Genomic DNA, 55,947 nt, shown 5'->3' on the forward strand with positions numbered 1-55,947 from the left:
GGCCACCGAGGCTGGCGCCGATGCCGACCACGATGAGGGCGACGGCGAGCGGGCCCAGGTCACCCGGGTAGTTGCCGAAGGAGAGCACCAGGAAGACCAGGAAGAACGTCCCGATGACCTCCGTGACGAAGTTCCAGCCGTAGGAGCGGATCTCCGGCCCGGTGGAGAACACGCCGAGCTTGACCGCGGCGGGCGCCTCCTCGTCGAAGTGCTTCTTGTAGGCGAGGAACGCCAGCGTGGCACCGACGGCGGCACCGACCAGCTGCGCGGAGATGTAGATGACGCCGTTCAGGAACGTCACCGGGATCCCGGGGCCGAACTCCGAGGCACCGCTGGCCCAGATGCCGAACGTCACGGCGGGATTGATGTGGGCGCCCGTGCTGAAGGCGACGTACACGCCGGCGAACACCGCGAGGCCCCATCCGAAGTTGATCATCAGCCAGCCGCCGTTGAAGCCCTTGTTCTTGGGCAGGATGGCGTTGGCGACCACGCCGGCACCACCGAGCAGCAGGATCATGGTCCCGAGGAACTCGGTGACGAAGATCTCCCAGCTTGACATCGTCGTACTCACCTTCTTGTCGGACTTCGTTGTCTGGCGCACGTCGGTCCCGTGCGCGGTTCCGGCGGCGTGCCCGCCGCCGTGGGATCAGGTGCGCAGCGGCTGCATCGTGGCGACGTCCCCCACGCGTCCGCGGGCCTCGCCGGCCGCGGCGTCGTCGGGCGCCTCCGCGGCGGCGTCCTCGGCGTCGGCCCGCGCGCGATAGCTGTCGACCTCGTTCTGCCTCGTCCCGGAGCTCCACCCGAGCAGCGGGCCGACGATGTCGGCGATCTCGTCGAGCGCGGCACGCCCCTTGTCGGGAACCTCGTAGACGAGGCGGGTCCGGCGGACCAGGACGTCCTCGAGGTGCAGGGCGCCCTCGTGGCTGACGGCGTAGTGGATCTCCGCGCGCAGGTAGGCCGGTGCGTGCTCCAGGGGTGTCGCGAGCGACGGGTCCTCCTCGCACAGCGTCACCAGCTCGCGCAGCGCGGAGCCGTAGCGGTGCAGCAGGTGGTCGACCATGGCCGGGCTCCAGCCGTAGCGCTGCGCCCAGGAGCGGGCCTGGCGGCGCACCGCGGAGAGGCCCACGGCGCCGACGAGCGGGATCTGGTCGGTCACCGACGGCAGGGCGTGCGCCCGCTGCCCGATGGCGAAGTCGACGGCGTCCTTGGCCATGACGCGGTAGGTCGTCAGCTTGCCGCCGGCGATGACGGTCAGGCCGGGTGCGGGGGAGGCGACCGTGTGCTCGCGGGACACCTTGGCCGAGCTGGTGCCCTCCTTGGTGCCCGGCTGCAGCAGGGGGCGCAGGCCCGCGTAGGTGCCGATGACGTCGTCGCGCGACAGCGGGTGGGCGAGCACGGCGTTGGCGTGGTCGAGCACGTAGTCGATGTCCGCGGCGGTGGCCACGGGGTGGACCAGGTCCTGCTCCCAGGGGGTGTCCGTGGTGCCGATGATCCAGTAGCGCGACCACGGGATGATGAACAGCACGGACTTCTCGGTCTGCAGGATCAGGCCGACCTTGCCCTTGATGCGCTCGCGGGGCACGACGATGTGGATGCCCTTGGAGGCGAGGACCTTCAGGCCGCCCTCGTCGCCGGCGAGCGCCTCGGTGTCCTCGGTCCACACGCCGGTGGCGTTGATGACGTGCCGGGCGCGGACGGTGATCTCCCGTCCGGTCTCGAGGTCGACGACGACGGCGCCGTTGACGGCACCGGTGGCGCTCTTGGTGAGCTCGACGACCTGGGTGCGGGGCGCGGCGTGGGCGCCGTAGTCGACGGCGGTGCGCACCAGGGTGGCCACGAGCCGGGAGTCGTCGACCGACGCGTCCCAGTACTGCACGGCGCCGATGGCGGCTTCGTGCGCCAGGTCGGGGAACTTGCGGGCGATCTGGCGCCGCGACAGGTGCCGGTGGAGCGGCATGGCCCGCTTGCCGGGCGCGACGGAGGCGAGGGTGTCGTAGAGGGCGATGCCGGCGCCGACGTAGGCCCGCTCCCACACGCGGTGCTCGAGCGGGTAGAGGAACGGGACCGGCTTGACCAGGTGCGGGGCGAGCTCCTTGAGCAGGAGGTCGCGTTCGGTCAGCGCCTCGTGGACCAGGGAGAAGTCGAGCATCTGCAGGTAGCGCAGCCCGCCGTGGACCAGCTTGCTGGACCAGCTCGAGGTGCCCGCGGACCAGTCCTGGGCCTCGACGATCGCGGTGGAGAGCCCGCGGGTGACGGCGTCGAGGGCGATGCCACCGCCGGTGACGCCGCCGCCGATGACGAGGACGTCGAGCTCGGTGGCGGGGTCCTGCGAGCTCTCGAGCGCTGCCAGGGCGCGCGTGCGTGACTCGGCAGTAAGTCGGGAGGCCATCGGTCGTGCTCCTCTCGGTCGGGCGAGGCTTCAGCGCAACACGAGCCGAACATCCTCGCAAATGCTGTGCACGAACGTGCACGAAAGTGCCGCGCGCGGCAGGATGGAGGGCGTGACGGACGCTCGCGAACGCGACCTGGTGATGGCCGCGACGATGTACTACCTGCAGGACATGACGATGGAGACCATCGCGCGTCACCTGCGGACTTCCCGCTCCACGGTCTCGCGCCTGCTGAAGCGGGCCCGCGAGACCGGAGTGGTGGAGATCACCCTGCGGCCCGCGCACACCCGTGCACCGGGCCTCGGCCGCCAGCTCGCCCTCGCCCACGGCATCGAGGCCTACGTGGTCCCGGTGCCGGACGGCGCCGACGACGACGAACGGCTCGACCAGGTCGCCCGGACCTCCGCCCGCCTCGTGTCGCGCTGGTTCGACTCCGACATGGTGCTCGGGATCGCGTGGGGCACCACCGTGGCCGCCGTGTCCGGCTACCTGACGGCCAAGCCGACCCGGGGTGCCGCCGTCGTGCAGCTCAACGGGGCCGCCAACACCCGGACCTCCGGCGTCGCGTACGCGGGGGAGATCCTCGACCGGTTCGCCAGCGCCTTCGAGGCGCACCCCCACTACTTCCCGGTCCCGGCGTTCTTCGACTACGCGGCCACCCGCGACGCCATGTGGCGGGAGCGTTCCGTGCGCCGGGTGCTCGACGTCCAGGCGCGCACCGACGTCGCCCTCTTCTCGGTCGGGGCGCTGACCGGGCTGCCGTCGCACGTGTACTCGGCCGGATACCTTGACCCCGGCGACATCGCCGCCCTGGACGAGGACGGCGTCGTGGGGGACGTGTGCACGGTGTTCCTGCGCCGGGACGGCACGCACCGGGACATCGGCGTCAACGCGCGGGCCACCGGTCCGACGCCGGAACAGCTCGCGCGCTACCCGCGCCGGTTGTGCGTGGTGGCCGGGGACAACAAGGTCGCCCCGCTGCGCGCCGCGCTGGCCGCCGGCGCGGTGACCGACCTGGTCATCGACGAGCTCACGGCCTCGCGGCTCGTCCGCGGCACGTGACGCGCCGCCGCGAGCCGGCACGTAGTGTGGCCGACGTGCCAGGTGACACCTCCGCGTCCTTCCACGTCCGGGCCGCACTGCCGGCCGACGTGCGTGCCGTGCACGACCTCGTCCAGCCCTACGCGGCCGACCGCATCCTGCTGGCCAAGGAGTGGGTCGCCTACTACGAGTCCGTCCAGGAGTTCGTGGTGGCCGACGGCGGCGTGGAGACGGGGGTGGTCGGCTGCGGTGCGCTGCACGTCATGTGGGCCGACCTCGCCGAGATCCGCACCCTCGCGGTGGACCCCCGGTGGACCGGCCGGGGTGTCGGGCACGCGCTGGTCGAGGAGCTGATCCAGCGCGCCCGCGCCATGGGGCTGCGGCGACTGTTCTGCCTGACCTTCGAGGTCGACTTCTTCGCGGGCCACGGGTTCCGGGAGATCGACGGGACGCCCGTGACGCACGAGGTCTACGGCGAGCTGCTGCGCTCGCACGACGACGGCGTCGCGGAGTTCCTGGACCTGGCCCGGGTGAAGCCGAACACCCTGGGGAACACGCGGATGCTGCTCGACCTCTGAGCATCGACCGTCCGCGCACCTCGCCGAAGGAGGCAACTCTCCCGCGAGGTGGGCGCCCTTCTCGCGGGCAGTGGTGCACTCTTGCCTACCCCGCGAGAGTGTCGCCTACCTCGGCGGGTCCTGGCCTACCTCGCGGGGTGTTGCTCTACCTCGGGGCGCGGGTGGGTGTGGGTGTGCGGGTCGGATGCGGACGCCGGTGCGGCGGTGCTTGCGCGTTCCACGAGCCGGACAGGGACGAGCGTCGTGCCGTGCCCGTTCGTGCCGGTCTCCAGCCGGCGCAGCACCAGCTCGACGCATCTGCGACCGACCTCGGCGAAGTCCTGGTGGATCGTGGTCAGCGGCGGCCGGTAGGCGACGGCGTCGGGGACGTCGTCGAACCCGACGACGCTGACGTCGTCGGGTACCGACCGGCCGACCTCGGCGAGGGCGCGCATCAGGCCCAGCGCCATCTGGTCGTTGGCGGCGAACACGGCCGTGCAGCCGCTGCGGGCGATCTCGCGTCCGACGTCGTAGCCCGACAGTGCGCTCCAGTCGCCCCGGTAGGGGTCGGGAACGTCCCGTCCGGCCGCCGTGAGGGTGCGCCGCCAGGCGTCCTCGCGACGCTGGCTGGCGAAGGAGTCGGCGGGGCCGGCGAGGTGCACGACCGTGCGGTGCCCCAGGTCCAGCAGGTGCTGGACGGCCGTGCGGCTGCCGTCCGCCTGGTCGGTGTCGATCACCGGGTAGCGCTGCCCGGCGTCGGAGTCGGCGACGACGACGGGCACCCCGTCGGGCAGCGTGAGGTCGGCCGCGTCGAGCAGGCGGACCTCCATGAGCAGGATCACGGCGTCGACCGCGAGCTCGCCCAGGCGCGTGAAAGCGCCGCGGACGCCGCCCTGCGTCGGGGCCTCGACGGGAATCACGGTGATGGCGTACCCCTCGGCCGCGGCCGACGTCGCGATCGCCTCGAGGGTGCGCATGTTGCCGGTGGTCGACAGAGAGAAGAGGATGACGCCGATCGTGCGGAAGCGGCCGCTGCGCAGGGCACGGGCGGCACTGTTGGGTCGGTACCCGAGCTGGACCATCGCGTCGAGGACCTGGCGGCGCGTCGTGTCGACGACCCCGGGGTGTCCGTTGGACACGCGTGACACGGTCTGCGACGACACGCCGGCCAGCCGGGCGACGTCGGCCATCGACACCCTCCGGACGCGCGCCGAGGCGCCGGCCCCGTCGTTCGGGGACGCCGCGGCGGGTTCGGCGGTGCTCCGCTCGGTCACGGGTCGTTCTCCTCGGCTCCTCGGCGACGGTGCCGCAGCCCCCGGGTTGACGGCCGCAGGGGAGCGGGTGCACGATCAGCCTAGTCCATGTTTACGTAAACATCGGTCGGGACGGTCCGAGATGTTGACGTAAACATCGCCGGTACCACTGCTCTCGAGGAAGACGAGGACCATGACGACGACGTCCCCCACCGCGGCGCCCGTCGCCGCACCCGGTTGGCGCCGGTCCCGGCGCCGATGGGTCGGATGGCAGTTCATCGGGCCGTTCATGGCCGTGTTCGCCCTCGTGTTCCTGGCCCCGATCGCCTACTCGATCTACCTCTCGCTGTTCCGCACCCAGCTCGTGGGCGGCACGTCGTTCGTGGGGTTCGAGAACTACCAGCAGGCGCTCCAGGACCCGCTCTTCTGGGAGGGGCTCGGCCGCGTCTCGCTCTTCCTGGTCGTCCAGGTGCCCATCATGCTCGGCATCGCCCTGCTGGTCGCCCTCGCTCTCGACGGCGGCCGGCTCTACGGCAAGAGCTTCTTCCGGATCTCGATCTTCATGCCCTACGCCGTGCCCGCCGTGGTGGCCTCCCTGATGTGGGGCTTCATGTACGGGACGCGGTTCGGGCTCGTCGGCAACCTCAACGACCTGCTCGGCACCTCCATCCCGAACCCGCTGTCGCCGGACCTCATCCTCGCGGCCATCGGCAACATCGTGACCTGGGAGTTCGTCGGCTACAACATGCTGATCTTCTACTCGGCGCTGCGCGTCGTGCCGCAGTCGCTGTACGAGGCCGCGGAGATCGACGGCGCCACGCAGTGGCAGGTCGTCCGGGCCATCAAGATCCCCGCGATCCGTGGCGCACTGGTCATCGCCACGATCTTCTCGATCATCGGCAGCTTCCAGCTCTTCAACGAGCCGAGCATCCTGCAGTCGCTCGCACCCAACGCGATCACGACGTCGTACACCCCGAACCTGTACGCCTACTCGCTGTCGTTCTCCGGCCAGCAGTACAACTACTCCGCGACGGTCGCCATCATCATGGGCCTGATCACCATGGTGATCGCCTACGTGGTGCAGCTGCGCGGCATGCGCAAGGAGCCGTGACGATGCCCGCCACCACCGCCACCACGCCGGGCCGCCCCGCACCCCGCCTCCGGTCGACCTACCGCCCGGACCGCCCCCGGCACCGCCGCAGCACGCTGACCACGGTGCTGACCGGGATCGTCCTCGTCTACTCGCTGGTGCCGCTCGTCTGGCTGGTCGTCAACGCGACCAAGACCCAGGCCGGCCTCTTCTCCTCGTTCGGCCTGTGGTTCGCGGACGACTTCGCGCTCTGGCAGAACGTCGTCGACACGCTGACCTACGACGACGGCATCTTCCTGCGCTGGTTCGGCAACACCCTGCTCTACGTCGTCCTCGGTGCGGGCGGTGCGACGTTCCTGGCGATCCTCGGTGGATACGGGCTGGCGAAGTTCGACTTCCCCGGCAAGCGCTGGGTGTTCGCGATCGTCATCGGTGCCGTCGCCGTGCCCGGCACCGCACTCGCGGTACCGACCTTCCTGATGTTCAGCCAGATGGGGCTGACCAACACCCCGTGGTCGGTCATCATCCCGTCACTCATCGCGCCGTTCGGGCTCTACCTGATGTGGACGTTCTCGGCGGAGGCGATCCCCACCGAGCTCCTCGAGGCCGCCCGCATGGACGGCTCCGGCGAGTTCCGCACGTTCTTCCGCATCAGCCTGCCGCTGCTCGCCCCCGGCATCGTCACGGTGCTGCTCTTCACGATGGTCGCGACCTGGAACAACTACTTCCTGCCGCTGATCATGCTGCGCGACAGCGCCTGGTACCCCCTGACCCTCGGCCTGAACGCCTGGAACGCCCAGGCCGCCACCGCCGGCGGCGAGGCCATCTTCAACCTCGTCATCACCGGGTCGCTCCTGACGATCCTTCCGCTCGTCGTGGCCTTCCTCCTGCTGCAGCGCTACTGGCAGTCGGGGCTGGCCGCCGGGAGCGTCAAGGAATGACCCACCGACCCTGCACGACCGACCGCACCGAACAACGAAGTGAGGACCCACCCATGACTGCACGACACCGCCGCGCACTGCGGGGAGCCGCCCTGCTCGGCGTCGCCTCCCTCGCCCTGTCCGCCTGCTCGGGCTCCACCGACGCCGGTGGTGGCTCGGGCGACGCCGAGGCCGTCGACACCGCCTCGGTCCTGGAGGAAGGTGGCGAGATCACCGTGTGGGCCTGGGAGCCCACGCTGGAGGACGTCGTCGCCGACTTCGAGGCCGAGAACCCGAACGTCACCGTCAACCTGGAGAACGTCGGGACCGGGAACGACCAGTACACGGCGCTGCAGAACGCGATCGCCGCCGGTGACGGTGTGCCGGACGTCGCGCAGATCGAGTACTACGCCGTCCCGCAGTTCGCCATCGCCGAGAACCTGACCGACCTCGGCCCGCTCGGCGCCGGCGAGCTGGACGGCACCTTCACCACCGGCCCGTGGACGTCGGTGCAGAGCGGCGACGGCATCTACGGCCTGCCCATGGACTCCGGTCCGATGGCCCTCTTCTACAACCAGGACGTGTTCGACGAGGTCGGCGTCGACGTGCCGACCACGTGGGACGAGTACCTCGAGGCCGCCCGCGCCATCCACGAGGCGGACCCGAACGCCTACATCGCCAACGACACCGGCGACGCCGGGTTCACCACGTCGATGATCTGGCAGGCCGGCGGCCGGCCCTACCAGGTGGACGGCACCGAAATGACCATCGACTTCACCGACGAGGGCACCACGCGCTTCACCGAGGTGTGGCAGCAGCTCATCGACGAGGAGCTGCTCGCCCCGGTCAGCTCCTGGAGCGACGAGTGGTACCAGGGCCTCGGTGACGGCAGCATCGCCACGCTGACCATCGGTGCCTGGATGCCCGCCAACCTCGAGTCCGGAGTGCCGCAGGCCGCCGGCCAGTGGCGCGTCGCCGAGATGCCGCAGTGGGAGTCCGGTGCGCACGACACCGCCGAGAACGGCGGTTCGTCCCTCGCGGTGCCGGCCGCGAGCGAGAACGCCGAGCTCGCCTACGCGTTCGTCGAGTACGCCAACGCCGGCGACGGCGTGCAGACCCGCGTCGACGGCGGGGCCTTCCCGGCGACGACGGCGGAGCTCGAGTCCGAGGAGTTCCAGGCCAAGGAGTTCGAGTACTTCGGTGGCCAGCAGGTCAACGAGGTGCTCGCCGAGTCGGCCGCGAACGTCGTCGAGGGATGGCAGTACGTGCCCTTCCAGGTCTACGCCAACTCGATCTTCAACGACACCGTCGGCCAGGCCTACGTCTCCGGCACCACGCTCGACGAGGGCCTCGCCGCCTGGCAGGAGAGCTTGGTCGCGTACGGCGACGAGCAGGGCTTCACCGTCAACGAGTGACGCCGTCGTCCGTCGACACGGGGCCCGGGGCGCCTCACGCCCCGGGCCCCGCCCACCTCAACAGCACGCAGGAGCATCCATGACCGACGCACGCCGACTGCTCGGCGGACCCGAGCTCGCCCGCGAGCCACGGATCGGCTACGGCGCCGACTACAACCCGGACCAGTGGCCGCGCGAGGTGTGGGCCGAGGACGCCCGGCTCATGCGGGCCGCCGGAGTCAACGTCGTGTCCGTCGCGATCTTCTCGTGGGCCCGGCTGCAGCCGGGCCCGGACGAGTGGGACTTCGCGTGGCTGGACGAGGTCATGGACCTCATGCACGCGCACGGCATCAGCGTCGATCTCGCCACCGCGACGGCGTCACCGCCGCCCTGGCTCACGGCCCTGCACCCCGAGGTCCTGCCCGAGACCCGGACCGGGGACACCCTGTGGCCCGGCGGGCGCCAGCAGTGGCGCCCCACCTCGCCGGTGTTCCGCCGGTACGCGCTCGCGCTGGTGGAGAAGATGGCGGAGCGGTACGGCGACCACCCGGCGCTCGCCGCGTGGCACGTCAGCAACGAGCTCGGCTGCCACAACGCCCACGACTACTCCGACGACGCCGCGGCGGCGTTCCGCACGTGGCTCCAAGAGCGCTACACCACGCTCGACCGGCTCAACGAGGCCTGGGGCACCGCGTTCTGGTCGCAGCGTTACACCGACTGGGCGCAGATCCTGCCCCCGCGGATCGCGGCGTCGTACCCGAACCCCACCCAGCAGATCGACTTCAAGCGGTTCTCCTCGGACGCCCTCGTCGACCACCTGCGCGCGGAGCGTGACGTCCTGCGCCGGATCACCCCGGAGATCCCCGTCACCACCAACTTCATGGTGATGGGGGAGACCCAGGCCATGAACTACCCGACCTGGGCGCCCGAGATCGACTTCGTGTCCAACGACCACTACGTCCACCCCGGCCCGCAGGCCATGGACGAGCTGTCGTTCTCCGCGAACCTCACCAGCGGTGTGGCGGGCGGTGCCCCCTGGTTCCTGATGGAGCACTCGACCTCGGCGGTGAACTGGCAGGAGATCAACACCCCCAAGCTGCCGGGCGAGCTCGCGCGCGACTCGCTCACGCACGTGGCGCACGGCGCCGACGCGGTCTGCTTCTTCCAGTGGCGGCAGTCCGCGGCGGGTGCGGAGAAGTACCACTCGGCGATGGTGCCGCACGCCGGCCAGGACAGCCGGCTGTTCCGGGACGTCGTGGCCCTGGGTGAGACGTTGGCCGGCCTGGCTCCCGTGGTGGGTGCGGGCCGGGACCGCGCGCGGGTGGCGATCCTGTTCGACTGGGAGTCCTGGTGGGCGAGCGAGCTCGACTCGCACCCCACCGAGCTGCTGCGGTATCGCCAGGAAGCCCTGGACTGGTACTCCGCGCTCCTCGCCGCGGGCCACCGGGCGGACGTGGTCCCCGCGGCCACCGACGTCGACGGGTACGACGTGGTCGTCGCCCCGGTGCTGCACATGGTCTCGGCGGAGCGCGCCAAGGGCCTGCAGGTGTTCGTCGAGAACGGCGGCCACCTGGTCACGACCTACTTCTCCGGCGTCGTGGACATCGACGACCACATCTGGCTGGGCGGCTATCCCGGCGCCTTCCGGGACCTGCTCGGCATCCGCGTCGAGGAGTTCGCCCCGCTGCGCGACGGCGACGAGGTCCGACTCGACGACGGCTCGGTCGGCACGCTGTGGGCCGACCCGGTCGACGTGGTCGCCGAGGACGTCGAGGTGCTGGCCTCCTACGCCGACGGGCGGTACACCGGCCGGGCGGCGATCACCCGTCGTCCGGTCGGCCGTGGCTCGGCCGCCTACGTCGCCACGCGGCTCGGACGCGAGGGGCTGGTGCCCGTCGTCGAGCGGATGCTGTCGGAGGCAGGCGTGACCAGCGAGCTGCAGGCCCCCCTGCGCGGGAACGTCGAGCTCACCGTACGGCGTCGGGAGGACGCCGCGTTCTGGTTCCTCGTCAACCGCACCGACCGGGCCCTGCCGCTCGCCGGTGTCGACGGCGAGGTCCTGGCCAGCACCGGGGCCGGGGACGACGCCGGACCCGACCACCTGCAGCCCCGCGGCGTCGTCGTGCTGCGCCGACCCGCCTGATCTCCGGTGGCGCCCCGTCCGCGGGGCGCCACCGGCCGCGCCGCCGACCGCGGCGTCGACCCCCTGATCGCACCGAAGCGAGAGGAAGCTCACCGATGAGCGGTACGAGGAACGATCCCCGTCGACGACGGGGCGCGACGCGCCTGGCCGGCGGACTGACCGCCCTGGGCCTGGTCGCGGCCACCGGGTCCGCCGCCGCGGGTCTCGCGGCACCCGCAGCGCCGCCGAGCCCCGTGGCGAACGCTGCCGAGGAACTGCCGTCCGTCACCGTGCGGCCCGACCCGTCGTACGCGGGCGAGCCGTTCGAGGGCTGGGGGACCAGCCTCGTGTGGTTCGCCAACGCGACCGGCGACTACCCCGACGAGATCAGGAACCGGCTCGCCGACATGCTCTTCGGCGACGAAGGGCTCAACCTGAACATCGCCCGCTACAACATCGGCGGCGGCAACGCCCCCGACGTCCCGGACTACCTGCGCGCCGGCGCCGACGTGGACGGCTGGTGGTCGGCCCCCGAGGGCACCACCCGCGACGACGTGGACTGGTGGGACCCGGAGAACCCGGACCACTGGGACGCCGACGCCGACGCGACGCAGCGCTGGTGGGTCGACCGGATCAAGGACGACGTCACGCACTGGGAGACCTTCAGCAACTCCCCGCCCTGGTTCATGACCGAGTCCGGCTACGTCTCGGGCGGCTTCGACGCGAACGACGACCAGCTGAAGGTCGAGAGCATCGACGACTTCGCCGCCTACCTCGTGGGCGCGACCGAGCGTCTGGAGGACGCCCACGACATCGAGGTCGACACCCTCGACCCCTTCAACGAGCCCAACACCGACTACTGGGGTACCCAGCTCGGCGCGGACGGCAACCCCACCGGCGGCCGGCAGGAGGGCGCGCACATGTCGCCCGGCCTGCAGGCGCAGGTGATCCCGGCGGTCGCCGAGGCGCTGGAGGGGGCGACCACCGACACGCGGATCTCCGCGATGGACGAGACGAACCCGGGGCGGTTCGCCACCAACTGGAACGCCTACCCCGACGAGGTCCGCGACCTGGTGGACCAGATGAACGTCCACACCTACGGCACCGGGCAGCGCACGACCGTGCGCGACCTGGCCAAGGGTGCCGACAAGCCGCTGTGGATGAGCGAGGTCGGAGGGTCCTGGTCGAGCACCGGCCAGGACTTCGAGTCCATGGAGTCGGGCCTCGGCAGCGCCCAGCACATCGTGGACGACCTGCGTGAGCTCGAACCGTCCGCCTGGGTGTTCTGGCAGCCGGTCGAGGACTACGACAACATGGCTCCCGGCGGCGAGAGCCCCGAGGGCGGCAACTGGGGCGAGATCCAGCTGTCCTTCTCCTGCACGGACTCCGACACCCTGGAGACCTGCCCGATCTACACCAACACCAAGTACTGGGTGACCCAGAACTTCACGCACCACATCGCCCCGGGCGACCGCCTCGTGGCGGTGGACGACACCTCGAGCACCGCGGCGGTGCGCGGTGACGGGACGGGCGCCACGGTGGTGCACGTCAACGACGAGACGTCCGAGCAGGCGGTGACGCTCGACCTGTCCGGGTTCGCCGACGTCGCCGACGGCGCCTCGGTCACGCCGGTGACCACCAGCGTCGACGGCTACCTCGTCGAGGGCGAGCCCGTCGCGGTCTCCGACTCGGCTGCCACGCTGACGGTGCCGGCCGAGTCGGTGACGACCTTCGTCGTCGACGGCGTGTCCGGGGTGGCCGACGACGTCGCCCTGGTCCAGGAGGACCACACCTACCGCCTGCGCGGGGTCCAGTCCGGGCTGGACCTGGAGCCGTCGGCGGAGGGCTCGCTGCAGATCGGCACCCCGGACGCTGCCGACGCCGGGCAGCTCTGGCGCCTGCAGGAGCTCGGCGCCCCCGAGGGCGACGGCTCGCACCGCACCCGGTACGCGCTCGTCCCGGCGGCGACGGGGGAGCGGGTCGCCGTGTCCGACGACGGCACCCCGGTCCTCGAGGAGGCTTCCGGGGGCGTGCCGGCGTCGGCACGGTGGATCCTGTCCACACCGGGCGACGGCACCGTCACCCTTGTCAACGCCGCGACCGGCGCGCTGGTCGAGGTCGGTGGCCAGGCGACGACGGACGGCGCTCCGGTGGGCACCTACGGACCCAACTCCGGTGCCAACCAGCGGTGGGAGCTGGTGGACGACACCGTGCTCTCCACCGAGCCCGTCGAGGTGTTCACCACGCCCGGCGTCGCACCGGAGCTCCCGTCGACCGTCACCCCGGTGTACCCCGACGGTGCTCGCGGCGGCCTGCCGGTGACGTGGGACGTGCCGGGGGACGACGCGTGGGCCGAGGCCGGGACCGTCGACGTCTCCGGCACGGTGGCGGTGCCCGCCGGTGGCTCGGTCGCGGCGACCGCGACCGTCGTCGTCGACACGCTCGTCTCGACCCTGCCGGCACGCGCCAAGGCCTATGCGGGTGGGACCCCGGAGCTGCCCGGCACGGTGACGGCCGTCGCCGAGGGCGGGGCCGAGGTCGAGCGCCCGGTCGATTGGGTCGACGCGCCCGCCGGGGCGTTCGACGAGGTCGGCGTCGTGGAGCTCACCGGGTCGGCCGACGCCGGAGCGGGCGCGGAGCTGGCCGCCACCGTGCGGGTGCAGGTCACCGAGCCCGGCGCGGCGAACGCGGCCCTGGCCGACGGCACGACCGCGGACGCGACCTACACCGAGCCGGGCTACCCGGCGTCGCGCGTCGTCAACGGCGACCAGGACGACAAGGGTTGGTCCAACTGGCGTTCGGGCGCGAAGAACACCACGGACACCCTGACGGTGACGCTGCCGCAGGCGCGCGACGTCACCGGGGTGGTCACCCACTTCTACAGGGACGGGTCGTGGGAGAGCTGGGCGCAGCGGCTGACCGTCGAGGCGCTGGTCGACGGCGCCTGGCAGCCGGTCGGTGAGACCGTCGAGGTCACCTCGGAGGGTGCCGCGCCCGTCGTCGAGGTTCCGGCGGACGTGCGGACCGACGCGGTGCGGGTGGTGCTGGAGAACGACACCGACACGCACATGATCGTCAGCGAGATCGAGGTGCTGGCCAAGGTGCCGGGAGTCGGGACGGATGCCACGGCGTCGTCCATCTCCGCCGACGGTACGGTGCTGGACGACTTCGCACCCGGGACGGCGTCCTACGACCTGGTCGTGGACGAGGTCCCGGCCGTCGAGGCGACGGCGACGGACCCGTACGCCGAGGTCGAGGTCTCCGACGCCGCATCCGTGCCGGGCACGACGACGATCACGGTGACGGCCGAGGACGGGGCGGCCGAGACGGTCTACGAGATCGCCCTGCTGGGTGCGCCGGCGTGGGTCGAGGGCGAGGTCTACACCGAGGGTGACGAGGTGACCCTCGACGGCGCACTGTTCCGGGCGTCGTGGTGGACCACCGAGACGCCGGGCGCCTCGCCGTGGGGCTCGTGGCAGGAGATCGCCACGGCCGAGGACGGCACGGCGGTGTGGACGTCGTCGCGCATCTTCACCGCGGGCGACGTCGTGGTCCACGGGGGCAACCGCTACGAGGCGCAGTGGTGGACGCGCAACCAGGAGCCCGGGGCGTCGTCCTGGGGGCCGTGGCGGGTGACCGACTGACCCTCCCCGAGGTAGGCCGACCTCGCGCCGGCCTGGTCTACCTCGGGGGAACGTTGCCTACCCCGCGGAGAAGTTGCCTCCCTCGGGGAGAGGGGTCAGGCGGGCAGCAGGTAGCGCCCCGCCTCGTCGGTCTCGGCGAGCCCGTCCTCGATCAGCCCGGCGAGGCACCGGTCGAGCTGTGCCTCCGGTCCGGCGTCGGCGAGCAGCGCCCGGGGGACCGGCCCGTCGGCGCTGCGCAGCGCCGCCATCACCCGGCCGCGCACCTGCCGGTCGGTGCCGTGCCACGCCTGGGTCCGCCGTCGTGCCGCGTGCTCGTCCGGCGGGAACCCGGCCGCCCGCCACGCGCACCGGTCCCGTACGGGGCACACCCCGCAGCGCGGCACCCGCGCGGTGCACACCAGGGCGCCGAGCTCCATGGACGCCGCCGCCCAGCGCGCGGCGTCCGCGTCGCCGGACGGGGTGAGCGACACGGCCAGGGCGCGCTCGGCCGCGGTGTACGACGGCGCGGGCAGGGCGACGCCGGTCACCGCCCGCGCCTGCACGCGGCGCACGTTGGTGTCGACCACCACGGACCGTCGCCCGAAAGCGAACGCCCGCACCGCCGCCGCCGTGTACTCGCCGACCCCCGGTAGGGCCCGCAGATGCTCCTCGTCGGCCGGTACCTGGCCGTCGTGCCGCTCGACGAGCGCCCGTGCGCAGTCGGCGAGCCGCAGCGCGCGGCGCGGGTAGCCCAGGCGTCCCCAGGCGCGCAGCACGTCCGACGTCGGCGCGGCGGCCAGGTCCGCGGGTCGCGGCCAGCGTGCCGTCCACTCGCGCCACACCGGCTCGACGCGCACGACGGGCGTCTGCTGCAGCATCACCTCGCTGACCAGCACCCCCCACGGGGTGCAGTCCGGACGCCGCCAGGGCAGGTCCCGCGCGGCGTGGCCGTACCAGGCGGTGACCGGTTCGACGAGTGCCTCCACGGTCGACCATTGTGCCTGGCAGGACAGGGTGCGCCGAACGTCGGCGCGGCTGCTCGGAGCGGTCCGGACGAGCACGTAGCGTGGCGCAGGGCAGGACCAGACCGAGCAGGGGGCCATCGTGGCGACATCGAAGGACCGGGGACGCGGCGGCGCCGCGCGTGGGGGCCGGTCGGCGTCCACATCCCGGTCCGGGGCGTCGTCGTCGGCACGGTCGACGTCGGCACGCCCGGCGCGCGGTTCCGGCGGACAGGGCCGGACGGCGTCGGGCAAGCAGTCCGGAGCGGCCAGGTCCGGAGCCGGCAAGCAGGCAGGAGCCGGGAAGCAGTCGGGCAAGCAGTCCACCGCTCGGAAAGCGGCGCCCGCCGCCCAGCAGAGCGGCGCGAGGAAGCCGGCGCCTCGCTCGGGCTCGGGCTCGGGGGCGCGGGCCCAGGGGCGTGCGACGTCGTCGGCCCGGTCGGGCGGTGCCGGGGCACGGAGCGCCTCGACGCGCGGTGCGACCCGAGGTGCGACCGCGACCCGCGGCACCGGGCGTGGCGCCGGCACCGGGGCCGCCCGCGGTGGTGCGAACCGGGGGCGCGCCGGTGACTCCCGGACGGTGACCGCGTCCCGGCTGGTGGCGCCTGGCGCGACGCCACGTCCTCGCCCGACGGCGAAGCGGCCGACCGCGGCCACCCTGCGGCGACGCCGCCGACGTCGTCAGCGCACGGTGCTCGTGCTGCTGGTGGTGGGGCTGCTGGTCGGAGCGGGTGCGGGGGCCGGGTACGGCATCGGACGAGCGGTGGACATGGTCCGTTCCGCCTGGCCGGAGCCGACCCCGGTGCTCGAGGCGGCCAAGGAGGCGCCGCCGACGCCGCTCGACCCGGCCGGCCCGGCGAACACGTGCGACCCGTCCATGGTGTCGCTCGACCTCGGCAGCCCGACCGCAGGGTTCACCCTGGGCGACTCGATCCCGTTCACGATGCGCGTGACGAACGTCGGCCGGGTGCCCTGCCTGCTGGACGGGCACCGATCGAGCATGCAGGTCACGGTGACGGCGGCCGACGGGGACAAGCAGCTCTGGTCCTCGGCCGACTGCGCGGGGACGGGTGAGGAGCTGCTCCTCCTCGGCCCGGACGAGGTGTGGGAGGCGACGGCCCGGTGGACGGGTTCGCGGTCCGCTCCGGGGTGCGGCGGGTCGGGGAAGGTCCCGGCGGGCGAGTACGCCGCGACGCTGACGTTGCCCGACGTCGGGGCGTCCAGCGATCCGTTCGAGGTCACGGTGGCCGCCGCACCGGAGCCCGAGCCGGAGCCCGGGTCGAAGAACGAGGGCGAGGCCGACGGCGGGTCGGACAAGAGCTCGGACAAGAGCTCGCAGAAGAAGTCTGACGGGCAGTCCGACGAGAGCTCCGACCAGCCGGCGCAGGACGCGGAGAAGTCCTCGGGCGACAAGAAGTCCTCGGATGAGAAGAACTCATCGAACGACAAGTCGCGAGGCCAGGACGAGGACGGCGGCGGCGACAAGGGTCCCGCGAAGGACTCCTCGGGCGCCTAGCCTCCGGTCCATGGGACTTCGACTCGTGCAGGTGAACGTCAAGGCCGGAGACGAGGCGGCCCTGGGCCGGTTCTGGGCTGAGGCCCTGGGCTGGGGGACCTCGGTGGAGGCGCCGGGTGTCGTCAACGTCGAGCCTGTCGGCTTCGCCTGGCCGGACCCGACCGCGCTGGTCGTCGACGTCGTCCGGGTGCCGGATCCCGGGACGGTCCGCCACCGCGCCCACCTCGACCTGGCGACCACCTCCCGGGAGCACCAGGCGGAGCTGGTCGCGCGCCTGGTCGGGCTCGGTGCCACGCCGGCCGACGTCGGCCAGGGTGAGGTGCCCTGGACGGTGCTGGCGGACCCGGAGGGCAACGTGTTCTGCGTGCTGGAGCCCCGCGACGTCTACCGCGACACCGGGCCGGTCGCGGCGGTCGTGGTCCACTGCCGCGACCCGCGGACGCTGGCCCGGTTCTGGGGCGAGGCGTCGGGCTGGGGCGTGCACGAGGCGTCCGAGGACCTGGTGCGCCTGCGCTCGCCGGCCGGCGTCGGCCCGTACCTCGAGCTGGTCCGCGCGGACGACCTGGCCGGGGTGCGCAGCCGCACCCACCTGGACCTGCTGCCGGAGCCGGGCGCCGACCAGGCGGCGGAGGTCGCTCGGTTGCGCGCGCTGGGCGCGACGGAGGCCGACGTCGGACAGGGGGACGTGCCGTGGGTGTGCCTCGCGGACCCGGAGGGCAACGAGTTCTGCGTGCTGGGCGCGCCGCCGCGTCCCGCCTGAGGTCTCCGGCCGACTACACGTAGCGCTCGAGGATGCTGGACTCGGCCAGCCGCGACAGCCCCTCGCGCACGGCGCGCGCCCGCTGGTCCCCGACGCCGTCGACGCTCATGAGGTCGTCGACGCTGGCGGCGAGGAGCTTCTGCAGCCCGCCGAAGTGGGCGACGAGCCGGTCGATGATCGTGGACGGCAGGCGCGGGACCTTCGACAGGAGGCGGTATCCGTGCGGCGCGACGGCCGCGTCGAGGGCGACGCCGGAGCCCGGCAGGTCGAGCATGCGCCCGATCTGGGACAGGTCGAGCAGCTGGGCCGAGTCGAGCTTGGCGAGGTCGGCGTGCACGTCGGCGATGCTGCGCCCGGAACGTTCGGTGTCGACGTAGTCGCGCACGACGAAGTCGCGGTCGGACCCGATGCCGCCGATGAGCTCGTCGAGCTGCAGGGCGAGCAGCCGGCCGTCGGTGCCGAGCTCGACGACGTAGCCGTCGATCTCGTCGGAGATGCGGCGCACCATCTCCAGGCGCTGCACGACGGCACAGACGTCCCGGACGGTGACGAGGTCCTCGATCTCCAGCGCGGACAGCGTCCCGGAGACCTCGTCGAGGCGGGAGCGGTACCGCTCGAGCGTGGCGAGCGCCTGGTTGGCGCGTCCGAGGATGGTGTCGGAGTCCTCGAGGACGTGCCGCATGCCGCCGATGTAGATGGCGACGATGCGCATGGACTGGCTGACCGAGACCACCGGCAGCCCGGTCTGCTTGGCGACGCGCTCGGCCGTGCGGTGCCTGGTGCCGGACTCGCTGGTCTCGATCGTGGGGTCCGGCAGGAGCTGGACGGCGGCACGCCGGATGCGGGTGGCGTCCCGGTCGAGCACGACGGCACCGTCCATCTTGGACAGCTCGCGCAGCCGGGTGGCGGAGAACTCGACGTCGAGGACGAACCCGCCGGAGCAGATCTCCTCGACCGTGCGGTCCAGCCCGAGCACGATCAGCGCGCCGGTACGGCCCCGCAGGATCCGCTCGAGGCCGTCGCGGAGCTCGGTGCCGGGCGCGACCGCGGCGAGGGTCTCCCGGAGTCGGGCGTCGGGGTGCGGGTAGGACGGAGCCACGGGGTGGATTCTACGTGCTCGCTCAGTTCCGGCCACGGCTACGGGCGGACCCGTCCGCCCCGGTCGGCGCGGCGGCGAGCTCGACGGCCTCGGCGATGTGCCGGGCCTCGGCGACGTGCAGCCCGGCGGGCGCCTTGGCCGCGGTCCCTGCGGGCACGACGGCGCGGGTGAAGCCGAGCCGGGCCGCCTCCGTGAGCCGCCGCTCCAGGCCCGTCACCGGCCGGATGTCCCCGGCCAGGCCGACCTCGCCCACGGCGACGGTGCCCGACGGCAGCGCCTCGCCGGAGCGTGCCGAGACGATCGCCAGCGCGGTGGCGAGGTCCGCCGCCGGCTCGGTCACCCGGGCCCCGCCGATGGTGGAGGCGTAGACGTCGTGATCGGCCAGCCGCAGCCCGGCGTGCCGGTGCAGCACGGCCAGGATCATGGCCAGGCGCTGCGACTCCACGCCGCTGGTGGCACGCCGCGGGTTCGCCAGGGACGACGGCGCCACGAGCGACTGGATCTCGAGCGCCAGCGGCCGCCGACCCTCGAGAGTCACCGTCACGCAGGTGCCGGGCACGCCCGCCCCCAGGTGCGACAGGAACAACCCGCTCGGGTCGCTGAGGCCCTCGATGCCCGACTCGGACAGGTCGAAGCAGCCGACCTCGTCGGTCGGCCCGAACCGGTTCTTGACCGCGCGCACCATGCGCAGCCGCGAGTGCCGGTCACCCTCGAACTGGCACACCACGTCGACCAGGTGCTCGAGCGTGCGCGGCCCGGCCACCGTGCCGTCCTTGGTGACGTGCCCGACCAGCAGCACCGGGACCTGGCGCTCCTTGGCCGCGGCGATGAGCGCGCCCGCCACCTCCCGCACCTGGCTGACCCCGCCCGGCAGCCCGTCGACCTCCGCCGACGCGATGGTCTGCACCGAGTCGACCACCAGCAGGGCCGGGTCGGCGGCCTCGAGGTGCCCCAGCACCGTGGCCAGGTCCGTCTCGGCGGCCAGCAGCAGCGACGGCGCCAGCGCCCCGATGCGCTCGGCGCGCAGCCGCACCTGCCCGGCCGACTCCTCCCCGGTGACGTACAGGACCGGGCGCGGACCGCCGTCGGCCCCCCGCGCCATGCCGGAGGCCACCGAGAGCAGCAGCGTCGACTTGCCGACGCCGGGCTCCCCGGCGAGCAGCACCACGGCGCCGGGCACGAGCCCGCCTCCGAGCACACGGTCCAGCTCCGTCACCCCCGTCGGGGTGGCGCGCGCCGTGTCGACGTCGATCTCCGCGATCGGTCGGGCCGCGGAACGCACCGGGTGCACCGCCGTCGTGCGCGGCCCCGCCGACGCCGGGCCGTCCTCGGAGACCGTGCCCCACTCCTGGCACTCCCCGCACCGCCCCACCCACTTCACGGTGGTCCAGCCGCACGCGCTGCACCGGAAGGTGGGCTTGGCGGACTTGCGGGAGGCGCGGGCCGAGGTCGTGGTGCTCACGCGGGGCACGCTACGGCCAGGCACCGACACCAGGTGCGCGACGGGCCGCGGACGATCGGCCCGAGGGCACCGCGGAGGCCGTAGGCTGCTCCGCGACGCCGCCGTCGGCGGGACCGGCGGGGACGCAGAGCAGGAGGACGTCGATGGTCGACCAGAGGCCGGGGTACATGTCCCCCGGATTCCGGACCCCGGGGGAGCGCGTGCACCAGAAGAACTCACGAGCCGCCGTCGTGCGCCGTCGCAAGGTCGTCGCCGTGCTCGCGCTCGTGCTGATCGCCGCGATCGCCGTCGTCACCGCCTTCTGGTGGCCCGGGTTCGCCCGCCCCGAGCCGGAGCCGCTGCCGGACGTCACCGTCACCGCGGCGCCGCCCACCCCCACCGCCGACGCCGAACCGCTGCCCGAGGGCGCCACCGACTTCGTGTCCGCCATGCCGGACTCCGCGCTGGCGCTCGTGCGCGGCGAGCCGGCCGAGAACGCCGAGTGGGTCGAGGGTGCCGGCGCCGTCGAGGCCTGGGACGTGCCCTACACCGACGGGTCCGACGGCGGGGAGCAGGTCGCGCTCACCGCCGGGCAGTGGGTGGACGCCGACGAGGCCGCCGAGGCCCACACCGCGATCCTGGACTCCGTCGCCGAACCGACCGTCGAGGGGGACGTCACGGTCGGCGGGGAGACCGTCGGCCCCTACGCCGTCTCCCCGGGAGAGGCCGCCGGCACGTCCGTGGTGACCTGGCGCAACGACACCGCCGTGTTCCAGGCCACCGGCCCCGACCAGCTCGTCCAGGACTTCTACGAGACCTTCCCGATGTGAGGAGACAGCACGTGAGCACGCAGATCGCCGGGACCCGGGTCGCGTTCCTCGGCACCGGCACCATGTCCGAGGCGGTGCTCTCCGGAGCGCTGTCGTCCGGGCTGGCGCCGTCCGACGTCGTCGCCACCGTGCGCCGCCCCGCCCGCGGCGAGGAGCTGGCCGAGCGGTACGGCGTCGGCACCACGACGGACAACGCCGCGGCCGTGCGCGACGCCCGGATCGTCGTCGTCGGCGTCAAGCCCAAGGACGTCGCCGCGATGCTCGACGCCGTCTCCGACGCCCTCGCCCCCGACGCCGTCGTCGTCTCGGTCGCCGTCGGCCTGCCGCTGTCGCTGTACGCCCGCCACCTGCCCGCGGGCCAGCCCGTGGTGCGCACCATGCCCAACACGCCAGCCCAGGTCGGCGCGGGCGTCACCGCCGTCGTGCCCGGCGAGACCGCCGGCGAGGACGACGTCGCGCTCGTCGAGGCCCTGCTCGCCGGCACCGGGCGCACGCTGCGCATCACCGAGAAAGAGATCGACGCGTTCGGGGCGCTCGCGGGATCCGGGCCGGCGTACGTGTTCTACGTGGTCGACGCGATGGCCGAGGCCGGCGTGCTGCTCGGCCTGACCCGGGACGTCGCCCGGAGCCTTGCCGTCCAGACGGTGCTCGGCGCCGGCCGCCTGCTGGACGAGACCGGCGAGCACCCCGCGATCCTGCGCGAGAAGGTCTCCTCGCCCGGCGGCACCACCATCCAGGCGCTCAAGCGGCTCGACGACGGCGGCGTGCGCGCCGCGTTCCTCACCGCGCTCGAGGCGGCGCGCGACCGTTCGCGCGAGCTGGCCGACGAGCTCGGCTGAACGCGCCCCGATGACCGACCAGCCGCGCCGCGGCCGCCGTCCCGCGGGCCAGAGCACCCGCAGCGTCGTGCTGGACGCCGCCCGCGCGGAGTTCGACGAGCGCGGCTACGAGGCCGTGTCCCTGCGGGGTGTGGCCCGTCGGGCCGGCGTCGACCCGGGCACGGTGCGGCACTGGTTCACCGACAAGGCCGAGCTGTTCGCGGCGACGCTCGGGCTGGTCGACATCGACCCGTCGGCCGTCGCGCGCGCCGCCGCGGACGGGCCCGTCGAGGGACTCGGCGAACGGCTGGTGCGGTCCGTCACGCAGATGTGGGACGCGGACGGCGGGGCCACCGTGCGCGTCGTGGTGCCGGCGATCATGGCCGACCCGGGGCTGCGGACGCTGCTGCAGCACTTCCTGGGCGCCGAGGTGCTGGGACCGATCGTGCGCCGGCTGGAGGTCTCCGACGCCGAGCTGCGCTCGGCGCTCGCCGGGTCCCAGGTGGCCGGGCTGATGATGCTGCGCTATGTGGTGGGCGTCGAGCCCGTCGCCAGCCTGCCGGCCGACGACCTGGCCGTGCTCGTGGGCCCCAACCTGCAGCGCTACCTCACCGGTGACCTCCCGCCCGTGCCTCCTGCTCGATGAGCACCATGGTCTCCTCCAGGGTGGCCGGCTGCTCGGTGACCTCCGCGGGCACCGCCGCCTCCTCCAGGACGCGACGCACGACGTCGGGCTCCGTCCCCGCCGCCCGGCTGGTCCGCCCGGTGAGCACCACCGGGAGCCCGGCGTCGTCCAGCGCGGCGAAGGCCGCCGCCCAGTCCTCGGCGTGCACGACGGCGGTGCGCGTGGACGCCGTGATGTCCTCCACGGTGCCGCGGGCGACGGCCCGTCCGCGGGACATGATCACCAGACGGTCGCACTGCTCGGCCTCCTGCATGTAGTGCGTCGTCACCAGCACCCCGGTCCCGGCGTCGGCCTGCGCGTGGATGGTGTCCCACAGGCGGGCCCGGGCCAGCGGGTCGACGCCGGACGTCGGTTCGTCGAGCACCAGCAGGCGCGGGGAGTGCAGCAGCGCGCAGTGGAAGGCGAGCTGGCGCTGCCGGCCGAGCCCGATCCGGCCCACCGGCTCGTCGGCGACGGCGGCCAGCGCCGGCGGGAGGTCGGGCACGCTGCGTGCGGAGAACGTCGCGGTCACGAACTCGACGTTCTGCCGCACGCTCAGTGCCTGGGACAGACCGAGCCCCTGGGGGACGTAGCCCAGGGCGTGGCGGTCGGAGTCGGCCGGCGCCTCGCCGAAGACCTCCACGTGCCCGCTGGTGGCGGCCTCGAGACCGAGGAGCATCCGCAGCAGCGTGGTCTTGCCGGCGCCGTTGGACCCGAGCAGTCCGACGATCTCGCCGGGTGCGACGGACAGGGACACGTCGGTGACGGCGGTGAACGCCCCGAACTGCTTGGTGACGCCGTCGGCGGCGACGAGCGTGGTCATCGGGTCTCCTCCGTCCGGGCGAGCGTCAGGGCGACGAGGCTGTCCTCGAGGTCGGGCGTGACGGCCCGTCCCGGGACCTCGCCGTCGGCCGGGGTCCAGGTGTGGAAGGTGCGGCCCCGGCGCCAGGTCCGTCCGTCGCCCGGAGGGGAGTCGCTCACGGACACGGTGCCCGGCACGGCGTCGACGACGGTGGCCGGGTCGCCGGCGGCGAGCACCTCGCCGTCCTGGAGGGCCACGACGGTGGCGGCCCGTTCGGCCTCGTCGAGATAGGTGGTGGTCATGAGCACGGCGGCCCCGCCCTGCGCGGCGGCGGTGACGAGCCGCCACAGCTCGATCCGGCTGACGGGGTCGACGCCGGTGGACGGCTCGTCGAGGAGCAGCAGGTCGGGGGAGTGCTGCATCGCCAGGCAGAAGCCGAGCTTCTGGCGCATCCCGCCGGACAGGTCCCGGCCGAGGCGGGTGCGGGCGTCGGCGATGCCGGCGGTGGTCAGCAGCTCGTCGGCGCGGGAGCGGACGGCGCCGTCGGACATGCCGTACGCGGCGCCGACGAACTCGACGTTCTCCTGGACGGTCAGGGTGGGCCACACGCCGGAGGTGGACGGCTCGTAGCCGATCCGCGCGGCGGGCGGGACGTCGACCGTGCCGCGGCTCGCGGCCACGCGGCCCAGCATGGCGCGCAGCAGCGTGGTCTTGCCGGCGCCGTCCCCGCCGACCAGGGCGGTGACCTCTCCCGGCGGGACCTCGACGCTGATGCCGGCCAGCGCCGTCGTGCCGCCCAGCTCGACCGTGAGGTCGCGGACCCCGGCCATCAGCGGGCCGCCTTCGCCGGAGCGATGTCGCGGCGCAGGCGCAGCACCGCGACGCCGAACACCACGGTGGCCATCACGGCCAGGATCGCCACGGGCAGCCACAGCGAGTCCCATCCGGCGCCGCGCAGCATGACGCCCTGGGACAGCTCGACGAACCAGGTCAGCGGCAGCACGTACCCGATCCAGCGCACCCCGGCGGCCATGGCGTCGAGGGGGAAGATCATCCCGGACAGCAGGATCTGCGGCAGCATCGTCATCAGCGCGACCTGCACGGCCTGTCCGGTGGTCTGCGAGACGGTCGAGATCAGCACCCCGATGCCGAGCACCGCGAAGAGGAAGATGGCCGCCCCGACGGCGAAGAGCAGCACCGACCCGTTGAACGGCACGCCGAACAGCCACACGCCGAGCAGCGTGACCAGCACCATGTCGAAGCAGGCGAGCAGGAAGTAGGGCGTGATCTTGCCGAGCACCACCGAGGTGGGGGACAACGGCATGACGGCGAGCTGTTCGAGGGTGCCCGCCTCGCGTTCACGGACCAGGCCGATGCTGGTGATGATCGTGCCGATGAACGTCAGGATCAGGCCGATGATGGCCGGCACCATGACCCAGGACGTCTCGAGGTCGGGGTTGTAGAGGATCTCGGAGTCGACCCGGTCACCGAGCTGGGCGACCAGGACCGAGGCGCTCTGCGCGGCGAACAGGTTGGACCCGTCGATGAGCACGGTGGGGCGGCCGTCGTCGGTCTCGGTCGCCTCCCCGGTGAGGATCGCGAGGTCGACGTGGTCGTCCTGGAGCTGGTCACGGGCGTCGGCGGCGGTGGCGTCCGGGTCGACGTCGACCAGGTCCAGCGTGGCCGGGGCGTCGGCCGGGATCTGCTCGGTGATCTGCTGCTCGGCCTGTTCCGCCTGGTCGCCGACGACGGCCACCTTGAGCTCGTCGACGGTGAAGTTCGCGGCGTAGCCGAAGATCACCAGCATGAGCAGCGGCAGGGCGACGAGCATCGCGACCGTGCGCCGGTCGCGGCGCAGCTCGCGGAACTCCTTGACGATCATGGCACGCACGGGAGAGCTCCTTCGTCCGTCTCACTTTTCCTCAGGCGAGGAATTTAGTTCGACTGTACCGCACGGCGGGCCACCCGGGAAGGTGACGAGAGGACCCTCGTCCGGCGTGGGCGCCTCGAAGCCGTCGAGATACGCCGCCGCGCGCTCGGGAGGGACGACGACGTCGTCCGGGCCGGCGTTCCGGCGTCGGGCCAGCCGCTCCAGGACCACCGCGCGCGGCGTGTCGAGATGGTGCACCACCGGCTCGACACCGAGCGGGCGCAGCAGGGCCCGGTAGCCGTCCCGGGACGCCCGCGACCAGAAGGAGGTGTCGACCGCGACGCGGTCACCCGCGGCGAGACGCGCCAGCAGCTCCCGCTGCAGCAGAGCGTGCACCTCCAGCGCCACGTCGGCCTCGAGGGGATGGTGCCGGTGGCCGCGCGACCAGGCGGCGGCGTCGAACGACAGCACCACGTAGCCGTCGCGGCCCAGCCGGCGCGCGTGCGTCGACTTGCCCGACCCCGCCGGCCCGCAGACGAGCACCACCCGAGGGCGGGGCCCGTCGCCGCCGCCGTCCTGCCGGTCGATGCTCACCAGGCGCTCACGGCGTGCTCACGGCCGCGCGGAGAAGCGCTCCAGCAGGTCCGCGTGCCCGGAGCAGACCAGCAGGTCGTTGGCGCTGACCCGCGTCTCCGGCGTCGCGTACGCGAACTCGATCCCCGGCGACTTCACGCCGATCACCGTGATCCCGTACTTCTTGCGGATGTCCGACTGGGCGAGGGTGAACCCCTGCATCTCCCGCGGCGGGCGCATCTTGACGATCGTGAAGCCGTCCTCGACCTCGATGTAGTCGAGCATCTTGCCGCTGACGAGGTGCGCCACCCGCGACCCGGCGTCGGACTCCGGGTAGACCACGTGGTGCGCGCCGATCCGGGTCAGGATGCGGCCGTGCTCGGCGGAGATCGCCTTGGCCCAGATCTGCGGGGTGCCCAGGTCCACCAGGTTGCCGGTGATGAGCACCGAGGCCTCCAGCTCCGTGCCGACACCCACCACGGCCACACCGAAGTCGGTGGCCCCCAGCTGCTCGAGCGCCTCCGGGTTCGAGGCGTCCGCCTGCACCAGCGGGAGCCGACCCGACCACTGCGTGACCAGACGGTCGTCCGTCTCGACGGCCAGCACGTCCTGCCCGAGCCGGTCCAGCGTCGTCGCCAGGGACGAGCCGAACCGGCCGAGCCCGATGACGAGCACGCCCGCGTCGCGCTCACGTGCCTTCTTGTCTGCCACGGTGGTCCTCTCTCACCCGGTGCTTGTTGTCGGTCGAGTCTGCGGTTCCGCGTCGGGCGGCTCCTCGTTCCTCGGTCCCACCCTCTGCTTCACCTCCGCCTCAACCGATGATCGGGCGCTCCTCGGGGAAGCGTACGACGCGGCGCCGGTCCCGCAGGGCGAGCGCGCCGAGGACGGAGATGGTGCCCACGCGCCCCAGGTACATCAGCGCGCACAGCCAGTACTTGCCGCCGTCGGGCAGGTCGGGCGTGATGCCCGTCGACAGCCCCACCGTCGCGAACGCCGAGATCACCTCGAACAGGATCTCCGACAGCGAGAAGTCCGTCATCCGCACCAGGGCGATGCACGACACGAGCACCATCGTCGCGCCGATGAACACCACCGCGATCGACAGCCGCAGGGTGTCTCGCGGGATGCGCCGGCCGAACACGTCGATGTCCCGGTCGCCGCGGGCCTCGGCGACGATGGCGAGCAGCATGACCGCCAGGGTCGTGACCTTGATGCCGCCCGCGGTCGACGCCGAACCACCGCCCACGAACATCAGCGCGTCGGTGATCAGCCAGGACTCCGAGCGCATCTCCCCGACGTCGAACGTGCTGAACCCGCCCGAGCGCGGCATCACCGACGCCGACAGCGCGGACAGGAACTTGGTGTGCAGGTCCTGCCCGCCCAGGGTCGCCGGGTTGGCCCACTCCATCGCGCCGATCGTCACGAACCCGGCGACCAGCAGGCCCACGCTCGTGGTGATCGTCAGCTTGGTGTGCAGCGACAGGTGCCGGACCCAGCGCCGGCCGTACCGGCGCGCCTGCAGCAGGTTCAGCATCACGGGGAAACCCAGCGCCCCGACGAACACGCCGAGCGTGATCGGGATGATCACGAGCCAGTCCGAGGCGTAGGGCAGCAGGCCGTCCGCCGTCGGGACGAAGCCCGCGTTGTTGAACGCCGAGACGCCGTAGAACGTCGAGTGCCACACCGCCAGGCCCAGGTTCTCGTCCAGGGCGATGAACCGCGGCAGGAGGATCACGGCGATGGCCAGCTCGATCGACGTCGAGACCACGATGATCAGGCGGATCAGCGAACCGACCTCGCCCAGCCGTGTGGTGCCCGTCTTGGTCTCCGACGCCGTCAGCAGCTTCTGCGTCAGGCCGATGCGCCGCGACACCGCCAGCCCGAGCAGCGAGGCCAGCGTCATCACGCCGAGCCCGCCGACCTTGATGCCCACGAGGATCACGGCCCGGCCGTACTCGGACCAGTACAGCGCCGTGTCGACGACGGTCAGTCCCGTGATGCACACGGCCGACGTCGCGGTGAACAGCGCGTCGACGAACCGTGCACCCTCCCCGGTCGACGTCGCCCACGGGGGCAGGAGCAGCAGGGTGAACAGGGTGATGACGGCCGCGAACACGGTCATCGCGAGGCGGGCGGGGTACTCGCGGGCGGTGCGGTCCACCCACTCGCGCAGCGACGTCGCGCGGTCCTGCAGCGATCGAGCCACGCGGCGCGTCCCTCCTCGTCTCGTCCGGCAGGCGTGGCGCCCAGCCTGCCACGGGTTCGGCTACCGTGGCGGGATGTCCGTCGCCCGGTTGCTGTGGAGCCCCGAGCTCCTGCGCTACGACTTCGGCCACGGGCACCCCATGGCGCCCGCCCGGCTCGACCTGACGATGCGGCTCGTGGAGGCCTTCGGCCTGCTGCGCGAGCCCACCCTCGAGGTGGTCGAACCCAAGCCGGCGAGCGACGCCGTCGTGCAGACCGTGCACGACGCCGAGTACGTCGCCGCCGTCCGCCGTGCGGCGGCCACGGGCGAACCGGACCCCGCGCGAGGTCTCGGCACCGAGGACGACCCGATCTTCCCCGCCATGCACGACGCCGCGGCCCACCTGGTCGGAGCGTCCGTCGCCGCGGCGGACGCCGTCTGGACGGGTGCGGCGCAGCACGCGCTCAACATCGCCGGCGGCATGCACCACGCCCAGCGGGGCGCGGCGTCGGGGTTCTGCATCTACAACGACGCCGCCGCGGCCGTGCAGCGGCTGCTCGACCACGGGGCCGAGCGGGTGGCCTACGTGGACATCGACGCCCACCACGGCGACGGCGTCGAGGCGATCTTCTGGGACGACCCGCGGGTACTGACCTTCTCGGTGCACCAGGACGGGCACACCCTGTTCCCCGGCACCGGCAACCCGGCCGACACCGGGCCGTGGGCCACGCACTGCGCGGCGGTCAACATCGCGCTGCCGCCGCGCACGGACTCGGCCCGTTGGCTGCGCGCCGTCGACGCCGTGCTGCCCACGGTGCTCCGCGAGTTTGCCCCGGACGCGATCGTCTCCCAGCACGGCGCCGACGCGCACGGCAACGACCCGCTGACGGACCTGTCGGTGGGCGTCGAGGCGCAGCGGACCGCCGCCCGCTGGATCCACGACCTCGCCCACGAGCTGTGCGACGGGCGGTGGGTCGCGCTCGGCGGCGGGGGCTACGCCGTCGTCGACGTCGTGCCGCTGGTGTGGTCGTCGCTGGTGGCCGAGGCGGCCCACGCGCCGCTGGAGGCGAAGGTGCCGTTGCCGGAGTCGTGGCGGCAGGCCGCCGAGGAGATGTCGGGGCTGCCCGCCGCGCGCACCCTCGGCCGCGGCGCCGTCCCCTGGCAGCGGTGGTCCGAGGGTTACGACCCCTCCGACGCCACCGACCGCGCGGTCCTGGCCACCCGCCGTCACGTCTTTCCCGAGATCGGTCGGGACCCCTACCTGGACTGACAGCCCCGGTGGCGTCCGCCGTGACCGAGGGCATGGACGCTCCGTTCGGAGCACCGTCGGCGATCCGGTATCCTGAGGGACGGACTTTTTCGTGTTGGTCGGCAGCACCTGGTCACAGGACTCAGGACCAACCGTGCTCCACCACCCGACCGCATTGTGAGGACCATATGGGCTCCGTCATCAAGAAGCGCCGCAAGCGTATGGCGAAGAAGAAGCACCGCAAGCTGCTTCGCAAGACTCGTCACCAGCGTCGCAACAAGAAGTGACGCTCCGCCCGCCGTCCGGCGGGCACCCGCGAGCCCGGCTCCCCGCGAGGGTGCCGGGCTCGTCGCATGTTCCGGCCGTCCGGGAAGGAGCTGCCCTGCCCGTCGGGGATCGGGCGGTCGGCCAGTGGACCTGCCGGGATCGCGTCCCGACGCTCCGGTCGCTCAGCGGCCGCGCAGCCGCCGTCGGACCCCCCGCTGCGCGGCGCGCAGCACCAGGCCCGCCACCCAGGCCGCGCCGGCCCACGAGGCCGTGCGCACACCGCGCCCGGCCACACGCTGGCTGCGACCCCGGAACTCCCGGATCGGCCAGCCGACGTCCTTGGCGAACCGGCGCAGCCGCACGTCCGGGTTGATCGGGCAGGGGTGGCCCACCGACCGCATCATCGGCAGGTCGTTGAGCGAGTCGCCGTACGCGTACGACCCGCCGAGGTCGATGCCCTCGCGCTCGGCCAGCTCCCGCACCGCCGCCCCCTTGGCCTCGCCGTGCATGAGGTCGCCGACGAGCGCACCGGTGTAGTAGCCGTTCTCGTGGTCCGCGATGGTGCCGAGGCAGCCGGTGGCACCGAGGCGGCGGGCGATGAGCCCACCGATCTCCACCGGCGTGGCGGTCACCAGCCAGACCTCGTCGCCGGCCGCCATGTGCTCGTCGAGGAGTCGTTTGGTGCCCGGGAAGATGCGCAGCTCGAGGACGGTGTCGTAGACCTCCTCGCCGACGGCGGTGATCTCCGCGACGGACCGGCCCCCGATGAGCGACAGCGCCTTGTTGCGCACGGTCTCGATCTGGGAGCGGGACTCGCCGAACAGCAGGTACTTCGCCTGGATGAACGCGAACCGCACCAGGTCGCCGGTACCGAAGAACTTCCGCTGGTACAGCGCTCTGGCCAGGTGGAACGCGCTGGCGCCGCGGATGATCGTGTTGTCGACGTCGAAGAACGCGGCCGTCCGGGGGCGTTCCGGAAGCTCGGCGTGGGACGACATGCCGCCCACTGTATCCGCGCCGATACGCTGTGCTCGTGAGCAGGCCCTCGACCGCACCCGAAGGACCGGCCCGGGTGGTGATGTACAGCCGGGCCGGCTGCCACCTGTGCGACGACGCGCGGGGGGTGGTCGCCGCGGTGTGCGCGGACGCGGGGGAGGCCTGGCGGGAGGTCGACATCGACGCCGATCCGGGCCTGGTGGAGCGGTACGGCGACTACGTGCCCGTCGTCGAGGTGGACGGCGTGCAGCAGGGTTTCTGGCGGGTCGATGCGGCGCGGCTGGCGCGGCGGCTCGATCGGGGCCCGGGAGGGAAGCGGACGTGATCGAGATCGGAGAGGTGACGGTGCCCGCGGCGACGGTGGCGCGGCTGCCGTACTACCTGCGCGCGCTGCGCGACCTGACGCGCGAGGGGGTGGACACGACGTCGTCGTCGGAGCTCGCCGAACGCTCGGGGGTGGGCTCGGCGCAGCTGCGCAAGGACCTGTCCTACCTGGGCTCGTTCGGCACCCGCGGCGTGGGGTACGACGTCGAGTCGCTGTCGTCGTACATCGCGGCGGCACTGGGGCTCGGGTCGGAGCACCGGCTGGCGATCGTCGGGGTGGGCAACCTGGGGCACGCCCTGGCGAACTACTCCGGGTACGCCGCGCGGGGCTTCTGCCTGGTGGCGCTGCTCGACGCGGACCCGTCGGTGGTGGGGCGGGAGGCCGCGGGGCTCGTGGTCGAGCACGTGGACGAGCTCGAGCGGGTGCTGGGCGAGCGGGACGTGTCGATGGTCATCCTGGCCACGCCGGGCTCGGCGGCGCAGGCCGTGGCCGAGCGGGTCGTGGCCTGCGGGGTGCGCGAGATCCTGTCGTTCTCGCCGGTGGCGCTGCAGCTGCCCGACGACGTCGTCGTGCGCAGCGTGGACGTGGCCGGCGAGCTGCAGATCCTGGCGTTCCACGCCGCGGCCCGCAACGCCCAGCAGGGCGACGGCGTCGCGCGTCCGGACGGGCCCTCGACGCCCCGCGCTCCCGCCGAGGTAGGCAAGAACTCCGTGACGTAGGCGAACGTCCGGCGAGGTGGGCAACGGCCCCACGGACCGTTGCCCACCTCGCCGGACGTTCGCCTACCTCGCGTGCGGGAGTGCTACCCCGCGGAGGGGATCAGTTCTGGATGGCCGAGACGTCCAGGGCGATCTTGACCTTGTCGCCGACCAGGAAGCCGCCGGTCTCGAGCGCGGCGTTCCAGGTGAGGTCGAAGTCCTTGCGGTTGATCTCCAGCTCGGACTCGAACCCGGCGCGGTCGTTGCCGAACGGGTCCTGGGCGGCGCCCTCGAACTCGACGGGCAGGTCGACCTGCTGGGTGACGCCGTTGATGGTCAGGTCGCCGGTGACGACGTGGCCGTCGGTGCCCGCGGAGACGCCGGTGGAGGCGAAGGACCAGGTGGGGCGCTCCTCGGCGTGCCAGAAGTCGGCGCTCTTGAGGTGGCCGTCGCGGTTCTCGTCACCGGTGGAGACGGAGGTGGCGTCGAGCTCGACGTTCACGGCGGAGGACTCGAGGTCCTCGCCGACGGTGATGGTGCCGGCGGAGATGGCGACGGTGCCGCGGACCTTGGAGATCCCGGCGTGGCGGACGACGAACGAGGCCGTCGAGTGCGAGGGGTCGATCGTGTAGGTCCCGGCGGTCAGTCCTGCGGGCAGCGGCGTGGCCATGGTGGTGCTCCTTCTGGTGGCTGTCGTGGACGATGCGAACGCCCCGCGGGGCGATTCCATCGAAATGCATGAACCGCGAGCCGTCAACAGCTATTCCCGCCCGACGGCGGTGGATCCTCAGGCGTCGGGGTACGCCTCGCGCAGCACGTGGCCCAGGTGCCGGGCGATCTCCCGCGGGCCGGACGCCGGTGCCGAGAGCTCCACGCCGGAGTTGTAGTTCGTGTTCGTGTTGACGTCGTAGGTCAGCACCCGGCCGTCGGCGGTGCGGATGTTCTCGATCCCCGCGACCTCGATCCCGAGGTCACCCGTGAACGCCAGGTACCGGTCCACCACGGGGTCGTCGTAGCCCTCGCGCAGCGAGAACAGGCTGCTCGCGTCGTCGGGCGCCATCTGGATCGTGGCACCCGGCGGCATGACCGGGCGTCCCGTCGTCGGGTCGATCTCGCAGGCGTCGGCCGGGCAGAGCTGGAACCCGCCGCGCTCGGTGTCGCCGCGCACCGCGTAGAGCATCCGGCCGCCGACGATCTCCACGCGCGTGATCCCGCCGTCGGCCGCGGCCACGTACTCCTGGATCAGCGTGATGCCGTCCACGGGCTCGTCGTAGTCCGCCGAGGCGACGTGGTCGGCCAGGTCGTCCACCGAGGAGAACTTCAGCACGCCCAGCCCCTTGCCGCCCTGGTTGTGCTTGGTCACGAACGGGCCGGGCACCGTGTCGGTGAACCGGCGGGCCGCCTCGACCACGCGGTCGCGCCCGACGGCGGCCACCGTGCGCGGCACCTCGATGCCCGCGGCGCGCAGGGCCGTGAGCTGGTCCACCTTGCTCATCTCCAGCTCGAGCACCCGGCGCCCGTTGACGGTGCGGCGCCCGTGCGCCTCCAGCCACGACAGCACGGCCCGCGAGTAGTCCTTGGACAGCCCGTGGTCGCGCGTGTGGGACGACGCCGAGATGCGGGACCAGAAGATCCCCTCCGGCGGGGCGGCGGCCAGGTCGAGCGTGCCGTCGGTGAGCTGCCACTCCACCCACGGCAGCCCCTCCGCGTCGAGGGCCTCGGCGAAGACGCCGAACCACTCGGGGTTCTCGTGCAGGGCATGGATCGCGGGGGCGGGAGTGCTCACCCGTCGCACGCTAGCCCGGACCGCGGCACGACGCCGTGACTCGCCTCACGCGAGCCGTCCGGCGGTCGGTCGTGCTCGTGATATCTGGGACACTGAGGCCCATGGCCACAACCACCGTCCATCTCCTGCGGCACGGCGAGGTCCACAACCCCGACGGCGTCCTGTACGGACGCATCCCGGGGTACCGGCTCTCGGAGCGTGGCCAGCAGATGGCCCACCGGGTCGCCGGGCACCTGTCCGACGCCGGTCGCGACGTCGTCGGGGTCGTCGCGAGCCCGTTGCAGCGGGCACAAGAAACTGCTCGGCCGACGGCCGCGGCGTTCGACCTCGAGCTGGCCACCGACGACCGTCTCGTCGAGGCCGGCAACCGGTTCGAGGGCTCCACGATCGGCAAGAACCCCGGTCAGCTCCTCAACCCGAGGTACTGGGCGCTGCTGTGGAACCCGCTGCGGCCGTCCTGGGGCGAGTCGTACGCCGACCAGGTCACCCGGATGCGGGCCGCCGTGGAGGACGCCCGCCGGGCCTTCGACGGCCACGAGGTCGTGCTGGTCAGCCACCAGCTGCCCGTGTGGGTGACGCGCCTGTCGTACACGGGCCGCCGCCTGGCCCACGACCCGCGCCGCCGCGAGTGCTCGCTGGCCTCCCTGACGTCGCTGACGTTCGACGGCGACCGGTTCGTCGGGATGCACTACACCGAGCCGGCCGCCGACCTGCTCGCCGGCGCGAACCCCGTGGCGGGCGCGTGATGGTGCGCCGCCGGGTCGCAGGCCTCGCGCTCGCCGCAGCGACCGCCGTCGGCCTGGCCGGCTGCGCGGCCGAGTCCGGCGCGGGCGACGTCGTCGGGCAGGGGTTCGTCTCCGGCGACGGCACCGTGCAGCAGTGGGAGCCGGACGAGCGGGACCGGTCGGTCGTCGTGGAGGGCACGACGTTCGAGGGGGACGACGTCTCCACCGCCGACTGGGCCGGCGACGTCGTCGTGCTCAACACCTGGTACGCCGGGTGCGCACCCTGCCGTGCCGAGGCGCCCGACCTGGTCGAGATCGCCACCGAGCGCGCCGACGAGGGCGTGCACCTGCTCGGCATCAACACCGAGGACGACGCCGGGGCAGCACTGGCGTTCCAGCGCACCTTCGACGTCCCCTACCCGTCCATCGAGGACCGCAGCGGGCAGGTCGTGGCCGGGCTGTCCGGCGTCGTGCCGCTGCAGGCCGTCCCGTCGACCGTCGTGCTGGACGGCGAGGGTCGGGTCGCGTCCCGCGTGGTGGGCGAGGTGGCCGGCTCCACGCTGGACGCCCTCATCGACGACGCCCTCGGGGATCCGGCCTGACATGGGGGAGCTCTTCGCGAACACCGCGGTGAGCGGCTCGATGCTGCTGGCCGTCCCGGTCGCGCTCGTCGCCGGCATCGTGTCGTTCGCCTCGCCGTGCGTGCTGCCGCTGGTGCCCGGCTACGTCGGGTACGTCGGCGGCATGGCCGCGGCCAACGCGGGAGCGGCACCGTCCGGCGCGGGCGGGACGACGACGGCGGCACCGCCCGTCGCACCGTCACGTGCCCGCGTGGTCACGGGCGTCGGCCTGTTCGTGCTGGGGTTCACGGCCGTGTTCGTGGCCCTCATGGCCGCGGCCGGCGCCGTCGGATCGGTGCTGGTGCGCTACGAGGACGTGCTCACCCGGGTGCTCGGCGTGGTCGTGATCCTCATGGGGGTCGCGTTCCTCGGCGGCATCGGGTTCCTGCAGCGCGAGCGGCGCCTGCACGTCAGCCCGCGCGCCGGCCTGTGGGGCGCACCGCTGCTCGGCGTGGTCTTCGGCCTCGGCTGGACCCCCTGCCTGGGGCCGACGCTGGCGGCCGTGCAGTCCCTCGCCCTGGACGAGGCGTCCGCGACCCGCGGGGTCGTGCTCGGCATCGCCTACTGCGTCGGGCTCGGCGTGCCGTTCCTGCTCGTGGCGCTCGGGCTGCAGTCCTCCCGGCGGATGCTCACCGTCCTGCGGCAGCACCGCCTCACGATCATGCGCGTCGGCGGCGGGCTGCTGATCGCCATCGGCCTGGCCATGGTGACCGGGCTGTGGGGCACGGCGACGAGCATGCTGCAGAGCTGGATCAGCGGATACACGACGGTGGTGTGATGAGCGGGCAGACCTATCGTCCCGAGGGGATCGCGGACGACTTCACCACCGGCGAGACCGCCGCGGACCGCGCCGACGCCGCGACCGGCGCCGCGGCCGGGACGAGCGCGACCGGGCCCGGAGACGGCGCCGGACGTCCGCCGTCGGGCACCCCGAAGGCACCCCGGCTCGGCTGGCGGGGCATGCTGCGCTGGACCTGGCGCCAGCTCACCTCGATGCGCGTGGCGCTCATGCTGCTCATGCTGCTCGCCGTCGCCGCCGTGCCCGGGTCGGTGTTCCCGCAGCGGCCCCAGGACCCGGCCGCCGTGGTCGAGTACCTCGGCGAGCACCCCACCGCGGGGGAGTGGCTCGACCGGTTCGGGTTCTTCGACGTCTACTCCTCGCCGTGGTTCTCGGCGATCTACCTGCTGCTGCTCGTGTCCCTGGTGGGCTGCATCGTGCCGCGCACGATCTCCCACGCCAAGGCGCTGCGGAACCGTCCCCCGCGCACGCCGGCACGGTTCGAGCGGTTCCCGGCCACGGCGTCGGGCACGACGTCGGCCGCCCCGGACGAGGTGACCGGCGCGGTCGCCGCCCACCTGCGCGGACGCGTGCGCCTGCTGCCGACCTTCCGCGTGGACACCGGCACCGAGGACGCCCGGCCGGCCCGCGGCAAGGTGCCGGCCCGTCCGGCGTCGCGCACCGTGGCCGCCGAGCGCGGCTACCTGCGCGAGACCGGCAACCTGCTGTTCCACCTCGCGCTCGTCGGGCTCGTGATCTCCGTGGGGATCGGCCACCTCATGCAGTACCGCGGCCAGGCGATCATCACCGAGGGGCGCGGGTTCGCCAACGCCGTCGTCGACTACGACACGTTCGAGTCCGGCGCCTGGTTCGACCCCGAGTCGCTGGTGCCGTTCTCCATGACGCTCGACGCGTTCACCTCGGAGTTCGCCACCGACTCGGTGGCGTTCGCCCAGTCGCGCGACTTCACCGCCGACGTGACCGTCACCGAGCCGGACGGCTCGTCCTCCGAGCACCAGATCAAGGTCAACCACCCGCTCGAGATCGACGGCGCCAAGATCTACCTGCAGGGCAACGGCTACGCCCCGGACATCACCGTGACCGACGCCGAGGGGGCCACCGCATTCAGCGGCCGGGTGCCGTTCCTGCCCGAGGACCAGCTCTACACCTCGCGCGGGGTCGTCAAGGTCCCGGACGTCTCCGAGGGGCTCGACCAGATCGGGCTCATCGGGTACTTCCTGCCGACCGCCGTCATCAACGACGACGGCACCGCCGAGTCGGTGTTCCCGCTGCCCACGGACCCGCTGCTCGTGCTCGAGGTGTACCGCGGCGACCTGGGCCTCGACGAGGGCGTGCCGCAGAACGTCTACCGCCTCGACACCGCCGACCTCGAGGCGTCGGTGGACGAGGACGGCGAACGCGTCACCCTGCTGCTCGAACCCGGCGACTCCGTCGAGCTGCCCGACGGCCTCGGCACCGTCGCGCTCGGCGAGGTCGTGCCGCGGTTCGTCGCCCTCGACCTGCGCCACGACCCCTCCTTGGCCTGGGTGCTGAGCTTCTCGCTGCTCGCGCTGGTCGGCCTGACCGGGTCGCTGTTCCTGCCCCGTCGCCGGATCTGGGTGAGAACATGGACGTCCGACGGCGTCACCCGCGTCGAGGTCGCCGGCCTCGCGCGGGGGGACGACGCCGGGTTGTCCGGCGAGGTGGAGCGCACCCTGGCCGCGGTCCCCGGCATCGAGACCGACGACCGTCCTGCTGACGAGAACACGGAAGGCTGACCATGGAGATCGCCGAGCTGAGCGACCTGCTCGTGTGGGCGGCGGCGACGACGTTCGCCATCGCGATGATCGCGTTCGCGATCGACCTGGGCCGACGCGGCGACGAACGCATCGAGGCCCGCTCGGAGGCCCGTGCCGCCGTCGTGCCTGCGGGCGCCGACGCCGGGACGGTGCCGGACGAGGCACCTGCGGCCGGTGACGTGCCGGCCGCGCCGCGCCGTCGGGCCGCCGGCATCGGGGTCTCGACGTCCTGGCTGGGCACCGGCCTGCTGCTGCTCGGGATCGTGTTGCGCGGCGTGGCCGCCGGCCGCACGCCCTGGGCCAACATGTACGAGTTCACGCTCGTCGGGTCGTTCATCGCGATGGTCGTGTTCCTCGTGCTGAACCTGCGCCGCGACGTGCGGTTCCTCGGCGCGTTCGTGACGGGCATCGTCACCCTGTTCCTGGTGGTCGGCCTCAACTCGTTCCACGTCGCGGCCACCGGCGTGCAGCCGGCGCTGCAGAACTACTGGTTGGTGCTGCACGTCGGTGTCGCCATCGCCGCGACCGGCATCTTCACCGTGTCGTTCGTGATGTCCGCGCTGCAGCTGCTGCGCGACGGGCGGGACTCCGGCACCCCGTTCCTGACACGGCCCGGCTTCCGCTGGCTGGACCGGATGCCCACGCCCGGCACGCTGGAGTCGATGTCCTTCCGGCTCAACGCCGTCGGGTTCGTGATGTGGACCTTCACGATCATCGGCGGCGCCATCTGGGCCGAGGACGCCTGGGGCCGCTACTGGGGCTGGGACCCCAAGGAGGTCTGGAGCTTCGTCATCTGGGTGGTGTACGCCGCCTACCTGCACGCCCGCACCACGCGCGGCTGGTCCGGGCGGCGGGCCGCATGGTTCGTCGTCGTCGGCTACGCCTGCGTGCTGTTCAACTTCACCGGCGTGAACCTGATCTTCAACGGCAAGCACTCGTACTCGGGCATCAGCTGACGGCCCCCCGCGAGGTAGGCAAACCCGCCGCGAGGTAGGCAACTTATCCGCGACGTAGGCAACTTCTCCGCGAGGTAGGCGTGGCGTGCTCGACGTAGGCACGGGCCTGGCCGCCGCGTACGTCAACAGTTCGCTGCGGCGCGCCGACGTGGGGTTCCTGCTTGCCTACCTCGGCGGAAGGTTGCCTACCTCGCGAGAACGTTGCCTACCTCGCGAGGGGCCGCGGTCAGCGGGCGCCGTCGCCGGGGCTCGCGGGTCCGTCGCCGTCGCCGCGGCGCTCCTGGCGGCGCTTCTCCTGCTCGAGCCGCCACAGGAAGTCGGGGTCGTCGTCCGGGGCGACCGGACCCGAGGGGCGTCGCGGCCCGCGACCCGGCCGAGCGGTGCGCCCGCCGTTGCCCCGCCGTCGTGCGCGCCTGGTGACGATCCAGGTGATCGGCCCGAACACGGGCAGCAGCACGATGATCAGCACCCACAACCACGTGGGCAGGCCGCCGCGATCCTCCTCCTCGGACCCGGACAGGTCGGCGAGGCTGTAGACCATCAGGCCGACGACGACGAGGCCCACCACGACGCGGAACATGCCCCCAGCGTAGGCCGATTCACACCCGGCCAACGAATCGCGGCCCTGCCGCACCCGTACCCTGGAGGGGTGCCTCTCGTCATCTACACCGTGCTGCGCCTGGGGATCTTCGCGGGCGCGATCGGACTGGGCTACCTCGCCGGGCTGCGCGGGCTCCTGCTCCTGCTGCTCGCCGTCGTGGTGGCGTTCGCCGTCTCCTACCTGGCGCTGCCGCGGCAGAAGGACGCCGCGGCGGCCTGGCTCGCCGAGCGGGCCCAGCGGCGCGCCGATGCCAAGGGCGGTGGCAAGCAGGGCATCGACCGCGTCATCGACGAGGACGCCGCGGCGGAGGACGCCGCGTTCGACGACCCCGCGCCCCGTGGCCCGGCGGTCGACGACCCCGCCTCGCGGGGCGAACGCTAGCGAGGCCGCCGGGGGACTCAGAGCGCCAGGCCGAGCCCCAGCAGCACGCCGTAGGCCAGCTCGAACATCCCCGTGCCGGCCAGCACCGGCACGAGCGCACGCCCGTGCGCCCCGGCCACGACCGGCAGCACGAGCAGCACGGTCGGCAGCAGCAGCACGGCGGTGAGGAACGCCCACGGGTTCCAGATCGCGCACGCCAACCCGAGCAGCACGGCCACCACGATCCACAGCGCGAACAGCCGCCGCGCCCGGTGGTCCCCGACCCGCACGGCGAGGGTCCGCTTGCCGGCGACGACGTCGGTCGGGATGTCGCGGATGTTGTTGACCATCAGCAGGGCGCAGGCGATGAGTCCCACGCCCACGGCGCCGAGCACGGCGGGCCAGGTGAGACGGTCGGCCTGGGTGTACGTGGTGCCGAGCGTGGCCACGAGGCCGAAGAACACGAAGACACCGACCTCGCCGAGCCCCGAGTAGCCGTAGGGCCGCTTCCCGCCCGTGTAGTACCAGGCGGCCAGCATGCACAGCGCCCCGACGGCGATCAGCCACCAGTGCCCGGACACGGCGCAGAGCCCGAGCCCCAGCAGCCCGGCGACGCCGAACGCCCCGAACGCCGCCCCCTTGACGTGTCCCGGTCGGGCGATGCCCGACGCCGTCAGCCGCAGCGGCCCGACCCGGTCGAGGTCCGTGCCACGGACACCGTCGGAGTAGTCGTTCGCGTAGTTCACGCCGATCTGCAGCGCCAGGGCCACCCCGAGCGCGAGCACCGCGGGCAGCCAGGCGAACGCGTCCACCTGGGCTGCGGCTCCGGAGCCGACCAGCACGGGGGCGGCCGCGGCGGGCAGCGTGCGGGGGCGGGCCCCGGCGACCCATTCGGCGGGCGTGGCCATGCGTGCTCCTCTCAGCGGGTGCGGTCGCGCACCAGGTCGACGACGGCGGCCCGGTCGACCTTGCCGGGTCCGCGCAGGGGGAGCGCGGCGACCCGGTGCACCTGTCGTGGGGCGGCAGCGCGGCCCAGCCTAGCCGCGACGACGTCACGGATCCGAGCGAGCTCGTCGGCGGCGCCCTGCGTGCCGTCGCCGCGCTCCGGAGCACCGGCGTCCCCGGCGACGACCGCGACGACCCGCTGCCCCCACTCGGGGTCGGGGACGCCGACGACGCACACCTCGGCGCCGAGCGCCTCGCTCAGCACCGCCTCGACCGCGGCGGGCGCGACGTTGACCCCGCCGGTGACGATGACGTCGTCGGCCCGCCCCAGGACGGTCAGCACGCCGTCGTCGTGGGTGCCGAGGTCGGACGTGCGGAACCAGCGCCCGTCGGGTCCGTCGTGGAACGCCGCGGCGGTGGCGGCGTCGTCGGCGAGGTACCCGGTGGCGAGGACCGGCCCGGCGATCTCCACGACGCCCGTGGCCGCGATCCGCAGCCGGACGCCGCCCAGGGGGACGCCGTCGTAGACGCACCCGCCCGCGGTCTCGGACATGCCGTAGGTGCGCACCACCGGCACCCCGGCGTCGAGGGCGCGCTCGCGCAGCCGCGGCGGGGTGGCGGCGCCGCCCAGCAGGACCCCGCCGCACCGGGTGAGGGCCTGCAGCGCGGCCGGTGCGCCGCCGTCGGCCGCGTCGACGACGCGGTGCAGCTGCGTGGGCACCAGCGAGACGTAGACGGGGTCGGCGCCGGCCAACGGTGCGCGCAGCGCGGCGGCGAGACCGTCGGGGGAGAACGGTCCGGGCGGTGCGACGTCCAGGGGCGTCCCGGCGAGCAGCGACCGCACGATCACCTGCAGCCCCGCGACGTGCGTCGGCGGCAGCGTCAGCACCCACCGTCCCGGGCCGCCGAGCCGGGTGTGCGTCGCCGCTGCGGAGGCCCGCAACGCGGCCGCACCGAGCAGCACCTCCCGGGGCGTCCCGGTGGACCCGGAGGTGCGCACCACCAGGGCGGTGCCCGACGGCGGAGCCTGCGCGGACAGCAGCGGCAGCGGCACGACGGCGGGCCCGCCGTCCAGGGCGTCGCGGACGGCGCCGACGAGGTCGTCGAGGTCGGTGCTCACGGGCACACGATAGGCGGCGTGCTCGTGTTCGGCGGCAGCGCGCGGGGCTCGTACAGTAGGTCCACCCCGCGCGGCGGAGCCGGGGCGGAGGAGGTCGCGATGCGACGCACGGGCCGGGTGGTCGCGGCGGTGGTGGCCGCGACGCTGGCGCTCGCCGGCTGCGCGCCCCAGGAGGCTCGCCCGGCCGCGCAGGTCACGGTGGCGCCCGACACGGCCCGCGCCAAGATCGGCCCGCCCGCCCCCGTGGTGCCGACCCCGCCGGAGCCGAGGCCGCAGCCGGCCCGCTGGCCCCTGACCGGCGTGAAGACAGGCACGAAGAAGGTCCCGGCACGTCCGGCGGTGTCGGTCAAGATCGAGAACTCGGCGGCCTCCCGCCCGCACACGGGGCTGCACCGGGCCGACATCGTGTGGGAGCAAGTGGTCGAGGGCGGCATCAGCCGGTTCGTGGCCACCTACCACTCGGATCTGCCGCGCGAGGTCGGCCCGGTCCGCTCCGTCCGCCCGATGGACCCGGCCACGGTGGCCCCGCTGCGCGGCATCCTGGCGGCGTCGGGCGGGCAGGGACCGTTCCTGCGGGCGGTGGAGCGCAGCGGCACCCAGCTGCTCACCAACGACGACGGCGACCGCGGGTTCTGGCGGTCCTCGGCCCGGTACGCGCCGCACAACGTGTACGGCGACGTGCGCACGTTCGCGCGGCAGGCCGACAAGCGGCGCGCCGAGCCGCCGAAGGCGCAGTTCGCCTACGCCACGACGGCGAGGAAGGCGACGGCGCGGCAGCACGGCTCGCGCGGGCGGGTCGCGGACGTGCGGCTCTCCCCGGCGCAGCGCACCACCTGGACGTGGCGCGGCGGTGCCTACCGGCGCAGCGACGACGGCCGGGCGTCGATGTCGTCCGGCCAGCGCGTCTCGGCACGCAACGTGCTGGTGCTGAGCGTGCGGGAGACGAACACCCGCTACCGCGACCCGAGCGGTGCGCCGGTGCCGAAGGCCGAGCTGGTCGGGCGCGGCAAGGGCGTCCTGCTCGGCGGGGGCAAGGTGGTGAAGGTCCGCTGGTCCAAGCAGGGCGCGCGCAAGCCGTTGCGGCTCGAGCGGCCGAACGGCAAGCAGGTGCTGCTCGCGCCGGGGACGACCTGGGTGGAGCTGGTTCCTCGTGGTGACGGTTCGTGGCGCGTGACCTGACCTAGAGTGTGCGCCAGCACACACCCGGGAGGTCCCGATGGCTCGACGCACGGTCCGCGGCGCAGCGGTGACGGCCGCGCTCGCACTGGTCCTGACCGCCTGCTCCGGAGGCGACCCGGCCCCGGCGCCGACGACGACGGTCCAGGCGTCGGTCTCCGCGGCCAAGGCCTCGCCCCCGCAGCCGGACGCGCCGACCGTGTGGCCGCTCACCGGGGTCGAGACCGAGCAGGTCGCCGACCGGCCGGCGCTGGGGATCAAGGTCGAGAACTCGCCGCAGGCCCGCCCCCAGACCGGGCTGGAGGACGCCGACGTGGTGTGGGAGGAGGTCGTCGAGGGCGGGATCTCCCGGTTCCTGGCCGTCTACCACTCGACGATCCCGGACGCCGTCGAGCCGGTGCGTTCCGTGCGGCCCATGGATCCGGCGATCGTGGCCCCGCTGGACGGGATCCTGGCCTACTCGGGCGCGCAGCAGCCCTTCATCGCGGAGGTGCGTGCCTCGGGGACGCAGTCGGTGATCATGGACGCCGGCGACCCGGGGTTCAGCCGCGACCCCGCCCGGCCCGCGCCGCACGACGTGATCGGCGACCCGCAGACGTTCCTCGACCAGGCCGACGGCGAGCGGACCGTACCCCCGCCGGCGCAGTTCACGTTCGCGCGCGATGCCCGGCGTGCCACCGCCGCGGCCGACGAGGCCTCGGACGCGGGGCTGGAGGTGCGCCTGTCCCCGGCGCAGACGACGCGCTGGGCCTGGGACGCCGAGTCCGCCGCGTGGCTGCGCAGCGAGGGGTCGAGCCCGTCGATGTCCACGTCGGGCGTGCAGCACGCGGCGACGAACGTGGTCGCGCTGCAGGTGGAGGTGGTGAACACCTCCTACCGGGACGCCTCCGGCGCGGCGGTGCCGGAGACGCAGCTCGTCGACTCCGACGGCGTCGCCCTGGTCGCCAGTGCCGGCGGGTGGGTGGAGGCGCAGTGGTCCAAGGGCGCGCTCGGCGACCCGGTCGAGCTGACCCACGACGGCGAGCCGGTGGAGCTGGCCCCGGGCAGCACCTGGGTCGAGCTGGTGCCGCGCGACGGCGGTTCGTGGACCGCCGGTCCGGCTCAGTAGGCGTACGGGAAGCGCGACCAGTCGGGATCGCGCTTGGCGAGGAACGCGTCGCGGCCCTCGACGGCCTCGTCGGTGAGGTACGCCAGCCGCGTGGCCTCCCCGGCGAACACCTGCTGACCCACCAGGCCGTCGTCGGTCAGGTTGAACGCGAACTTCAGCATCCGGATCGCCTGCGGCGACTTGCCGGCGATCGTCAGCGCGTAGTCCAGCCCTAGGGCCTCCAGGTCGTCGTGCTCGGCGACCTCGTTGACCCCGCCCCACCGTTCGGCGTCGTCGGCGGAGTACTCGCGGGCCAGGAAGAAGATCTCCCGTGCCCGCTTCTGGCCCACCTGCTTGGCGAGGTAGGCCGAGCCGTAGCCGCCGTCGAACGAGCCGACGTCGGCGTCGGTCTGCTTGAACTTGCCGTGCTTGCGGCAGGCGATAGACAGGTCGGCCACGACGTGCAGCGAGTGCCCGCCCCCGGCGGCCCAGCCGTCGACGACGGCGACGACCACCTTGGGCATGGTGCGGATGAGGCGCTGCACCTCGAGGATGTGCAGACGACCTGCCCGGGCCGGGTCGACGGCGTCGGCGCCCTCGCCGAGGCGTCCGGCGTCGTCGGCCGTCGTGTACCGGTAGCCGGACCGGCCGCGGATGCGCTGGTCCCCGCCGGAGCAGAACGCCCAGCCGCCGTCCTTCGGGGAGGGGCCGTTGCCCGTGAGCAGCACCGTGCCGACGTCGGAGGTCATGCGGGCGTGGTCGAGCACCCGGTACAGCTCGTCGACCGTGTGCGGGCGGAACGCGTTGCGCACCTCGGGGCGGTCGAACGCGACCCGCACCACCGGCAGGTCCCGCACCTGCTCCGTGCCGTCGTCGGCGAGCGTGCGCTGCACGCCACGGTGGTAGGTGAGGTCGCTCAGGTCCTCGAACCCGGCGACGGTGCGCCATCGGGTCGGGTCGAACGTGGCAGAGACCTGGCGGGGGAGGGCGGCGTCGTTCACGCCCGACAGCCTAGGCGAGCCCGCCGCCGCGATTCCCACCAAGAGATCACCCGGCCACCGCGCGTCGTCGACTGGACCTGCACAACCAGAAGCGCACCATGGAGGTATGGACACGACGAACCAGATTCGATCTGAGGTCGCCGACCCGGACGAGGTCGTCGACGAGCTCATCGCCTACGACGCCGCCGAGGTGCGCCGCGCCACCGCCACGACCCAGTCCGTGCCGGTCGCGACCGTCCGTCGCGCGGGATGGTCGTACTCGACGCCGCCGGACGACTTCACGGACTGACGGCGCGGCCCGTCCGAGCCGTGGGCGCTGCCCCGCGGCCGGGTACCTCCTACCCTGAGGGCGTGCCCGACTCCCTGTCCGCGACGACGCAGCGCCGGTTCGCCTGGTCGACGCCGCTGCGCACCCGCTTCCGGAACCTGGACGCCCGCGACGGCCTGCTGCTGCGCGGCGACGCCGGCTGGGGCGAGCTGAGCCCGTTCTGGGAGTACGACGACGGCGAGTCCGCCGCGTGGCTGCGTGCGGCCCGCGAGGCGGCCGACGTCGGCTTCCCCGCCCCGGTGCGCGACGTCGTGCCCGTCAACGTGACGGTGCCGGCCGTCGGCCCCGACCAGGCCCGGCAGATCGTGCTCGCCTCGGGCGGCTGCACGACGGCGAAGGTCAAGGTGGGCCAGCGCCTCGCCGACGGCGCGGTGGAACCCGTCGAGGCGGAGCGCGAGCGCGTCGCCGCGGTCCGGGCGGCCTTCGACGAGCTCAGGACGCCCGGTGCCGCGATCCGCGTCGACGTCAACGGCACCTGGACCGTGGACGACGCCCTGCGGCGCGTGCCGCTGCTGGACGCCGCCGCCCGCGGGCTGGAGTACGTGGAGCAGCCCTGCGGCACCGTCGAGGAGCTCGCGGCCGTGCGCCGTGGCGTCGACGTACCGGTCGCGGCCGACGAGTCCATCCGCCGCGCCGCGGACCCCCTGCGCGTGGTGCGGGCCGAGGCGGCCGACGTCGTCGTCCTCAAGGTGCAGCCGCTCGGCGGCGTGCGCGCCTGCCTGGACCTCGCCGTGCAGGTGGGGCTGCCTGTCGTGGTCTCCTCGGCGCTGGAGTCGTCCGTCGGGCTGGCCGCCGGGGTGGCGCTCGCCGCGGCCCTGCCGGAGCTGCCCTACGCCTGCGGGCTGGCTACCTCCCAGCTCCTGACCCGGGACGTCACCGACCGACCGCTGCTGCCCGAGGGCGGCGCGCTGCCGGTGCGGCGCGTGGCACCGGACCCGGGGGCGCTCGCCGCCGTCGCGCCGTCCGCCGAGCTCGAGCAGCGGTGGTTCGCGCGCCACGACCGGCTCGCCGACCTGCTGGACGCCGCCGCATGAGCGACAGCCCGGCGGTCGACGCGGCCCGAGCCCTGGTCGCCGACCTCGCGGCCCAGGGCGTGCGCGACGTCGTCCTCGCTCCCGGCTCGCGGTCCGCACCCCTGGCCTACGCGCTCGCCGAGGCCGACGCTGCCGGCCTCCTGCGGCTGCACGTGCGCATCGACGAACGCTCGGCGGCGTTCCTCGCGCTCGGGCTGTCCCGCGGGTCGGGCCTGCGCCCGGCCGACGGCGGTACCCCGACGGACGCCGCGCCCGTCGCGGTGGTGACGACGTCGGGCACCGCCGTGGTCCACCTGCACCCCGCCGTGCTCGAGGCCTCCCACGCCGGGCTGCCGCTGGTGCTGCTCACCGCCGACCGCCCCCACGAGCTGCGCGGCACGGGCGCCTCCCAGACCACCGACCAGGTGGGGGTCTTCGGCGCCGCCGTCCGGCACGCCGCCGACGTCCCCGCCCCGGACGGTCGCCCCGGGGAGATCGACGACCTCCTGGCCACCGCCCGGCGGGCGCTCGCGGCCGCGCGAGGTCTGCGGGACCGGCACCCCGGGCCCGTCCACCTCAATCTCGCCTACCGTGACCCCCTGCACCCGTCCCACCCGGCCGGCGCCCCCATGACGCCGCGGCCGGGCGTCACGGTGGTGCCGCCGTCCCCCGGGCCCGGCGCCGACCCGGACCTGCCCGGCGATCCCGCGCGGACCGTCGTCGTCGCCGGCGACGGGGCGGGACCCGCGGCGCGCCGCCTCGCCGAGGCCCAGGGCTGGCCGCTGCTCGCCGAACCCACCTCGGGGGCGTGCGGCGGCCCGCAGGCCGTGGCCGCCTACCGGTCCGTGCTCGGCGCCGACGACCTCGCCGCCGACGTCGCGCACGTCGTCGTCCTCGGCCGCCCCACGCTGTCCCGACCCGTGCAGCGGCTGCTCGCGCGGCCCGACGTGACCGTCACCGTCGTGGCACCCGGCGGCGGCCCCTGGCCCGACGCCGCCCGCAACGCCGCCCGCGTGGTCGAGCGGCTCGCCGACCGCTGGTTCGCGACGCCCGCGCACGACGGCGGGGCGCCCGACGGCGGTGCGGCCGACGGCGGCGCGTTCGCCGCGCGGTGGCGTGCGGCGAGCGCGGCGGCCGCCACCCAGGTCGACGCCGTGACGCGCGACGTGTCCGCCCTCGCCACCGCCCCGTACGCGGCGCTCGCCGTCGCCCGGTCGGTCGTCGCCGCGACCGGCCCCGACGACGTCCTCGTGGTCGGCGCGTCCAACCCGGTGCGCGACGTCGACCTCGTGACCGGTCTCGACGCCGCCGTGGACGACCCGCCACCGCGGATCGTCGCCAACCGGGGGCTCGCCGGGATCGACGGGACGGTCGCGACCGCCACCGGTGTGGCGCTCGCCGCAGCCCGGCGCGGGCTGCGCACGCGGGCCCTCGTCGGCGACCTGACGTTCCTGCACGACGTCGGCGGGCTGCTGCGCGGCCCTGGCGAGGCCCCGGTGGAGCTGCAGGTCGTGGTGGTCAACGACGACGGCGGCTCGATCTTCGCGACGCTCGAGCACGGGAGCCTGGCGCGGTCCGGCCCCGCCGCGGCCGCCACCTTCGAACGCGTCTTCGGCACGCCCCACGGCGCCGACCTCGGGGCGCTGTGCGCCGGGTACGGCGTCGAGCACCGGCGGGCCGAGGACGTCGACACGCTCCGGGCGGCGCTCGCCGACCCGCCGCCCGGTGTGAGCGTCATCGAGGTGCGGGTGCCGCGCGCCGACCGCCTCGTGGAGTCCCGCGCGCTCGCGGACCGGATCGTGCGGGCGGTGCAGCGCCGCTGACCTGCGGTGGCGCGATTGACAGGGAATTCTCAGGTTCGGCCAAGGGGTGTTCAAGGAAGGCGGTGTTGTCTAGGGGCAGAACTTCGAGGAGGGCAACTCATGAGCACCGACAACAACACCGCACCGCAGCAGCCGTCGGACCCGCAGCACCCCGTCGACCACCCCACCACGCCGATCGCCGGTGGCCCGTCCGCCGGACCGGAGCAGGCGGCCCCCGCGCCGCAGGCAGCGGCTCAGCAGCAGGCGACGTTCGCCCAGCCCGCGCCCCCGCAGCACGGCTACGGCGCGCCCGCTCCGACGTCGTACCCGCCCTACCAGCAGGACTGGTCCCACCAGTACGCCGCGCAGACCGAGCAGCCGAAGCAGCGCACCCGCTGGGTGCCGCTCGTCGCCGTCGCCGCGGGTGCCGCCGTCGTCGCCAGCACCGCGACCGCCGGCCTCATCACCGTGCTCGACGACGGCACCACCACGTCCTCGCTCGCCGAGGTCGGGTCCTCGGAGCAGTCCGACGCCGCACCCGTGGCCAGCTCCACCAGCGAGAACCCCGACTGGCAGGCCGTCACCTCGGCCGTCGCCCCGTCCGTCGTCGCCATCCAGGTGACCAGCCAGGCCGGCGGGTCCGAGGGCTCCGGCGTCGTCATCGACGAGGCCGGGCACGTGCTGACCAACAACCACGTCGTCTCGGGTGCCGCGAACGACACCGTCCAGGTGACCCTGTCCGACGGTCGCCTGTACGAGGCGACCATCGTGGGCACCGACCCCACCACGGACCTCGCGGTCGTGCAGCTCACCGACCCGCCGGAGGACCTGCAGCCGGCGGCCTTCGGCGACTCCGACAGCGTCCAGGTGGGCGACTCCGTGCTCGCCGTCGGCAACCCGCTCGGCCTCGCCAACACCGCCACCACCGGCATCGTCTCGGCGCTCGACCGTCCGGTGGCCGCCTCCGGCGAGGACGGCAGCGACGTGGTCGTCACCAACGCCATCCAGATCGACGCCGCCGTGAACCCCGGCAACTCCGGCGGGCCGCTGTTCGACGCGCAGGGTCGCGTCATCGGCATCACGTCGTCGATCGCCACGATGTCGAGCGGCATGAACAGCTCGTCCGGGTCGATCGGCCTCGGCTTCGCGATCCCCGTCAACCTGGCGACGAACGTCTCCGACCAGCTCATCGAGGACGGCACCGCCGAGCACGCCTTCCTGGGCGTCTCGCTGACCGACGCGACCGCCGCGGCCGACGGCGTGACCCGCCGGGGCGCCGAGATCGTCGAGGTCACCTCCGGCTCGCCCGCCGCGGAGGCCGGTCTGCAGGCCGGTGACGTCATCGTCGCCGTCGACGAGGACTCGGTGAACGGCGCCGAGTCCCTGACCGCCTACGTCCGCGAGCGGGCGGCGGGGGAGTCCGCCACGATCACCTACGTCCGCGACGGGCAGACCGGCTCCGTCGACGTCTCGTTCGCGGTGCGCGAGGAGACCGTCTCGGACTCCGGGTCCTCCGGGTCCGAGGAGGGCTCCCAGGAGCAGCTTCCGGGCGACGGCGGCGGCGAGGGCACCTGGCCGGGCCAGGACGGCACCCGGCCGGGTCAGGAGCAGGACGGCTCGGACGACTCCGGCACGGACTCGACGCAGCCGGACAACATCCCCGAGTGGCTCCAGGAGCTGTTCGGCAACTGACCGACCGCCGATCTCCGCGGCGGCGCCTCACCCCCCCTCCGAGGCGCCGCCGCGGACCTGTGTGTCCGCCGGCCCCTCGGATCGGCATTCTGTCCCCGGGTCGGCACGTCAACCTGCCGATCCGGGGAGGGAGTGCCGATCGGACTCGTCGGCGGGCGAGGTCCTCGTGCCTCAGCCGCCGAGGGCCCAGCGCATGGGGACCAGCTTCGCCTCCGACTCCGCCAGCTCCGCCGCCGGGTCCGAGGCCGCGACGATCCCGCACCCGGCGAACAGACGCACGTGGTGCGGGTCGTCGGCCAGCTCGGCGGATCGCAGCGCGATGCCCCACTCGCCGTCGCCGTCCGCGCCGACCCAGCCCACCGGCCCGGCGTACCGGGAGCGGTCCATGCCCTCGATCTCGCGGATGAGGTCGCGGGCCGCGACCGTGGGGGTGCCGCACACCGCCGCCGAGGGGTGCAGTGCGGCGGCGAGCGTCAGCGAGCTCGACCGGGCGCCCGGGTCCAGGACGGCGGTGACGTCGGACGCCAGGTGCATGACGTTCGGCAGGTGCAGGACGAACGGGGCGTCCGGGACGTTCATGGAGGAGCAGAACGGTTCCAGGGCGCGAGCCACGGAGGACACCGCGAACTCGTGCTCCTCGAGGTCCTTGGAGGACCGGGCAAGCTGCGCCGCGTGCAGCAGCGCGTCGTCGTCGCTCATCCCCGCCTCCCGCCGGATGGTGCCCGCGAGCACGCGAGAGGTGACCAGCCCCTTCTCGCTGCGCACCAGCAGCTCCGGCGTCGCGCCCACCATCCCGGCCACCGAGAAGGTCCAGCACGAGGTGTAGGACTCGGCCAGCCGGCCGAGCAGCCAGCGCGGGTCGACGGGCCGCTCGGTGGTCGCCACGACGTCGCGGGCCAGGACCACCTTCTCCAGCTCGCCGGCGCGGATGCGGGCGATGCCCTCGGCGACGACCTCGGGCCAGTCGCGGGCGTCGACGGCGCCGTCGCGCATCTCGACGCGCCCCGGGGAGGTCACGGGCGCGCGGTCGGTCCGGTCCAGCACGGCCGCGCCGGGCGCGTCGAGCGTGCCGCCCGGCGAGATCGTGGTCAGCCAGGTGACCCGCCCGCGGCGCCCGACGACGACGCGCGGGACGACGAGCGAGCCCTGCGGCCGGGCGCCGTCGAACGACTCGCCGGTGCCGCCGTCGTCGAACGCGAACGTCCCGAACGCGACCGGTCCGGTGCCGGGCAGGCCGACCTCGTCACGCACGACGGCGTGGGCGAGCGTCGCGCGCCAGGCCTCCTCGGCGTCGGCGAACCGGCCCGGGCCGAAGGTGTCGAGCCGCAGTGCCTCGCCCCAGCCGACCAGACCGTCCCCGCGGCGCACCCACGTCAGCGGTCGGGTGTCGGGGAGCAGGTCGACCAGGGCGGTCGGGCCGCCGGGCAGCGGGTCGATGCGGGTGGTCCGCACCACGAGCGGGCGTGGCTCGACGGCGGGGGACGGCGTGCCGGCGGACGCGCCCGACGACGGGACCGGCGCCGGGTAGGGCGTGGCGGACATCGGGTTCAGCCTACGCCGACGGCGAGGCCCGGGCGGGTCGTGGCACCATGACGCCATGTCCCGCGCCAGCCTGGAGAAGAAGCCCGCCGAGGTCGCGTCGATGTTCGACGGCATCGCCGAGCGCTACGACCTGACGAACGACCTGATCTCCCTGGGCCAGGACCGGCGCTGGCGTCGTGCCACGGTGGCGGCGGTGGGTGCCGGCCCGGGCGACCGGGTGCTGGACCTGGCGGCGGGCACCGGCACGTCGAGCGAGCCGTTCGCGGACGCCGGCGCCGTCGTCGTGCCGTCCGACTTCTCCCAGGGCATGCTCGCGGTCGGCAAGTCCCGCCGCCAGGAGCTGCCCTTCGTCGCGGGGGACGCGACCCGGCTGCCGTTCGCGGCGGCGTCGTTCGACGCGGTGACGATCAGCTTCGGGCTGCGCAACGTCGTCGACACCGCCGCGGCGCTGCGGGAGATGCTGCGCGTGACCCGGCCGGGCGGCCGGGTGGTGATCTGCGAGTTCTCGCACCCGACGTGGGCGCCGTTCCGGACCCTGTACATGGAGTACCTGATGCGGGCGCTGCCCGCCGTGGCCGGGACGGTCACCCGGGACAAGGGCTCCTACGACTACCTCGCCGAGTCGATCCGCGCCTGGCCCGACCAGGAGGCGCTGGGCCGGCTGCTGCTGGAGGCCGGCTGGGGACGGGTCGGGTACCGGAACCTGTCCGGCGGGATCGTGGCGCTGCACCGGGCGACACGCCCGCGCGACTGATCCTGCGGTCCGGCGACGGAGCCGCCGACGGGTGCTGTCCCCCGAAGGACTCGCTGCCCCGTTGCGGGCATGAAATATGCGGCCCCGGACCGGTCCAGGGCCGCATATTTCATGCCCACAACAGGGCAGGGGTCGGGCGGGTCAGGCCTTGGCGACCTTCTCCTGGACCTCGGTGACCTTCTCCTGGACGCGCGGGTCGTTCCAGGTGTCGACCGCGAGCTGCTTGGCCTGCTCGAGCTGTTCGCGACCCTTCTCGGTGCCGAGGTAGTACCCCAGGGCGAGGCCGGCGACCAGTGCGGTGAACGCCTTCATGTCGATTCCTCCTGCGGATCGGTGGCTGTCTGCGGACGGGAGCTGCTGCGTCTCAAGACCGTATGCCGTGACCTGCCCGGACGCCACCCTGCGGGGTGGAGTGGCGCGCATCGGTGCAGCAGGGAAGGCTTGCCTTCCTACACAGGGGTCCATGAACGTGGTTAGAGTGACCGCAGAACGTTGTGAGCGAGTTCACAAGGATCTTCGGCGACGGAGCCGGGGTCTCACTTCACGGAGGTGAGCAGTGCGAGCAGGCCAGCGCGACGATGCCGACGTCATCGTCGTCGGTGCAGGTCCGGCCGGGGCCTCGACCGCTCATTGGTGCGCCTCCGCCGGCCTCGACGTGCTCGTGCTCGAGAAGTCCGCGTTCCCGCGCGACAAGGTGTGCGGCGACGGGCTCACGCCCCGGGCCGTGGCCGAGCTCGCCCGCATGGGTGTGCCCACGGACCCCGACGACGGCTGGATCCGCAACGAGGGCCTGCGTGTCGTCGCCGGCGGCCGTTCCTGGGAGCTGGCCTGGCCCGAGCTGACCACCTACCCGGGCTACGGAATGGCCCGGTCCCGGATGTCGCTGGACCACAGGCTGGCCCAGCACGCGCAGGCCTCGGGCGCCAAGGTCGTCGAGCGGACCAAGGTCACCGGCCCGGTCCTCGACGAGCGCACCAGCCGGGTGGTCGGCGTGACGGCGCAGCCGTTGGACGGCCGCGGCCGTGCCGACGGTCCGGGCCGCACCTACCGGGCTCCCGTCGTCGTCGCGGCCGACGGCGTCTCCTCGCGGTTCGCGACGGCGCTCGGCATCGTGCGCCGCGACGACCGCCCGCTGGGGACCGCGGTGCGCACCTACTTCCGCACCGAGGGCACGGCCCGCCAGGACGACTCCTTCATGGAGTCCCACCTGGAGCTGTGGGACGGCACGCCCGGCGCGTCGAACCTGCTGCCCGGCTACGGCTGGATCTTCGCGCTCGGCGACGGCACGGCAAACGTGGGTCTGGGCTCGGTGAGCTCGACGCCGGCCCGGCAGTCGGCGAACGGGCACGACTACCGCGGGCTCCTGCAGACGTGGATGCGCAACACCCCCGCCGAGTGGGGGTTCACGACGGAGAACCAGGTGGGACCCGTCCGCGGGGCAGCGCTGCCCATGGGTTTCAACCGCACGCCGATGTACCGCGACGGGGCACTGCTCGTCGGGGACTCGGCCGGGACGGTCAGCCCGTTCAACGGCGAGGGCATCGCCTACGCCCTGCAGGCCGGCCGGGTCGCCGCGGAGGCCATCGCCCAGGCCCGCACGCGCCTGGGCGATGACGCCCGCGAGCGCACCCTGGAGTCCTACACGGACCGGATGCGGGCGGACCTGGGCGGGTACTACACGCTGGGCCGGTGGTTCGTGCGGCTCATCGAGCACCCCGCGGTGATGCGGGTGTGCGTGCGCTACGGCCTGCCGCGCCCGGTGGTGATGCAGTTCGTGCTCAAGCTGCTCTCGGACTGCTACGAGCCGCACGGGGGCGACTGGGTGGACCGGGTGATCGCGGGCCTGACGAGGGTGGTGCCCAAGGCGTGACGAGCACCGCAGTGGCACGAGGGAGTGACGCGGACGTGAGCTGGACCGGCGAGGAGATGCGATGAGCAACCCGTACGTCCCGGTGCTGATCCTGCTGGGGATCGGCGCGGTGCTGGCCCTGGGCGGCGTGGCGGCGAGCGCCGTCATCGGACCGAAGCAGTACAACCGCGCCAAGCTCGACGCCTACGAGTGCGGGATCGAGCCGACGCCGCACGCGACGGGCGGCGGTCGGCTGCCCATCAAGTACTACCTGGTCGCGATGACGTTCATCGTCTTCGACATCGAGGTCGTGTTCCTCTACCCGTGGGCGGTGGACTTCGCGGTCCTGGCCGGGTTCGGGCTGGCGGCGGTGCTGATCTTCCTGGTGCTGATCACCATCCCGTTCGTCTACGAGTGGCGGCGCGGCGGGTTCGACTGGGTCTAGACAGCACGTTCGGCAAGGGCGCCGGGTGAACACCGGTGCCGGTACCTCAGGAGGGAGGGCACATGGGACTGGAGGAGGCTCCGTCGGGTTTTCTGCTGACGACGATCGAGGATCTCGCGGGATACCTGCGCAAGTCGTCCGTGTGGCCCGTGACGTTCGGTCTGGCGTGCTGCGCCATCGAGATGATGGCGGCGGGCGCCTCGCGCTTCGACCTGTCGCGGTTCGGCATGGAGGTGTTCCGTGCCTCGCCGCGGCAGGCGGACCTGATGATCGTGGCGGGCCGGGTGAGCCAGAAGATGGCCCCGGTGGTGCGTCAGGTCTACGACCAGATGAGCGAGCCGAAGTGGGTGCTGTCGATGGGGGTGTGCGCCTCCAGCGGCGGGATGTTCAACAACTACGCGATCGTCCAGGGCGTGGACCACGTGGTGCCGGTCGACATCTACCTGCCGGGCTGCCCGCCGCGGCCGGAGATGCTGATCAACGCGATCCTGGCGCTGCACCAGCAGATCCAGGACTCGCCGATGGGCGTCAACCGGGTCGAGGCGGCGCAGGCGGCCGAAGCAGCGGCGATGGAGGCGACGCCGACGTCGCAGATGCTGGGGATGCTGCGGTGAGCGAGGACCGGGGCCCGCAGGAGGGCGCGACGACGGAGGTCGACCGTCCGGGCGGTGGTCCGACGGCGGAGGTCGTCGGCGAGCGCACCGGCATGTTCGGGGTGCACGGTTCGGGCGACACCTCGGGGTACGGCGGCCTGACCCGTCTCGTGACGCTGCCGCCGGCGGCGACGCGCCCGTACGGGAGCTGGTTCGACGACGCGGTGGACGTGCTGGCCGAGGTGCTCGTCGAGGCGGGCGTGGCGTTCGACGACGCGGTCGAGCGGGTGGTGGTCACCGACCCGCGCCGTCCTGTCGAGGGGGAGGGCCCCAGCCGGGACGCGGAGCTGACGCTGCACGTGGCCCGGGAGCACGTGGTGGCCGTGTGCCGTGCGCTGCGCGACGACCAGGACCTGCGTTTCGAGCTCTCCCTGGGCGTCTCGGGCGTGCACTACCCGGAGGACGCGGGCCGTGAGCTGCACGCGGTCTACCACCTGACGTCGGTGACGCACGGGCGGCGGCTGCGCCTGGACGTGGCCTGCCCGGACGCGGACCCGCACCTGCCGACGACGACGGCGGTGTACCCGGCCAACGACTGGCACGAGCGCGAGACGTGGGACTTCTTCGGGATCGTGTTCGACGGGCATCCCGCGCTGGCCCGCATCGAGATGCCGGACGACTGGCCCGGTCACCCGCAGCGCAAGGACTATCCGCTCGGTGGGATCCCCGTGGAGTACAAGGGCGCCACGGTGCCGCCGCCGGACGAGAGGAGGCGGTACTCGTGACCGCACCCGCCCACGACGCCCCGCACGCGACGCGGCCGGCGGCCGACGACTACGGACCCGGGGTGGCCGGGTTCGAGGCCTCGGGCGGCGACTGGGACGAGATCGCCCGCGAGGCGATCGGTGAGGAACGCATCGTCGTCAACATGGGCCCCCAGCACCCGTCCACGCACGGGGTGCTGCGCCTGATGCTGGAGATCGACGGCGAGACGGTGACCGAGGCCCGCTGCGGCATCGGCTACCTGCACACCGGCATCGAGAAGAACATGGAGTTCCGCACCTGGACGCAGGGCACCACCTTCTGCACCCGGATGGACTACCTGGCGCCGCTGTACCAGGAGGCGGCGTACTGCCTGGGCACGGAGCGCCTGCTGGGCATCACCGACGACGTCCCGGAGCGCGCGAACGTCATCCGCGTGCTGATGATGGAGCTCAACCGGGTCGCCTCCCACCTGGTGTGCCTGGGCACGGGCGGCAACGAGATGGGCGCGACGACGATCATGACGTTGTCGTTCACGGCCCGCGAGGAGATCCTGCGCATGTTCGAGGCCGTGACCGGCCTGCGCATGAACCACGCCTACATCCGCCCGGGCGGTGTGGCCCAGGACGTCCCGGAGGACTTCACCGAGCACATCCGCGAGCTGCTGCCGAGCCTGCGCAAGTACCTGGCGATGCTGGGCGACCTGATGCTCGCCAACCCGATCTTCAA

General features: G+C 73.4%; 55 protein-coding genes (2 of these 55 running past the window's edge). 34 read left to right on the forward strand and 21 right to left on the reverse strand.

What is annotated here, in order from left to right:
* Together HDG68_RS14545 and HDG68_RS14550 are read right to left on the reverse strand one after the other, a co-directional pair.
* Positions 1-559 carry the 5' portion of an MIP/aquaporin family protein gene (locus HDG68_RS14545; RefSeq protein ID WP_172153465.1) on the reverse strand. 176 nt of this gene lie to the left of the window's left edge, so 559 of the gene's 735 nt are visible here — the first part of the coding sequence; it begins with the start codon at positions 557-559; the stop codon falls past the left edge of the window.
* Positions 560-646: 87 nt separating this feature from the next.
* Positions 647-2,389, reverse strand: a complete 1,743-nt coding sequence (locus tag HDG68_RS14550; RefSeq protein WP_172153340.1) for a glycerol-3-phosphate dehydrogenase/oxidase — start codon at positions 2,387-2,389, stop codon at positions 647-649.
* 103 nt (positions 2,390-2,492) lie between these two features.
* On the opposite strand from HDG68_RS14550, the gene HDG68_RS14555 reads away from it, so the two are divergent.
* Positions 2,493-3,452, forward strand: a complete 960-nt coding sequence (locus tag HDG68_RS14555; protein WP_216648494.1) for a sugar-binding transcriptional regulator — start codon at positions 2,493-2,495, stop codon at positions 3,450-3,452.
* A gap of 35 nt (positions 3,453-3,487) precedes the next feature.
* Positions 3,488-4,009: an amino-acid N-acetyltransferase gene (locus tag HDG68_RS14560; protein ID WP_172153344.1), complete on the forward strand. Its 522-nt coding sequence runs from the start codon at positions 3,488-3,490 to the stop codon at positions 4,007-4,009.
* Positions 4,010-4,134: 125 nt separating this feature from the next.
* On the opposite strand, the gene HDG68_RS14565 is transcribed toward HDG68_RS14560, so the two are convergent.
* Positions 4,135-5,262, reverse strand: a complete 1,128-nt coding sequence (locus HDG68_RS14565; protein ID WP_343037600.1) for a LacI family DNA-binding transcriptional regulator — start codon at positions 5,260-5,262, stop codon at positions 4,135-4,137.
* Positions 5,263-5,434: 172 nt separating this feature from the next.
* Between HDG68_RS14565 and HDG68_RS14570 the strand changes: the two genes are divergently transcribed.
* From HDG68_RS14570 to HDG68_RS14590, 5 genes are all read left to right on the forward strand, one after another.
* A complete protein-coding gene (locus tag HDG68_RS14570; protein ID WP_172153346.1) occupies positions 5,435-6,352 on the forward strand; it encodes a carbohydrate ABC transporter permease in 918 nt (305 codons plus the stop codon).
* Positions 6,353-6,354: 2 nt separating this feature from the next.
* Positions 6,355-7,272, forward strand: a complete 918-nt coding sequence (locus HDG68_RS14575; RefSeq protein ID WP_172153348.1) for a carbohydrate ABC transporter permease — start codon at positions 6,355-6,357, stop codon at positions 7,270-7,272.
* Positions 7,273-7,325: 53 nt separating this feature from the next.
* Positions 7,326-8,666, forward strand: a complete 1,341-nt coding sequence (locus HDG68_RS14580; protein WP_172153350.1) for an ABC transporter substrate-binding protein — start codon at positions 7,326-7,328, stop codon at positions 8,664-8,666.
* A gap of 79 nt (positions 8,667-8,745) precedes the next feature.
* Positions 8,746-10,788: a beta-galactosidase gene (locus HDG68_RS14585; protein ID WP_172153352.1), complete on the forward strand. Its 2,043-nt coding sequence runs from the start codon at positions 8,746-8,748 to the stop codon at positions 10,786-10,788.
* A 95-nt stretch (positions 10,789-10,883) separates the two neighbouring features.
* Positions 10,884-14,411 (forward strand): Ig-like domain-containing protein, encoded by a 3,528-nt coding sequence (locus HDG68_RS14590; RefSeq protein WP_246254044.1) that lies wholly within the window; start codon positions 10,884-10,886, stop codon positions 14,409-14,411.
* 95 nt (positions 14,412-14,506) lie between these two features.
* On the opposite strand, the gene HDG68_RS14595 is transcribed toward HDG68_RS14590, so the two are convergent.
* A complete protein-coding gene (locus HDG68_RS14595) occupies positions 14,507-15,376 on the reverse strand; it encodes an HhH-GPD family protein (RefSeq protein ID WP_343037601.1) in 870 nt (289 codons plus the stop codon).
* Positions 15,377-16,082: 706 nt separating this feature from the next.
* Here HDG68_RS14595 and HDG68_RS14600 point away from each other — a divergent pair.
* Positions 16,083-16,907, forward strand: coding sequence for a hypothetical protein (locus HDG68_RS14600; RefSeq protein WP_172153356.1), 825 nt, complete (start codon positions 16,083-16,085; stop codon positions 16,905-16,907).
* A 10-nt stretch (positions 16,908-16,917) separates the two neighbouring features.
* Positions 16,918-17,667: a VOC family protein gene (locus HDG68_RS14605; RefSeq protein WP_172153358.1), complete on the forward strand. Its 750-nt coding sequence runs from the start codon at positions 16,918-16,920 to the stop codon at positions 17,665-17,667.
* Between the two features lie 13 nt (positions 17,668-17,680).
* Here HDG68_RS14605 and disA read toward each other — a convergent pair whose 3' ends face one another.
* Both disA and radA read right to left on the reverse strand, forming a co-directional pair.
* On the reverse strand, positions 17,681-18,766 hold the full coding sequence (gene disA, locus HDG68_RS14610; RefSeq protein ID WP_172153360.1) for a DNA integrity scanning diadenylate cyclase DisA: 1,086 nt from the start codon (positions 18,764-18,766) through the stop codon (positions 17,681-17,683).
* A gap of 22 nt (positions 18,767-18,788) precedes the next feature.
* A complete protein-coding gene (gene radA, locus HDG68_RS14615; protein WP_172153362.1) occupies positions 18,789-20,228 on the reverse strand; it encodes a DNA repair protein RadA in 1,440 nt (479 codons plus the stop codon).
* 143 nt (positions 20,229-20,371) lie between these two features.
* Here radA and HDG68_RS14620 point away from each other — a divergent pair, with 143 nt between their 5' ends.
* From HDG68_RS14620 to HDG68_RS14630, 3 genes are read left to right on the forward strand one after another with little or no spacing between them, the layout of a single operon-like run.
* Positions 20,372-21,037, forward strand: coding sequence for a hypothetical protein (locus tag HDG68_RS14620; RefSeq protein WP_172153364.1), 666 nt, complete (start codon positions 20,372-20,374; stop codon positions 21,035-21,037).
* A gap of 11 nt (positions 21,038-21,048) precedes the next feature.
* The gene (gene proC / locus HDG68_RS14625; RefSeq protein WP_343037602.1) at positions 21,049-21,876 is read left to right on the forward strand and encodes a pyrroline-5-carboxylate reductase; all 828 of its coding nucleotides are present in this window, start codon (positions 21,049-21,051) and stop codon (positions 21,874-21,876) included.
* A gap of 10 nt (positions 21,877-21,886) precedes the next feature.
* Entirely contained in the window at positions 21,887-22,501 is a 615-nt protein-coding gene (locus tag HDG68_RS14630) for a TetR/AcrR family transcriptional regulator (RefSeq protein WP_172153366.1), read from the forward strand.
* Here the strand turns inward: HDG68_RS14630 and HDG68_RS14635 are convergent.
* The 6 genes from HDG68_RS14635 to HDG68_RS14660 all read right to left on the reverse strand — a co-directional run bounded on the left by HDG68_RS14635 (position 22,464) and on the right by HDG68_RS14660 (position 27,970).
* The gene (locus HDG68_RS14635; protein WP_172153368.1) at positions 22,464-23,342 is read right to left on the reverse strand and encodes an ABC transporter ATP-binding protein; all 879 of its coding nucleotides are present in this window, start codon (positions 23,340-23,342) and stop codon (positions 22,464-22,466) included. The two genes, HDG68_RS14630 and HDG68_RS14635, sit on opposite strands and share 38 nt — an antisense overlap.
* A complete protein-coding gene (locus tag HDG68_RS14640) occupies positions 23,339-24,151 on the reverse strand; it encodes an ABC transporter ATP-binding protein (RefSeq protein ID WP_172153370.1) in 813 nt (270 codons plus the stop codon). Before HDG68_RS14640 ends, HDG68_RS14635 begins: the two co-directional genes overlap by 4 nt.
* A complete protein-coding gene (locus HDG68_RS14645; RefSeq protein WP_172153468.1) occupies positions 24,151-25,203 on the reverse strand; it encodes an ABC transporter permease in 1,053 nt (350 codons plus the stop codon). The genes HDG68_RS14640 and HDG68_RS14645 overlap by 1 nt, the downstream gene beginning before the upstream one ends.
* A 30-nt stretch (positions 25,204-25,233) precedes the next feature.
* On the reverse strand, positions 25,234-25,785 hold the full coding sequence (locus HDG68_RS14650) for a P-loop nucleotide/nucleoside kinase family protein (RefSeq protein WP_343037603.1): 552 nt from the start codon (positions 25,783-25,785) through the stop codon (positions 25,234-25,236).
* Between the two features lie 18 nt (positions 25,786-25,803).
* The gene (locus HDG68_RS14655; RefSeq protein ID WP_172153372.1) at positions 25,804-26,475 is read right to left on the reverse strand and encodes an NAD-binding protein; all 672 of its coding nucleotides are present in this window, start codon (positions 26,473-26,475) and stop codon (positions 25,804-25,806) included.
* A gap of 100 nt (positions 26,476-26,575) precedes the next feature.
* The gene (locus HDG68_RS14660; RefSeq protein ID WP_343037604.1) at positions 26,576-27,970 is read right to left on the reverse strand and encodes a TrkH family potassium uptake protein; all 1,395 of its coding nucleotides are present in this window, start codon (positions 27,968-27,970) and stop codon (positions 26,576-26,578) included.
* 73 nt (positions 27,971-28,043) lie between these two features.
* Here HDG68_RS14660 and HDG68_RS14665 point away from each other — a divergent pair, with 73 nt between their 5' ends.
* Together HDG68_RS14665 and HDG68_RS14670 are read left to right on the forward strand one after the other, a co-directional pair.
* On the forward strand, positions 28,044-29,219 hold the full coding sequence (locus HDG68_RS14665; protein ID WP_172153374.1) for an acetoin utilization protein AcuC: 1,176 nt from the start codon (positions 28,044-28,046) through the stop codon (positions 29,217-29,219).
* Between the two features lie 167 nt (positions 29,220-29,386).
* The gene (locus tag HDG68_RS14670) at positions 29,387-29,485 is read left to right on the forward strand and encodes a 30S ribosomal protein bS22 (RefSeq protein ID WP_003792170.1); all 99 of its coding nucleotides are present in this window, start codon (positions 29,387-29,389) and stop codon (positions 29,483-29,485) included.
* Positions 29,486-29,647: 162 nt separating this feature from the next.
* Here HDG68_RS14670 and HDG68_RS14675 read toward each other — a convergent pair whose 3' ends face one another.
* Positions 29,648-30,463 (reverse strand): HAD family hydrolase, encoded by an 816-nt coding sequence (locus tag HDG68_RS14675; RefSeq protein ID WP_172153376.1) that lies wholly within the window; start codon positions 30,461-30,463, stop codon positions 29,648-29,650.
* 80 nt (positions 30,464-30,543) lie between these two features.
* On the opposite strand from HDG68_RS14675, the gene HDG68_RS14680 reads away from it, so the two are divergent.
* Entirely contained in the window at positions 30,544-30,786 is a 243-nt protein-coding gene (locus tag HDG68_RS14680) for a glutaredoxin family protein (protein ID WP_172153471.1), read from the forward strand.
* The gene (locus HDG68_RS14685) at positions 30,783-31,505 is read left to right on the forward strand and encodes a redox-sensing transcriptional repressor Rex (protein ID WP_172153378.1); all 723 of its coding nucleotides are present in this window, start codon (positions 30,783-30,785) and stop codon (positions 31,503-31,505) included. Before HDG68_RS14680 ends, HDG68_RS14685 begins: the two co-directional genes overlap by 4 nt.
* A gap of 100 nt (positions 31,506-31,605) precedes the next feature.
* Here HDG68_RS14685 and HDG68_RS14690 read toward each other — a convergent pair whose 3' ends face one another.
* Together HDG68_RS14690 and HDG68_RS14695 are read right to left on the reverse strand one after the other, a co-directional pair.
* The gene (locus tag HDG68_RS14690; RefSeq protein WP_172153380.1) at positions 31,606-32,154 is read right to left on the reverse strand and encodes a YceI family protein; all 549 of its coding nucleotides are present in this window, start codon (positions 32,152-32,154) and stop codon (positions 31,606-31,608) included.
* A 117-nt stretch (positions 32,155-32,271) separates the two neighbouring features.
* Positions 32,272-33,270 carry an ATP-grasp domain-containing protein gene (locus HDG68_RS14695; protein WP_172153382.1) on the reverse strand — a complete coding sequence of 333 codons (999 nt, stop codon included), beginning with the start codon at positions 33,268-33,270 and terminating at the stop codon, positions 32,272-32,274.
* Positions 33,271-33,371: 101 nt separating this feature from the next.
* On the opposite strand from HDG68_RS14695, the gene HDG68_RS14700 reads away from it, so the two are divergent.
* Genes HDG68_RS14700 through ccsB form a run of 5 tightly spaced genes read left to right on the forward strand, consistent with a single transcriptional unit; the run spans position 33,372 to position 38,148 of the window.
* Positions 33,372-34,016 carry a histidine phosphatase family protein gene (locus HDG68_RS14700; protein WP_172153384.1) on the forward strand — a complete coding sequence of 215 codons (645 nt, stop codon included), beginning with the start codon at positions 33,372-33,374 and terminating at the stop codon, positions 34,014-34,016.
* Positions 34,016-34,597 (forward strand): TlpA family protein disulfide reductase, encoded by a 582-nt coding sequence (locus HDG68_RS14705; protein WP_172153472.1) that lies wholly within the window; start codon positions 34,016-34,018, stop codon positions 34,595-34,597. The genes HDG68_RS14700 and HDG68_RS14705 overlap by 1 nt, the downstream gene beginning before the upstream one ends.
* A 1-nt stretch (position 34,598) precedes the next feature.
* Positions 34,599-35,393 (forward strand): cytochrome c biogenesis CcdA family protein, encoded by a 795-nt coding sequence (locus HDG68_RS14710; protein ID WP_172153386.1) that lies wholly within the window; start codon positions 34,599-34,601, stop codon positions 35,391-35,393.
* A complete protein-coding gene (resB, locus tag HDG68_RS14715) occupies positions 35,393-37,171 on the forward strand; it encodes a cytochrome c biogenesis protein ResB (RefSeq protein ID WP_172153388.1) in 1,779 nt (592 codons plus the stop codon). The genes HDG68_RS14710 and resB overlap by 1 nt, the downstream gene beginning before the upstream one ends.
* 2 nt (positions 37,172-37,173) lie before the next feature.
* Positions 37,174-38,148 carry a c-type cytochrome biogenesis protein CcsB gene (ccsB, locus tag HDG68_RS14720; protein ID WP_172153390.1) on the forward strand — a complete coding sequence of 325 codons (975 nt, stop codon included), beginning with the start codon at positions 37,174-37,176 and terminating at the stop codon, positions 38,146-38,148.
* Between the two features lie 226 nt (positions 38,149-38,374).
* On the opposite strand, the gene HDG68_RS14725 is transcribed toward ccsB, so the two are convergent.
* Positions 38,375-38,728 carry a PLD nuclease N-terminal domain-containing protein gene (locus HDG68_RS14725; protein ID WP_172153392.1) on the reverse strand — a complete coding sequence of 118 codons (354 nt, stop codon included), beginning with the start codon at positions 38,726-38,728 and terminating at the stop codon, positions 38,375-38,377.
* 69 nt (positions 38,729-38,797) lie between these two features.
* On the opposite strand from HDG68_RS14725, the gene HDG68_RS14730 reads away from it, so the two are divergent.
* On the forward strand, positions 38,798-39,130 hold the full coding sequence (locus HDG68_RS14730) for a DUF4229 domain-containing protein (RefSeq protein WP_172153394.1): 333 nt from the start codon (positions 38,798-38,800) through the stop codon (positions 39,128-39,130).
* Positions 39,131-39,147: 17 nt separating this feature from the next.
* Here the strand turns inward: HDG68_RS14730 and HDG68_RS14735 are convergent, their stop codons facing one another.
* Complete coding sequence (locus HDG68_RS14735; protein ID WP_172153396.1) at positions 39,148-40,017, reverse strand: 1,4-dihydroxy-2-naphthoate polyprenyltransferase; 870 nt, start codon at positions 40,015-40,017, stop codon at positions 39,148-39,150.
* An 11-nt stretch (positions 40,018-40,028) separates the two neighbouring features.
* On the reverse strand, positions 40,029-41,174 hold the full coding sequence (locus HDG68_RS14740) for an AMP-binding protein (RefSeq protein ID WP_172153398.1): 1,146 nt from the start codon (positions 41,172-41,174) through the stop codon (positions 40,029-40,031).
* Positions 41,175-41,273: 99 nt separating this feature from the next.
* On the opposite strand from HDG68_RS14740, the gene HDG68_RS14745 reads away from it, so the two are divergent.
* Positions 41,274-42,353, forward strand: coding sequence for a DUF3048 domain-containing protein (locus tag HDG68_RS14745; protein ID WP_172153400.1), 1,080 nt, complete (start codon positions 41,274-41,276; stop codon positions 42,351-42,353).
* Positions 42,354-42,390: 37 nt separating this feature from the next.
* Complete coding sequence (locus HDG68_RS14750) at positions 42,391-43,458, forward strand: DUF3048 domain-containing protein (protein WP_172153402.1); 1,068 nt, start codon at positions 42,391-42,393, stop codon at positions 43,456-43,458.
* Here the strand turns inward: HDG68_RS14750 and HDG68_RS14755 are convergent.
* A complete protein-coding gene (locus HDG68_RS14755) occupies positions 43,452-44,438 on the reverse strand; it encodes a 1,4-dihydroxy-2-naphthoyl-CoA synthase (protein WP_343037605.1) in 987 nt (328 codons plus the stop codon). The genes HDG68_RS14750 and HDG68_RS14755 overlap by 7 nt on opposite strands.
* Positions 44,439-44,544: 106 nt before the next feature.
* Here HDG68_RS14755 and HDG68_RS14760 point away from each other — a divergent pair, with 106 nt between their 5' ends.
* The 4 genes from HDG68_RS14760 (at position 44,545) to HDG68_RS14775 (ending at position 49,273) form a co-directional block, all read left to right on the forward strand.
* Positions 44,545-44,727 carry a hypothetical protein gene (locus tag HDG68_RS14760; protein WP_172153252.1) on the forward strand — a complete coding sequence of 61 codons (183 nt, stop codon included), beginning with the start codon at positions 44,545-44,547 and terminating at the stop codon, positions 44,725-44,727.
* Between the two features lie 62 nt (positions 44,728-44,789).
* Positions 44,790-45,800 carry an o-succinylbenzoate synthase gene (locus HDG68_RS14765; protein WP_343037606.1) on the forward strand — a complete coding sequence of 337 codons (1,011 nt, stop codon included), beginning with the start codon at positions 44,790-44,792 and terminating at the stop codon, positions 45,798-45,800.
* On the forward strand, positions 45,797-47,602 hold the full coding sequence (gene menD, locus HDG68_RS14770) for a 2-succinyl-5-enolpyruvyl-6-hydroxy-3-cyclohexene-1-carboxylic-acid synthase (protein WP_172153405.1): 1,806 nt from the start codon (positions 45,797-45,799) through the stop codon (positions 47,600-47,602). The genes HDG68_RS14765 and menD overlap by 4 nt, the downstream gene beginning before the upstream one ends.
* A gap of 99 nt (positions 47,603-47,701) precedes the next feature.
* On the forward strand, positions 47,702-49,273 hold the full coding sequence (locus HDG68_RS14775; RefSeq protein WP_172153406.1) for a S1C family serine protease: 1,572 nt from the start codon (positions 47,702-47,704) through the stop codon (positions 49,271-49,273).
* A 171-nt stretch (positions 49,274-49,444) separates the two neighbouring features.
* On the opposite strand, the gene HDG68_RS14780 is transcribed toward HDG68_RS14775, so the two are convergent.
* The gene (locus HDG68_RS14780) at positions 49,445-50,815 is read right to left on the reverse strand and encodes an isochorismate synthase (protein WP_172153407.1); all 1,371 of its coding nucleotides are present in this window, start codon (positions 50,813-50,815) and stop codon (positions 49,445-49,447) included.
* A gap of 55 nt (positions 50,816-50,870) precedes the next feature.
* Between HDG68_RS14780 and HDG68_RS14785 the strand changes: the two genes are divergently transcribed.
* On the forward strand, positions 50,871-51,569 hold the full coding sequence (locus HDG68_RS14785) for a demethylmenaquinone methyltransferase (RefSeq protein ID WP_172153408.1): 699 nt from the start codon (positions 50,871-50,873) through the stop codon (positions 51,567-51,569).
* A 141-nt stretch (positions 51,570-51,710) separates the two neighbouring features.
* On the opposite strand, the gene HDG68_RS14790 is transcribed toward HDG68_RS14785, so the two are convergent.
* Positions 51,711-51,881 (reverse strand): hypothetical protein, encoded by a 171-nt coding sequence (locus HDG68_RS14790; protein WP_172153409.1) that lies wholly within the window; start codon positions 51,879-51,881, stop codon positions 51,711-51,713.
* 244 nt (positions 51,882-52,125) lie between these two features.
* On the opposite strand from HDG68_RS14790, the gene HDG68_RS14795 reads away from it, so the two are divergent.
* The 5 genes from HDG68_RS14795 to HDG68_RS14815 all read left to right on the forward strand — a co-directional run.
* Positions 52,126-53,439, forward strand: coding sequence for a geranylgeranyl reductase family protein (locus HDG68_RS14795; protein ID WP_172153410.1), 1,314 nt, complete (start codon positions 52,126-52,128; stop codon positions 53,437-53,439).
* Between the two features lie 61 nt (positions 53,440-53,500).
* A complete protein-coding gene (locus HDG68_RS14800) occupies positions 53,501-53,863 on the forward strand; it encodes an NADH-quinone oxidoreductase subunit A (protein WP_172153411.1) in 363 nt (120 codons plus the stop codon).
* Positions 53,864-53,925: 62 nt separating this feature from the next.
* On the forward strand, positions 53,926-54,477 hold the full coding sequence (locus HDG68_RS14805) for a NuoB/complex I 20 kDa subunit family protein (protein WP_172153412.1): 552 nt from the start codon (positions 53,926-53,928) through the stop codon (positions 54,475-54,477).
* Positions 54,474-55,241: an NADH-quinone oxidoreductase subunit C gene (locus tag HDG68_RS14810; RefSeq protein WP_172153413.1), complete on the forward strand. Its 768-nt coding sequence runs from the start codon at positions 54,474-54,476 to the stop codon at positions 55,239-55,241. The genes HDG68_RS14805 and HDG68_RS14810 overlap by 4 nt, the downstream gene beginning before the upstream one ends.
* Positions 55,238-55,947: the 5' portion of an NADH-quinone oxidoreductase subunit D gene (locus tag HDG68_RS14815; protein WP_172153414.1), read on the forward strand. It continues 643 nt past the right edge of the window; 710 of the gene's 1,353 nt are visible here — the first part of the coding sequence; it begins with the start codon at positions 55,238-55,240; its stop codon lies off the right edge, out of view. The genes HDG68_RS14810 and HDG68_RS14815 overlap by 4 nt, the downstream gene beginning before the upstream one ends.

This window comes from Isoptericola chiayiensis, assembly GCF_013149805.1.
Taxonomy (GTDB): Bacteria; Actinomycetota; Actinomycetes; order Actinomycetales; family Cellulomonadaceae; genus Isoptericola; species Isoptericola chiayiensis.

What these genes read in the sequence shown, in the direction of transcription:
- HDG68_RS14585 (WP_172153352.1), top strand. Translation starts at nt 8,746, where the DNA reads ATGACCGACGCACGCCGACTGCTCGGCGGACCCGAGCTCGCCCGCGAG.
- HDG68_RS14580 (WP_172153350.1), top strand. Translation starts at nt 7,326, where the DNA reads ATGACTGCACGACACCGCCGCGCACTGCGGGGAGCCGCCCTGCTCGGC.
- HDG68_RS14665 (WP_172153374.1), top strand. Translation starts at nt 28,044, where the DNA reads ATGTCCGTCGCCCGGTTGCTGTGGAGCCCCGAGCTCCTGCGCTACGAC.
- HDG68_RS14790 (WP_172153409.1), bottom strand. Translation starts at nt 51,881, where the DNA reads ATGAAGGCGTTCACCGCACTGGTCGCCGGCCTCGCCCTGGGGTACTAC.
- HDG68_RS14640 (WP_172153370.1), bottom strand. Translation starts at nt 24,151, where the DNA reads ATGGCCGGGGTCCGCGACCTCACGGTCGAGCTGGGCGGCACGACGGCG.
- HDG68_RS14690 (WP_172153380.1), bottom strand. Translation starts at nt 32,154, where the DNA reads ATGGCCACGCCGCTGCCCGCAGGACTGACCGCCGGGACCTACACGATC.
- HDG68_RS14735 (WP_172153396.1), bottom strand. Translation starts at nt 40,017, where the DNA reads ATGGCCACGCCCGCCGAATGGGTCGCCGGGGCCCGCCCCCGCACGCTG.
- HDG68_RS14705 (WP_172153472.1), top strand. Translation starts at nt 34,016, where the DNA reads ATGGTGCGCCGCCGGGTCGCAGGCCTCGCGCTCGCCGCAGCGACCGCC.
- HDG68_RS14620 (WP_172153364.1), top strand. Translation starts at nt 20,372, where the DNA reads ATGGTCGACCAGAGGCCGGGGTACATGTCCCCCGGATTCCGGACCCCG.
- HDG68_RS14590 (WP_246254044.1), top strand. Translation starts at nt 10,884, where the DNA reads ATGAGCGGTACGAGGAACGATCCCCGTCGACGACGGGGCGCGACGCGC.
- HDG68_RS14550 (WP_172153340.1), bottom strand. Translation starts at nt 2,389, where the DNA reads ATGGCCTCCCGACTTACTGCCGAGTCACGCACGCGCGCCCTGGCAGCG.
- HDG68_RS14710 (WP_172153386.1), top strand. Translation starts at nt 34,599, where the DNA reads ATGGGGGAGCTCTTCGCGAACACCGCGGTGAGCGGCTCGATGCTGCTG.
- HDG68_RS14575 (WP_172153348.1), top strand. Translation starts at nt 6,355, where the DNA reads ATGCCCGCCACCACCGCCACCACGCCGGGCCGCCCCGCACCCCGCCTC.
- HDG68_RS14635 (WP_172153368.1), bottom strand. Translation starts at nt 23,342, where the DNA reads ATGACCACGCTCGTCGCCGCCGACGGCGTCACCAAGCAGTTCGGGGCG.
- HDG68_RS14675 (WP_172153376.1), bottom strand. Translation starts at nt 30,463, where the DNA reads ATGTCGTCCCACGCCGAGCTTCCGGAACGCCCCCGGACGGCCGCGTTC.
- HDG68_RS14700 (WP_172153384.1), top strand. Translation starts at nt 33,372, where the DNA reads ATGGCCACAACCACCGTCCATCTCCTGCGGCACGGCGAGGTCCACAAC.
- HDG68_RS14745 (WP_172153400.1), top strand. Translation starts at nt 41,274, where the DNA reads ATGCGACGCACGGGCCGGGTGGTCGCGGCGGTGGTGGCCGCGACGCTG.
- HDG68_RS14750 (WP_172153402.1), top strand. Translation starts at nt 42,391, where the DNA reads ATGGCTCGACGCACGGTCCGCGGCGCAGCGGTGACGGCCGCGCTCGCA.
- HDG68_RS14555 (WP_216648494.1), top strand. Translation starts at nt 2,493, where the DNA reads ATGGAGGGCGTGACGGACGCTCGCGAACGCGACCTGGTGATGGCCGCG.
- HDG68_RS14775 (WP_172153406.1), top strand. Translation starts at nt 47,702, where the DNA reads ATGAGCACCGACAACAACACCGCACCGCAGCAGCCGTCGGACCCGCAG.
- HDG68_RS14800 (WP_172153411.1), top strand. Translation starts at nt 53,501, where the DNA reads ATGAGCAACCCGTACGTCCCGGTGCTGATCCTGCTGGGGATCGGCGCG.
- HDG68_RS14785 (WP_172153408.1), top strand. Translation starts at nt 50,871, where the DNA reads ATGTCCCGCGCCAGCCTGGAGAAGAAGCCCGCCGAGGTCGCGTCGATG.
- HDG68_RS14760 (WP_172153252.1), top strand. Translation starts at nt 44,545, where the DNA reads ATGGACACGACGAACCAGATTCGATCTGAGGTCGCCGACCCGGACGAG.
- HDG68_RS14570 (WP_172153346.1), top strand. Translation starts at nt 5,435, where the DNA reads ATGACGACGACGTCCCCCACCGCGGCGCCCGTCGCCGCACCCGGTTGG.
- HDG68_RS14780 (WP_172153407.1), bottom strand. Translation starts at nt 50,815, where the DNA reads ATGTCCGCCACGCCCTACCCGGCGCCGGTCCCGTCGTCGGGCGCGTCC.
- HDG68_RS14680 (WP_172153471.1), top strand. Translation starts at nt 30,544, where the DNA reads ATGTACAGCCGGGCCGGCTGCCACCTGTGCGACGACGCGCGGGGGGTG.
- HDG68_RS14805 (WP_172153412.1), top strand. Translation starts at nt 53,926, where the DNA reads ATGGGACTGGAGGAGGCTCCGTCGGGTTTTCTGCTGACGACGATCGAG.
- HDG68_RS14645 (WP_172153468.1), bottom strand. Translation starts at nt 25,203, where the DNA reads ATGATCGTCAAGGAGTTCCGCGAGCTGCGCCGCGACCGGCGCACGGTC.
- HDG68_RS14725 (WP_172153392.1), bottom strand. Translation starts at nt 38,728, where the DNA reads ATGTTCCGCGTCGTGGTGGGCCTCGTCGTCGTCGGCCTGATGGTCTAC.
- resB (WP_172153388.1), top strand. Translation starts at nt 35,393, where the DNA reads ATGAGCGGGCAGACCTATCGTCCCGAGGGGATCGCGGACGACTTCACC.
- HDG68_RS14605 (WP_172153358.1), top strand. Translation starts at nt 16,918, where the DNA reads ATGGGACTTCGACTCGTGCAGGTGAACGTCAAGGCCGGAGACGAGGCG.
- HDG68_RS14670 (WP_003792170.1), top strand. Translation starts at nt 29,387, where the DNA reads ATGGGCTCCGTCATCAAGAAGCGCCGCAAGCGTATGGCGAAGAAGAAG.
- menD (WP_172153405.1), top strand. Translation starts at nt 45,797, where the DNA reads ATGAGCGACAGCCCGGCGGTCGACGCGGCCCGAGCCCTGGTCGCCGAC.
- ccsB (WP_172153390.1), top strand. Translation starts at nt 37,174, where the DNA reads ATGGAGATCGCCGAGCTGAGCGACCTGCTCGTGTGGGCGGCGGCGACG.
- HDG68_RS14630 (WP_172153366.1), top strand. Translation starts at nt 21,887, where the DNA reads ATGACCGACCAGCCGCGCCGCGGCCGCCGTCCCGCGGGCCAGAGCACC.